Here is a 45,259-nt window from a genome sequence, read left to right as displayed (position 1 = left end):
CTACGTTGTTTACTCATTGAACACCTCTGTCTCAGGCGGCGACTTTACCACCTAAATTGGTGTCCGGGATTAGTAGATCACTACAGTTCCTGTGTTGTGTATAGTGCCCTCATTTCCAACTGGTGCTGATTCCGAATCATCCTAGGCCGGGAATTGCGCTAACTCTCACGAGATACTGACTGGCCTTATCGCTGCCCTGGGTTCGGGTGAAGGTCGGGCCCTCAATAGCCTGCGACCTGACCGTCCTTGCGGCTCTCAGAGGCACCCCAATAAACGCCCTGCTCTTCATCGCGCAGAATTGCCTGATAGCCGCCATAGGGGCCACTTTCAAAGCGCAACTGGTGCCCCATCTGTACCAGCCTGCGGCGCGTTTCCAGAGGGAATCCATCTTCGAGACTCAGGTATCCCCCATCAAGCATCGTCTCGTCTGTAGGCTGGCTGGAGCCACTGTGGAGGATACGCGGCGCATCTCCCGCTTCTTGCACGTTGAGGCCAAAGTCAATCATATTGATCATGATCTGGGCGTGCATCTGCGGCTGTGTGGGCCCACCCATCACACCAAAACTCATCAACGGTTTACCACCTTTGGTCACAAAGGCCGGAATGATTGTGTGAAAAGGTCGTTTACCGGGCTGATACTGGTTGTAGTGCCCCTCCTTGAGACTGAACATTTCACCACGATCCTGAAGAATAAACCCAAGCTCCCCCGGTGTCATACCAGAACCCATGCCACGATAGTTGCTCTGAATCAACGACACCATGTTACCATCGCCATCAGCAACAGTGAGATAGATGGTATCGCCGTGTCTCAGGGCAAGATTGCCGGCATCATATCGTTTGGAAGCGCTCTCAAAATCGATAAGCTTGCGTCGTTCGGAGGCATATTCCTTGGAGATTAGCTGTTTCACGGGCAGACGATTGAACCCAGGGTCAGCGTAATATTTAGCCCTATCCTCGAATGCCAGCTTCTTGGCTTCTGCAAACAGGTGCAGATAGTCCGCGCTGTTTCTGCCCATGGCAGCCAAATCATACCCTTCCAGGATATTCAAGATCTGCAATGCCGCTATACCCTGACCATTGGGCGGCAACTCCCACAGATCGTACCCACGGTAATTGGTGGAGACCGGCTCAACCCACTCTGAGCGATGGGCTGACATGTCTTCATAGGTGAGAAATCCGCCCTGATTTTTAATATAGGCGGCAATTTCCCGAGCAATATCGCCTTTATAGAAAGCATCCCGACCACCTGTTGCGATACGGCGATAAGTCTTTGCCAGGCGGGGATTGCGAAACACTTCACCCTCTTGTGGCGCTCTGCCATTGGGCATAAATGTTTCGCGAAAACCGGGATAATCCTGCAGCCGCGGCACGGACCTGTTCCAGTAGTATGCGACCAACTGGGTTACAGGGAAGCCCTGCTCTGCGTAGTCGATTGCAGGTGCCAGAATATCGTCCATCGGCAAGCGTCCAAACTTTTTGTGGAGCTGAAACCAACCCTCAACGGCTCCAGGAACCGAAACCGGCAAGGGGCCATGAGAAGGGATCTTGCCGTGGCCATTATTGGCAAAATATTCAAATGGGAGAGATTTTGGTGATCGACCGCTGGCGTTGAGCCCGTAGAGTTTTTTATCCTTCGCACTCCACACCATTGCGAACAAATCGCCCCCGATGCCACAACCAGTAGGCTCCATTAGCCCCTGAGCCGCATTGGCGGCAATGGCTGCGTCCACTGCGCTGCCTCCGCGCTTGAGGATATCCAATGCTATCTGCGTCGCGAGGGGTTGGCTGGTGGCCGCCATTCCCCGGCTAGCCAATACGGGTGAACGACTGGCGAAGCCCTCCCCGTTTACCCGGTCGAACGCAACGGCAACCCAGGCACTGCCCAGTAGCGGGCTCAGGTATAGCACGATAAGAACTTTGTGAAATATTTGTCTCATGGAATAGATTCCTCTTCTTTTATACTGATGTAACAGAAGCGGGGTATTTATACCAGCTTCTCTTTTAACTATTCGACGAAAATTCTGTATTGTGAGGTTTGGTAGAGTTACCTTAATTAGGGCTAGGTCCTCTCCCCCGTGCTTTGCTAAAATTTTGTTTTATTTTGAATTAACAATAAATTGATAACGACTTTATAAGTGTATTCTTTTTCGGTGTTCCATCTGATGAACAAATACAAACAGGCTTGCGGAATAAAAGTACAGCCTTTCTAGTGTGTTTCGGTGCCCTTCTGCCAGGCTCAGCAACCTGGATTTTACATACCGCATCCACAACCAGCAGGGCGGGGTCTGCTGGTTGAAAAAAATGTGTCAGACCAGACCCAAACATCCAATTTGGTCAGCGCTGCTGTACACCTATCAAGGGCTCTGGGGATTATGCCCTCCATATATTGAAAAACCCCTTGAACCTCTTCAGCGGTATTGATCGCCTTATAAGTTTTCACACCGATAACTTTGCCACTGATTGGGAAATTTTGCCTCTATAAGCCTGGCCACCTTCGGATAGGCACAAACAGGCCGGGTTCGGACCACCTCGCCACTGTCATCCATTTGCTTGGCCACCAAATACTCCGGAGCTTTATTTTCTTCAACCCATTTTTGCAGCGTCACAAGCGGATCAAATACATCGGGCGCATTGGCATTTTTTTCCCAGCAGTGCCCCATACCCGGCACCATAAACAGTCGCGCATCACGTTTTAACGCAGAAAAGCTGCCGGCGCTTTTTGCTGCCTTTTTGTAATACTCAATGATTGGGTCAGGGATAATCAGTGGATCAGCCAGCCCCTGATACATCAGCAGTTTGGCATGGTTCTTGTTGAGACCAGAGAGATCCGTATCCACTGCATCGGTCAGTGCAGGCACCGGGGACCTGGCAATCAATACCTGCATGGCGTCGGTGGTGATAGCGCTATCGGGATCTGGCGCGTTGACACTGTGCATGAGCAGCTTGCGGTAGCTGTTGGCTGCCAACAGGCCCCAACTGGGCCTTGTCTCAGAACCAAACAGCCAGATGTCCCCGTAGTGTTCAGCACCATAGCGCAAAACGGGATAGACAGTTTCCCCATCCCTGTTTTTTACTCCGCTGTACAGTGTATTCAACATACGGGCTTCTGTAGAGGCCAGGCACTGATTGTTCGGCTTACCTTTTAAATCACACTGCATCGACCTGAAATCAATGCGACAGGCGCCGGGGTTTGATATCACCCCGTCGATCTGGCCATCACTGCCATCGCATTTTTGCATGACTTCGCGTTGCAGAAATGGAACCTTTTCCTTGGACAGTACGTATTCGCCCTCGTTTTTTACCAATTTGGCGAGCCAATTACCCCAAAGCCCGGCATTGCCGCTCAGATCAAAAATGCTGCCACCCGCAGCGATACCGTCAAACAGGTCCGGGTAGCGTTGAGCGGCCATCATGCCGAGGCGACCGCCATTGGAGCATCCGGAGAAATATTTATAGCGTGGACTTTGCTGGTAAAATGCAGTCGCTATGGCCGTTCCGGCAGTCGCAACCACCGGCAACACTTTATGTGCGTAAAGTTCCAGGGCATCCGGATCACCAACACTAAAGCCCGCGTCCCAGCTCTCACCACTGTGACCACCATCCTGACTGATGGCCGCATAGCCGAGTTTCAAAGCTTCGTTAATTGCGTTGGAGTGGCCTTTCTTATCTGGTAATAACTGACCGCAAAAGCCGCCACATCCGGCCATCATAAAACGACCATTCCACTTTTCCGGAAGGCGCATTTCAAAGCCCACCCGCCCATCAATTTTTCCGCGAACCCGGCAGTAGCGTGGCAAACCCACGCTATCTTGCCAGGCTGGATAATCGCGCAGGCGCACATTTTCGGGCAGTGCCAGGCTCTCTCCGCACAGTTTCAATTCCGGAGCTTCTCCAGCCCCGGCATTCATTCCAAACAGCAACAAAAAGAAAGCAATTAACAAGAAAGCACTATCCACTACTTTTTTCATGTACGTATCCTCAAGTCGAACACCAAAACCATGAAGCAAACAGGTCTTGCCCATCCCCCCACTGTTACCCGACACTATCGATTCAAATACTCTGCCTGCGGACATTCCAACAACAGGCATGTGCGTGGACGGACCCTGTATAGGTGTACCCTTTTATTTATAGCGGTATTTCGAGCAGGTAGGCACCGCTGCTCACTAAGAAACTGCGTGACCCATCGGAACCTTGAATTTCGCTCCTCTCGTAATCCACCCAGCCGAGCTTGCGGATGCCATCACACCAACTCCGTTCAGATTTTCTTCGCTTATCACAACTGTGCAAATTATCAGAGATCTTCTGGGCAATTTGCCGGATTGGATTAACAGCGCTCTATCAGGAGTGCAGTACCGGTTCCCGCAGCCCCACTGGCAGCCACTATTCCCAACTGTAGACCGCGGCGCTCCAGTTCATCCAACAAGGTCCCAGCCATCACTGCACCGGTGGCGCCCATGGGGTGCCCCAAAGCAATCACACCGCCATTCACATTTAACTTGTCCTGGTCAATCTCAAGATCGCGACGGCATTTGATCACAGTCGCCGCAAAGGCCTCATGCAATTCAAAAAGATCCACATCGGCAGCGGTGAGGCCCTGTTGCTGCATCAATGTGTCAACCGCCCTGGCACAGCCGGTGTTTACGGTCATAAGGTCATCGCAAAGGCTGACTGCCCCGCGGATTCTGGCTCGCCTCGGCAGTCCCATATCCCTACCCAACTGCGCATCCCCTATCCACAAAAGCGCTGCACCGTCAGCCATGGCTGGGGAATTGCCAGCGGTGTGGATATGACGGATAGCGCTGAGCCCCTCCACACCCTGCAGTTGCAGGGCGTCCACCCCACTCGCACCCAGTTCGGCAAAAGCTGCTGGCAGCTGCGCCAGAGATTCCAGTGTGGTGCCATCACGGATGCACTCATCGGTCTTTACCACAATGCCCTTGGCCGCATTGGTAATGGGCACGATGGAGCTAAACCAACCAGCATCCCTGGCCCGCGCCGCTCGCTGTTGGCTCTGCAGTGCAATGGCATCAGCCTCCTGCCGGGATACTGCGTACAGTGAGGCAACCAGGTCGGCACCCGAGCCCATCATCAGCATACGACACCGGGCTGCCAGGGCGGCATCGCTAAAAACGGAAGCGCGATCCGACAACATGGGGATGCGTGACATCATCTCCACCCCTCCAGCCAATATCGAAGATGCCTGGCCAGCACCGACCTTGAGAGCGGCGAAGTTAATGGCATCAAGGCCGGAGGAGCAAAAACGGTTGAGTGTGATACCCGGCACCTGTTCAGGCCAGCCGGCATAGAGCAGTGACGTTTTGGCAATGTTGGCGGCCTGTTCACCAGCCTGAGTGACACAGCCCAGGATCACATCCTGGACTCTCGCCTTATCCAGCCCTGTGCGGGACTCCAGCGCTTCATAGAGATGCTTCATCAATTCCAGAGATGTCAACTCGTGCAGTCCGCCCGATGCTTTGGCACGTCCCCGTGGGCTGCGAATGGCATCGTAGATATAGGCTGAATTCATGTATCTACTCCCACGATAAAACTGGCACAAGTGGTGGCACTGCCACCCAGATTAAAGGTACCCATATTCTTCGCTCCCGCTATTTGATAGTCCCCGGCCTGGCCGGTGACCTGCCGGTGGCAGTCCAGCACCATGCGCACACCGGTGGCGCCCACTGGGTGCCCCAACCCAATCAGGCCACCACTGGCATTGATCGGCAGATCGCCATCCGCGGCAATGCGGCCCTCCTCGATTGCTTTCCAACTTTCGCCCGGCGCCGTCAGGCCGCAGTGATCAATCACCATATACTCGGTGATGGAAAAGCAATCGTGTACCTCCAGGCCATCCAAGTCTGTGATGTCTCCCAGTTTGGCACGGGTCAGGGCATCGCTGAGCAGCTGTTGGATATGGGGAAATAACAGCGGATTGCCGTCACTGTGGTGCAACTTGGCTTCCAGCTCAATGGCGGCTGAGCGGTGCCCCCAGCCCTTGATACGGGGGATATCCCGCAGACTGAGGTTGTGCTGCCGAGCATAAGCCTTGGCGGCCCGTTCACTGGCTACAAAAACACAAGCCGCACCATCGGTAATTTGTCCGCAGTCGGATTTGCGTATACGCCCTTCGATAATGGGATTGTGGATGTTACTGTCGGTAAAGAACTCGGGTTCAAACTGCCAGTTGCGCGATTGCGCGCGGGGATTTTTCCTCGCATTGGCAAAATTCAGCTTGGTAATTGCCCGCAGGTAGGTGGTATCGATGCCGTGGCGGCGCTCATATTCATCGATAATACGGCTGAACATAAAGGGCCAGGGGTAGTCGCAGTGCTGCGCTTCTACCCCCTTCCAGGTGGCTGCACCCAAATAATCGGCACCGGTTTTCCCCGGCACGTTGCGCATATATTCCAGCCCCAGCACACAGGCCAGATCGCAATCGCCACAGCGAATATCCCGGATGGCCCCCAGCAGGGCCATGGAGCCAGAAGCACAGGCAGCTTCATGGCGTGTGGTGGGCACACCGTTTAACTTCGGAAATGCCTGGGCAAAGAATCCACCCAGCAGCCCCTGCCCGGCAAACAGGTCGCCGGCAAAATTCCCCACATGCCCGACCTCAATCTGATCGGGATCAAGCCCTGTGGCTGCCAACCCCTGCTCCAGGCAGGAGCGAAACATTGCGTAGATATCCAGGCCTTCGCGGGCCCAGTTTCGGGCAAAATCGCTCTGGCTGCCACCCAGTATATAGACACTTGCCGACATGGTTATTTTTCCTCTGCCCCGGTTTGCGCGCAGGCCCCGGCCGCAATGCGTTCACCGACCCACTGTTGCAAAACAAAGCGCTGCACCTTACCCAGGGGATTCCTGGGCAGTTGCTCAAACAATTCCAAACGCTCTGGCAACTTGATCCTGGCGACACCCTTGCCACACAAATAATCGACCAGTTTGTCGAGTTTCGGTGCACTGATATCATCGCTGGGCACCACACAGGCACAGATACGTTCACCCAGGTCAGCATCGGCATAGGAGCAGACTGCGACATCACTGGTGCCGGGCAACCCCTCCAGCAGAACATCGATCTCAGAGGGGGATATTTTCATACCACCGCGGTTGATGATGTCTTTGCAGCGCCCGGCAATGCGATAAAAGCGGTTTCCCTCTCCACAGATTTCCACCAGATCCCCGCTCAGGAAATAGCCATCTTCGGTAAACACCTCCAGTGCATCTGCCCCCCAATAACCATCAAAGACTGTGGGTCCCTTAACCGCCAATTCTCCGACTACGCCCGCTTGCGTGATCTCCTCGCCGGTATTTGGGTCGACAACTTTGGTCCAGATGCTCTTGCTGGCTCGGGATTGCCAGGTAAGACCAGCTGCGCCGAAACGTGGAAACATATAGGCTCGCACCGAGGGCTCAGGCACATCCACGGGTCTCGACACCAAACTGATGCCCTCGTTGGAGCCGTAGTAATTCACCACACCAATACCGTAATCGCCCTCAAATTTTTCTATCATCCAGGGTGATAGCGGTGCGGATCCGGAACCAATGGCACGCAAGGTCGAAAAATCGAATTGTCCCCACAGAGATTCATTTTTTGCCAGGCGGGTGAGCAATGAGGGCGGCGCAAGCGTAAAGCTGACCCGCTCATTCTGCAGCTGCTGCAGAAAAATCTCCGGCTCAAAGGGCTGATGTAAAACCAGTGTGCAGCCTGATAAGGCAAAGGGATATAGAAAAGCGCTCACTGAGGCCATATTGACCAGTGGAAAGGGATTTAACAGTACATCACCGGGTCGGTAGTCTCCTGCTTCAATACAATTGAGTGCCACGTTAAGCCACATATTGTGCGAGCGCGGCACCCCTTTGGGCATGCCTGTGGTGCCCGAAGTCCAGCAAAGGGTAAAAATATGATTGGCATCCCACGGATTAGCAGCTTCATGTCTTTGCAGATGCCGGCGTGCCTGGGTATCATCTCCATAGTTTATGTGCAAATTTTCATCCAGCACCAGTACCGATAGGCGGCTGCCCAGAAATTCTGCCATCAGGCTGCCAAATGGCTTACCTTTTAAGGTCTTCATGGCAATGTAGGCGCGGGCATCGAGCGCTTTGGCAATATGATTCAGCTCGTGCTGTCCGTACTGCACCGGTATCGGGGAAATAATGGCACCGATACGGCTAATAGCCAGGTAGCAGATGACCAGTTCCACGATATTGGGTAATTGCACGATAACGCGATCTTCAAAGCCCACACCCTGCGCCAGCAAATGGTGGGCAAGATTGGCACTGGCTCTTTGCAGCTCGGCAAAGGTCAGACGCTGTGGTTCAGAGCCCACCAGTTGATGTCGACTGGGTTGATCCACCAACGCCAGCAAATCCGGTTGTCTGGCTGCTCTTTCCAGTAACAAATCGTGCAGCTTGACCCCCTGCCAAAATCCCCTGTCTTCATATTCCTCTATTTTTTGTCGGGAAGATGTAATCATGATTTTTCCTTTATACTGAAAAGTGAAACTGCCCTGCTTCTATGGGGACATTGCCACCTGATATTCGGTCGTCAATTGTTCTACCACTTGGGCAATGGACTGTATTTGAGTAATGGCGCCCACACCTTGCCCAGCGGACCAGATATCTCGCCAGCGTTTTACATCACCCGCTGCCTTTAAAAAATCGATTTCCGCTGCGTCGGGCATGTTGTCGGGATCATAACCCCCACGAACCAAACTGTTTCGCAACCAATTGGCTTTAACCCCGGTAATTGCGTCGCTGGTAACAATATCGGCTCCAGAAGCACCCACCAGCATCTGTTTATACGCTCTCTGGGCAAGGCTTTCGTGGGTGGGTATAAAGCGTGTCCCCATATAGACGTAATCCGCCCCCAACACTTGGGCCGCACGCACTGCGCGTCCGTTGCCAATGGCGCCGGAGAGAATAATCTCACCATCGAAAAACCCACGCACCTCTTCCACAAAGGCAAAGGGTGAAATATGCCCGGTATGGCCACCTGCGCCAGTGCACACCAGCGCCAAGCCATCCACGCCGGATGCCGCAGCCTTGCGGGCCAGTTCGAGTGACACCACATCGGCATACACTTTGCCGCCATAACGGTGTACCCGATCCACCGCCTCCCGGGGGCTGCCCAGTGCCGTAATCACAAGGGGAACCCGGTACTCTGCCGCCAGCGCCAGTTCCTCGTGGCGGCGGCTATTACTGCGGTGCATAACCAGATTGATAGCCCAGGGGATTGCCAGGGATTTTGCGGTCAGCGCTTCGGTAATACGGCGCAACCAGCCATTGAGGTCCTGCAGGGTCCTGGCATTGGGCGCGGGAAAGGAACCGACGATACCCGCTTCACAACTTGCCAGTACCATTTCCGGCCCGGACACTAAAAACATGGGTGCCTGAATAATGGGCAATGTTAGTTTTTCTGACTCGCTTTCTTTTAATATTGAGTCGGGCCCACTCCTATCACTCATTTTACAACAACCCCCAGGCTATCTCTCGGCACAAATACAGGCCCGTGACAACAGGCTTTTGTTATTAGACTTAATTGATAAAGATCCTATATCAAAAGAATGCGTTCAAACAAGCATCCACACAAGAAACTTCTATATAAAAAATATAAATAACAAACCATTCATGATTTTTATCGAGCCTTTTGGCATCTCAAAAAGCACTCAAAATCCAGCTTGCGCTAATAGACTTATGGTTATAAACTGCAGAAATGGCCACTAAGTAATTAAGCCCATACCTGTATCAGGTGAATATATAAGAGGCCCTGTATGCCGATGCAATCCCCTAAAAACGCACTCTTCCCAACTACCGTCAATTGTCTTGGTGAATTTTCACAACTGGAAGATACCCCGCAGTGGATTTACGAGTTGGACAATCCCTATTTGCACGGTGTCTATGCGCCTACGAATAATATCAATACTCACGCTACGAATTTGGAAATAGAGGGAGAAATCCCAGCCGATATGTACGGCGCCTATCTGCGCAACGGCCCCAATCCCCGCCAAAAGCCCTCTTCCCTATACCATCCATTTGATGGAGACGGCCTGGTGCAGGGACTCTACTTCAACAATGGTCAGGTCACCTACCGCAGCAGCCAGATACAAACGGCAGCGCTACTACGCGAACAGAACGAGTGCCAGGCTGTCTGGCCCGGCGTGATGGGAACTTTTGATTTCACCCTGCCGGACTTTCCTATCAAGGACACCGCCAACACGGATATCATCTGGCACAATGGCCGCCTGATCACCCTGTGGTATAACGCCGGCATTCCCTACACGCTGGATCCCATTACCCTGGAAAATCTGGGACCGTTGCAATCACCCAGCAAGCTGACCCGCAAAATGTCGGCGCATTCGCGTGTTGACTGGGAAACCGGGGAAATGTTTTTCTTTGATTTCGGCGACACGCCACCCTATATGAATTACGGTGTTCTCGGAGCCGATGGCAGACTTAAGCACGAGTGCCCCATTGACCTACCCGCCCCGCGTTTGCCCCACGAGATTACCTTTACCAGTAATCACGCCATATTGCACGACCACCCACTGTTTCACGATATTCATATCCTTCGGCAGCACGGGCGGCGAATCATCCGTTTTCACCGTGACATGCCCACCCGTTTCGGGCTGATTCCACGGCTGGGCAGCCAAGTCACCTGGTTGGAATGTGAACCCTGTTATGTACTACACACCTCCAATGCCTGGGAAGAGGGCGACTGGGTGGTTATAGATGGCTGTCGCTCAACCAATCCCATGCCCGACGCCGATCCCGAGGAGGGCACGCTCTCCCATATGCTTGCCTATATGCGCCTGGAAGCCAATAACTACCGCTGGCGCCTTAACCTGCGCACAGGAGAAGTGAGAGAGGGGCCGATCGATGACTTAAATTCGGAATTCAACAAGAGCAATCAACTGTTTCACGGCGTAAAAACCCGCTATGCCTACCATCAAAAAATCCCTCTGCGGCGCGATGGCGGGCACACCTTACGCTTTACCGGATTAATCAAGTACGACAATGAAACCGGTAGGCGTCAGGAGTGGGATTACGGTCCTGGGGTGTTTGGCAGCGAAACCCCCTTTGTCCCCAAAAAGGGCGCTGACCGCAGCAGTGCCGAAGACGATGGCTACCTCACCACCTTTGTCACGGACACCCGGAGCTGGCGTTCCAGTTGTTTGATTTTTGATGCCCGGGATATTACTTCCGGTCCACTGGCGACCGTCAGGCTGCCCCATAGAATACCTTACGGTTTTCACGGCTGGTGGGCGCGCGGAGAGGATATTTACCGTTAACCCCACTGGTCTTAAGGACGGGATTGGGAATAGACAAGCGAGCGAAGCAGATGATGATCAATAGTCCTCACTATACGCTTTTCGCCTCACAGCATCTATCGGCTGTCCCGTGCTCAAGCCTCGATCAGCGCTTGTGCCATAGGGCACGACCTATCGTCCAAAACCGGCAAGGGGCTCAGGCTGAAAACAATTACAAGCCCGCAGGCCTTCCCCTTTTTTAAACTCATTAACTATTGTCACCTTGAACCGAAATTTGTATTGATCAGCGCATACAAAGATAGCTTAAAAAATATCACCCCTTTCACCATACAGGATTTGTTTGGCGAGAGTGGATTTGAGTGCTACGGCTATACCACCACATAATAAAAACTATGGAGAATAAAGATGAACACCAGAATCGGAAAAATTCCACTGTCACTGCTGGCCAGTGCCATCGTTACAGTCACCGGCACCGGCGAGGCGAGTGCTGGGAGTATTGAAGAAATCGTTGTCACCGCTGAAAAGAGATCTGCCAGTATCCAGGATGTCCCTCTGGCAGTCTCTGCCATTAGTGGTGACGATATTGGTAGCGGAAAAATTGCAGATGTCAATGACGTCACCCTAAAAACTCCGAATGTCAATTTCACCCAGTTTAATTTGGGCGAACCGCGCTTATACGTGCGCGGTATCGGCAACAGTTCTGACTCCGCGGCCAGTGATCCGGCAGTGGGGGTTTTTATTGACGATATCTATATTGGTCGCACCGGCGGCAGCGGCTTCGATCTAATCGATTTGCAACGCATAGAGGTGCTCAAAGGGCCCCAGGGCACTCTATATGGGAAAAACACCAATGGCGGCGCCATTAATATAATCACCAGGCGCCCAACCTATGAAAATTCCATGGAATTCAGTTTTACCACCGGCAATCAGGGATTGTACCAAGCCCAGGCACTGCTCAACGGTGGTATTACTGACACTGTGGCAGGCAGGGTCGGTATTGCGCGCAAGCAGCGCGATGGCTTTGAGGATAATGTACTCCGCCCCACCGATGTCATTGTCGACAGCGCTCTGAACAACAGCCCGATTATCGGCAATTCCTCGCTCTCCAGTGGCGGTCGTCTGGGAGACCGGGACAACGTCGTTATGCGGGCTCAGCTGCTGTTCGACCTCAGCGAGGAAACCGAACTGCTGTTGGGAGCGGACTACTCAAAAGACCAATCCAACGGAAGTTGCAATCATTTGCAGAATATTTCCGCTGGCGGGCCCACTGCGCCATTGTGGCAAAATGCCATCGACGGGATATCGCCCCGATATACCCGCGACAAGCGCACCTGCGCCACTCAGTATGATGTTTCCCAGCAACGGGAAGCCCGGGGCGTGAGCGCCCGTTTTGAGCACAACCTGGCCTGGGCCGACCTAATGTCCATTACCGCCTGGCGTGCCAGCGATATCGCGACACTGGACGATCTGACTGGTATTCCCCTGACGGATATCACCGTGCCCTACTCCACGCCGGAAAATGTCATCAATGGTGTCGAGGAGCATGCCGCACAGTTTTCACAGGAATTTCGCCTGAGCGGTGGTAATGACAACATCGATTGGATCACCGGGGTCTTTTATATGCACGAAGACGTCGACCGCGATGAGGAATTCTATACGCGCTACAACGTCGCACTACAATCGTTGGGCCTCGCCGCCGAAGGCGATGTGCTGTTTCAGCAAGATAATACCACCACTACCACTGCACTCTATGGCCAGGCAGACTGGAATATCAATGACAACTGGATGCTCACCTACGGTTTGCGCTGGAGCCGGGACAAAAAGGAAATTAGGCAGGATGCACGGGATTTACTGGGCACCGGTTTTCCCACCGGTGTGCCGCTGATCCTGCCGGCATTTGCGCAAGCGGTGCAGGGCGCGCAGGACTGGGATCAAATTACGCAAAGGGCCTCTATCAATTACCGTTTTGGTGAGGACGCCCTGATGTATTTGACTTACTCCGAAGGCTTCAAAAGCGGTGCCTTTCCCTCCCAGGCAAATACCGCTGCCAACGCCGTAAAAACTGTGGACCCGGAACTGGTAAAAAACGTCGAAGCGGGATTGAAATCCTCCTGGTTTGACAACCGACTGCTGTTCAATGTTGCCTATTACGATTCCAGGTACGATGATATGCAGATCTTTGAACTGACCCCCACCCTGCTGCTGGTGCTAAACAATGCCCAGGCCACCTCCCGCGGCGTTGAAACCACACTCGATTTTGCCGCCACAGACCGGCTGGCATTTCGCGCAGCCTACAGCAGTGGCAGAGCCCGTTTTGATGAATATGTCACCCCCGGCGGCGACGACCGCTCCGGAAACTGGCTGCCCTGGGCACCGGACAAGTCCGGCGCGCTGGATATGGACTACACCTTGCCGTTAGCCTCCGGGGGCATGCTGGCTGTGAACCTAAACTATGCCTGGAAGGGGGAATCCTTTGCCACATCGTCCAATGCAGATATTACCCATCTGGATGCCTACGGTATTTGGGGCGCTTCCATTGCCTGGACCAGCAGCGATGATTCACTGTCGCTGCGCGCCTGGGGCAAGAATCTGGGTGACGAAGACCAGACCGTATCACTGGTCGTTGATCCCACAGGGATTACCTCGGAAAAATACATGGACCCGAGAACTTACGGTATCACCGTGTCCAAAACTTTTTTCTAGTAGATAAAAGTTCATAAAACCGGGCACATACTACCGCCGTTGGGTGACATGTGCCTGAAACCGGGCCGGCTGACAAAAACCGACAGGGCCTAACCGATTTCTACTTCACCCGCTTTGGGTACGGCATTGCAGGTTTGACAGATCACATCGGTGGCCAGCTCCTGGCCGCAGGGCTTGTGTACCAGAGTCAGGGGGTGTTTGACCTTTGGCAACCACTCCAATACCCACTGTCGCAACGCCATGGTAAGCGGGTACAGGGCTTTGCCCTTCGGGGTCAGATGATACTCGTAACGGGGAGGATTGTTCTGGTATGCACAGCGAGCAAAGATATCCGCCCCAACCAGCAGTTTGAGGCGGTCAGCGAGAATATTGGTGGCCGCGCCCAGTTGCTGATGAAAGTCGTCGTAGCGCCGCAGGCCCACAAAGGCCATGGCCATCAGCAGAAGAGTCCAGCGGTCGCCGATAATATCCACCACATGACCCAGCAGCTGGGGCTGTCCTGCAGTGCGGCTGCGGCGGCTGCCACCCAAGCCGGTTAATTTTTTCACGGCCCTGCCCTCGGGTAGGGTTTTAACCACTCTTTCAACGTCGTCATAGCGCAGTTTTACCCTGCAATGACGACATATCGCGAGCGGATGGAGGCTGTGACCTCTGCCGACCTTGTGACGAAGCGTGACGGGTAAATCAGAGGACTTAATTCCACTCCACTGGGTTTCCCACTGCCACACCAGCAGCGCCCAGGGATAGAGGGCCAGGCCCTTGCCCGTGAGCCTGTACTCATGGCGCAGTGGTGCTGCCTGGTAGGGGTTCCTGTACAAAACGCCCTGCTGAACCAAGGTTTCCAGGCGCTTTGACAGGGTGCCGCGCGAAGCACCGGTCCTGGAACGAAAGGCTTCAAAACGATGCTGACCGAGAAAGATCTCGCGCAGAACGAGAATGGTCCATCGATCTCCCAGTAGATTAAGCCCCCGGGCCACAGGGTTGGATAATATCTGATGAGCTGCTTGCATGGCGGGCATGCTACTTGAAAGTCCAGTTCTGATAAACAGTAACTTTGAGGGCACACTTGCATTCAGTGTGATTCGCCTGTTAGTCTAATAACAAAAGTTACTTTGCTCAATAGAATCTGGCTGCCAGTACAGAAACGTGCAGCCAATAAAAATATTAGTTTCTGGAAAAAGTCATGGCCACTTGGTTTCAACAACACCGCGACAAATTCAACCGCGCCCTGGACGCGTGTAAATATCGCTACGCTTGGAGTGCCTATCCCGAAAGTCCCAGCAGCAAAATTCACGGCACCCATGCCGCAGCTGCGGGCAGGGCCCGCTTTGAGTCCCTGCTCAATAACGACTACCCCCTGACACTGCCCGGTGAGGTGAGCCGCATCGGCGCCGAGGTGTCCCCCTATACCGGCGCACCACTGGGCATTGGCTATCCCAAGGTGGATATCGATACCATCATGAACGCCGCCCAGGCCGCTATCCCCCCCTGGCGGGACAGTGACGTGGAGACCCGGGTCGGGGTGTGCCTGGAGATTCTGGAGCGCTGCGCCGGGCAATTGTTTGAAAACGCCCACGCCACCATGCACACCGCCGGGCAGAGTTTTATCATGGCCTTTGCCGGCAGTGGCGCCAACGCCCTGGATCGCGGGCTGGAAGCGCTGGCCTATGCCTATAAAGCCATGGTCGACGTGCCTACCAGCGCTGACTGGCAACGGCGTTTTGGCAAGGACAGCAGTGCCAGGCTGACAAAACACTACAAACTTTTACCCCGCGGCCCCAGCGTTAATGTCTGCTGCGCCACCTTCCCCCTGTGGAACGGCTATCCGGCGCTATGCGCCAGCCTCGCCACGGGCAACCCGGTGATCTTCAAACCCCACCCCAATGCCATTCTCCCCGTGGCTTTGGTGGTGAGCGTGTGCCGTGAGGTGCTCGCCGAAGCGGGCTTCAGCCCCGACCTGGTTTCCCTGGTGGCGGATACCCGCGAGCAACCGGCCACCACCACACTGCTGCAGCACCCGGCCACGGCAATTATCGACTTCACCGGCAGCCCCCACTTTGGCCAGTGGATTGAAGCGCACTGCCGCCATGCCCAGGTCTACACCGAGACCGCCGGCTGCAACGCGGTGGTAATGGAGTCCTGCCACGATATGGCGGCCATGTGCCGGGCCGTGGCCCACTCTTTGTGCCAGGCCTCGGCGCAGATGTGTACCAGTGTGCAGAATATCCATATCCCCGCCCAGGGTATTGTCGCCGGTGGCCGGCGCATCGGCTTCGAGCAACTGGCAGGTGCTCTGGTGGCAGCGGTGGAGGAACATCTCGCCGAACCGCGACAGGCCGCACTGCTGTGCGGCGCACTGGTCAACGACGATATTTGCACAACCCTGGAGAAGGCGCGGGCACTGGGGGTCCAGCATGGGCAGATACTGCGCCACAGCAACCCCTATACACACCCCGAATACCCTTCAGCCCGTACCGCTACGCCGCTGATGATCGCCCTCGATCAGAGCCAGCAGGCCCTGTACAGCAGGGAATTTTTTGGCCCTGTTTCTTTTTTAATCAAGGGGCCCAGCGCCGAGCGCTGCCTGGCCAGTGCTACCGACAACGCCAAACGCTATGGCGCCATTGCCTCCCACGTCTACTCTATCAACGAAGCCTTTTTACACGCCGCACAGGACGCCTTCAATCACGCCGGCGCTTCGGTCGCCTGTAACCTGACCGGCATGCCGATCAACTTCGCCGCTGCCTACAGCGACTACCATGTCACCGGCCTGAACCCGGCGGGCAGCGCCTGTCTGACCGACCTGGCCTTTGTAGCCAGCCGCTTTCGCATTGTGCAGCGCAAAACCCTGTACGCTGCATCCGAGGCTTAGCCCGCAATGACCAATGTATTTGTGATCGGCATCGGCATGACCGAGCTGGGTAAAACCGTACAGCGCAGTGTGAAAGACATGACCGAAGTGGCTGTGTCCCTGGCACTGCGGGACGCCAGCCTGGAGCGCCGCGCCATACAGGCGGCCTGGTTTTCCAACAGCCGCCAGGGATTGCTGGAGGGGCAAAATGGCATTCGCGGTCAGTGCGCACTGCGGCCATTGGGGTTTCAGGGCATCGCCATTGCCAATGTGGAAAACGCCTGTGCCTCGGGCGCTACCGCGGTACTGCAGGCCGCGGCCCATATCGAGGCGGGTTTTTGTGATGTGGCGCTGGTGGTGGGTGCCGAAAAGATGTTTTTCCCCCAGCGCCGGGAGGCCATGTTCAAGGCCTTTAACGGGGGTACGGATATCTATCGCCTGGAGGAGTTTCAACAGCAGTGCCGCCGGCAATGTCGGGAGCTTATTCCTCCGAAGCAGCAGCGCGAGACTGAAACCACCGATCACAGCTTTTTTATGGAAAGCTACGCCGCTCAGGCCCGGCTGCATATGCAGCGCTTTGGCACCACCCAACGGCAACTGGCCATGGCCGCAGCAAAAAACCATCGACACTCGCGTTTTAACCCCCTGGCCCAATACCGCCACAGCTTGAGCGTGGAGCAGGTATTACAGCAGCGCAGTATCGTCTGGCCCTTCACCCTGCCCATGTGCGCCCCCATCTCCGACGGCGCCGCCGCTGCGGTGCTGTGCTCGGCCTCAGTGCTCAAGCGGCTGGGCGGGCGCAAGCGCGCGGTTCGCATTCGCGCTATACACCTGGCCAGTGGCAGCAATCGCCCGGCGAGAGACTTCGAGCATCACATTGGCCGCCTGGCTGCACTGCAGGCCTATGCCCAGGCGCAGATTGAGCCGCGCGATATCGATGTGGCGGAAGTGCACGACGCCACCGCCTATACGGAGATTCAACAACTGGAAAATTTGGGCCTGTGTCCGCTGGGGGAAGGCGGCCCCTTTACCGAGAGTGGGGACACCGCCCTGGGCGGTTCAATGCCGGTCAACCCCTCGGGCGGATTGGTATCCAAGGGACACCCGGTTGGCGCCACAGGTATCATCCAGTTATACGAACTGGTACACCAATTGCGCGGCGAAGCCGGACCCCGGCAGGTGGTCAACCCCCGAATCGCTGTGGCTGAAAATGGTGGCGGCTTCTATGAAACCGAGGAGGCCGCCACCGTGGTCACCGTACTGGAGCGTGCCACAACATGAGTTTGAGCACCGCACTCCCCCTGCCCATTGAGCACCTCTACCGCGGCTGCGCCCGCAACCCCGACGGCATTGCGGCTCAGGACCCCGAAGTGCTTATCCGCTATCGCGAACTATTAATCCGTGTCGAGGCACTGGCGCTGGCCCTGCTGGACAGGCTGGCACCGGGCAGCCACGTCGGTCTGTGCGCGGGCAACCACATCGACCACCTGGTGGCACACCTGGCCATTATCGCTGCCAGGCTGGTGTGGATTCCCATCAACCCCAGCAACGGCCCCCGGCTCAATGCCGCGCTAATTGCCAGCAGTGATATGCAGCTGCTGCTGGTGGATAGCCACAATCGAACAGCCATTGCCGACAGTGCCGTCGAGCAGCTGGCCCTGGACGCGCAAACCGGTCAGGATTGTCGCAACCTGATCGCCCGCTACCGGGGCCGGCCCTTTGCACGGCAACTCCCTGACCCCGCTGCCACCATGGCCATCAAGTTTACCGGCGGCACCACAGGCCAGCCCAAGGGTGTACTGCAAAGCCACGCCAATGTCGCAGCAGTGATCGCCAATATGCAGGCGGTGTACCGGTTTCGCCAGGAGGACACGAACCTGGCCGTAGCGCCGCTAAGTCACGGCGGCTCTCACTACATACTGCCACTACTCAGCGTTGGTGCGCGCCATATCCTCCTGCCCAGTGCCGATACCGACGCCATGGTGGAGGCCCTGGCACACCAGGGCGCCAGCGTCAGTTTTATGCCGCCCACACTCATCTACAAGCTGTTGCAGCGGCTGGAAACCATGCCGCACCGGTTTAGCCATCTGCGCCAGCTCACCTACAGCGCCGCACCCATGCCACCGGAGCGTATCGCCCAGTGTCTCGAGCGGCTGGGGCCCTGCCTGTCCACCGTCTACGGCCAGACTGAGGCCCCAATGACCATCACTGCACTCAGCACCCGGGAAATGTGCCGCGAGGAACTGCGCGGCTCCGTGGGCCGGGCCTGTGTTCACAGCGAGGTGGCCATTGTCGATACCGACGGGCGAGCCCTCTCCGTAGGCCAGACCGGTGAGATCGCGGTGCGCGGCGCTCTGGTGAGCCCCGGCTACTACCGAGCTACCGGGGCCACCAGTGCCACTTTTCGCGATGGTTGGCTACGAACGGGCGATCTGGGGTATCTCGATGCCAACGGCTACCTGTTTTTGCAGGGGCGCAGGGTGGAATTGATTATCTCCGGTGGCTTCAATATCTACCCCGCCGAAGTAGAAAACGCCCTGGTCGGCCTAGCCGGTATTGACGAGGCAGTCGCCTTCGGTGTGGCGGATAACTACTGGGGCCAGCGCCTGGAAGCCGCTGTCTGCCTGGCTCCCGGCACAACCCTGCAGGCCGATACCATACGTACACTGGCAAAACCGCTGCTGGGCCCGGTAAAAACCCCCAAGGCCATCCATATTCTGCCCGCCCTGCCCCGCAACCCGGTGGGCAAGGTGGTGCGAAGAGAGGTGCAGGCTCTGGTATATCCCCGCTGAGCGCGATGGCATGTGACAGAGGTCATGTTTATTCGCAACAAATATCCAAAATAGGGCTCACACTATGGTCGATATCGGCACTAGCGGTATGAAGCGCATGGCGCAGTTTGCAAAAACACAACCGCGCCCCGGTATGGCGGGCAATCTGGATTACCAGATTGAATCTATCATCGAAGGCCGGGTGGTTTACCACTACACACCCAAGCAACGGCACCAGAACCTGATTGGCTCATTGCACGGAGGGATTCTCGCAGCGCTTTTGGACAGCGCCATGGGCGCCGCTGTGATGACCAGGCTGGGCCCCGGCGAAAATCACAGCATGGTCGACCTGACGGTAAAATTTATTGGCGCGGTTCGAGATGAAGAACCATTAATCATCGAGGCACAGGTGGATCATTGCGGCAAACGCCTGTTCGCCACCAGTGGCAGCATCCGCACGGCAAAGGGCCGATTGATTGCGCGTGCCCTGGCAAATGCGGTGCGACTGTAATTACCGCGCGCCCGGACTCTGGCGCTTTATCACCAACAGGCATTTTATCACTGTATTATTATACAGCTTCAGTCGCTATCTTCTTGGTGAAAAGCACTGAGTATGGCAAGGCGCTCCACTAGAGTCATCTCTAACGGACCTGTATACAATCCGATACTGGCGCGCAGGAAAAAATTAAACAAACCAATACCCCTTGCACAGAGGCTTTCCGAGGCGCCGGGACAGACTGCCCAGGCTCCAGTGCAAGGGCAGTCTGCTATACAGTTAGCGCAACAAATGATGACCGGAGTTTACATAGAGCACATGTTCAAACACCCCGGCCATCGTGAAAGGCAGTCAGCACCCATCTCAAAGCCGAATCTTATTGCGATTCTTCTCAAGGGTTGCTGTGCCAATCCCTTTGACATCCAGCAGCTGTTCCACCGACGTAAATGGGCCGTGCTTTTCCCGGTACTCGACGATCAACTGTGCTTTCTCTGTTCCCACGCCTTCCAGCTTTTCTGCCAGCTCAGTAACGGAAGCACTGTTGACGTTGATTTCAAAAACCACCGGTTCAGCGGTTTCTGACCCCGTATCATTTGCAGTGATTGCCGGTGACAGGCTAAGCGAGAAAACGAGAACAAGCAGGGCATGGGTTAATACGCGGATATTTTTCATGATAGGCTCCCAGTGAAAGTATTTTTATTTCACATTGGGACTGCTCTTACTCCCCCAAGCCGCAGCATAATACCAACACACTGAGCAAAATCCGCTTACCATCAATTACACTGCATCACACCGGTCAAGGCAGGCAATCCTTATTGATCCGCAATCTCAGCCAATATATCCCGCAGTGACCTCAAAGGATCACTGGTTGCTGTAATCGGCCGCCCGACTACCAGAAAGTCGGCGCCCTGAGCCCGGGCATCGGACGGCGTGAGTGTGCGTCGCTGGTCTCCGCTATTGCTCCAGTTCGGGCGGATACCGGGGGTCACCAGCATAAATTCTGGCCCACAGGTCTCGCGCAGGACCCGAGCTTCACGCGCCGAGCACACCACACCATCGAGACCGCAACTTTTAGCGCTGGCGGCGAGAGACAGCACCTGCGCTTTCAGAGGTCTGGAAACCCCCGTTGCCGCCAGTTCCTCCGCAGTGGTGCTGGTCAATACGGTTACCCCGATCAGCAATGGCTTTTTTTCACCAAATTCCCTCAGAGCCTGCATTGCTGCGCTCATCATTCGCTCACCACCACTGGTGTGTACGTTGACCATCCAGACACCGAGACGTGCAGCAGCCTTTACCGCTGCGGCAACGGTATTGGGGATATCGTGAAACTTCAGGTCCAGAAAAACCTCAAAACCGCGCCCAACCAGGGTACGGACCAGATCGGGGCCCGCTGCGGTAAATAATTCCTTGCCAACTTTCACCCGGCAAAGCGCGGGGTCCAGCTGGCTGGCCAACGCCAGAGCCTTGTCGGCATGGTCGTAATCCAGTGCAACAATAATCGGGGAAGAAACCTGAGCCTGCAAAGAAATACCTCATGAAAATTGCTTTTATCCAATGGCCAACGACAGGATGGGCCTGAGCGCCTTCGCTGTCTGCTACTATTACTCGCCCTCAATTCCCTTAACGGAGCGAACAGAATCCCAGTGTTTGCAACTGGGACAGAGCCAGTGCAACTGATTGCCGGAAAAACCACAGTTGCTGCAGCGATAGTGGGGGCGGCTGGCAATCAATTGATCTATCAGTGTCTTGAGTAAGGACAGATTCTCACGCGCCCTGCCCTGTGCTGTTCCGATATACAGATCGAGAAAACGCCCCAGCCCCCGCAGAGATGGGCGCAGTGCCAATTGCTCACCCATAAAAGCAGCAGCGGCTGCTTCACTATCCTGCTGTTGGATGCGTTCTGTAAGCGCAATGAGAACACTGTTGGAGGGATGCTCACTCAAGAGAGACTCCAGGTAGCGATCCAGCCCCTTTCCGTCCCCCAACTCACCGTAGCAGGTAATCAAAAGCTCCAGTATTTCTGGAATATAATCCGGGTTCTGCTTGGGAATGCGCTGTAGCGCTTTAATGGCGTCTCGGGGTTTGCCAAGCAAATATTCCAGGCGCGCCCACAGCAGACAGGCCCGTATTGATCCGCGATCATATCCCAGGGCTGCGTCGAGGTGTTTGCGCGCGCTGAGATAATCCTTAGCGGTAATCGCCTCCTCCGCCAGTTCACAGCAAAAGTGGGCCTGTACCGACGCCCAGTCGGGTGACAAGCGCTTGAAGCGGCGGCCATGGAGCAAATTGACAGCGTGAATAGCCTTGGCCCATTCGCGTTCATCCCGATACACCTCGACAAGGTGTTCAAGGCTTGTGGCACGCAGTTCCTGGGCCGTCTCCACCAATTCTTGCAGCAGGCGCTCAGCCCGATCGAGCCAGCCTGCAGCAATATAGTCACAGGCCAGTTCAAACTGCGCTTTTTGCTGACTCTGTCGGGCCAGACTGGGGCGTGCCAGGAGATTCTGATGTACCCGTATCGCCTGGTCGTACTCCCCCCGCCGGCGCAGCAGGCTGCCCAGTGCCAAGTGGGTTTCAAAGGTTGTGGGGCTGACTTCGAGGGAATCGATAAACTTGTCGATGGTGTCGTCGTGGCGCTCACTCAGAAGATAATTGAGCCCCTGGGCATAGGAGCGGGCCAGGGATTCCTCCTGTTCGCTACAGTCAGGTTTCTTCCTGGAGCTACCTCGCCCTAATACCCAGCCGATAGCGATCGCTGCCAGCAGGAAAAAGAAGTAGGTAATATCAGGCAATTCAGTCTCCAGAAACCTTTTGGTGCGCAGCGTGCAGCTCACGCTCCAGCTTCTTGAGCTGCTTGTTCAGTCCGCGTACACGGCGGCGCTGGGAATACACAGGGAGTAAACTGGCCAGGAAGCCCAACAGAACCCCCAGCAGCAAAGTGCTGATGAGCCACACCCCCACACTGCCTGAATACAGGGCATTACCTGCAATCACCGGCGCTATAACCTGGGGATTTTCCACAGCGAAATAAATGCCGAAGGCCACACACACCAGGGCCAACAGGCCATAGGCAATATGCAACAACCAGCGCAAAAATGACAAGGGAACCTCCGAGTTCCACTAAGAAGGCTTTATCGACCAACACCTTGGGCTTTCGGAACGCACTATAGGATCACCAGCGAAAGCCGATTATCAACCCAGCCGTGCAGTGTAATCATACTTCGATCCCCGTTCCTGCATGCATACTGCGATTAACTCTGTCGCGCAGTTCTTTGCCCGGTTTAAAATGGGGCACGTATTTGCCGGATAGTGCAACCGCATCACCAGTTTTGGGGTTCCGTCCGGTGCGGGGTCCGCGGTAGTGCAGGGAAAAACTGCCAAAACCCCGTATTTCAATGCGCTCTCCCTGGGAGAGTGCGTCGGACATGGTATCCAGCAAGACCCTCACCGCCAATTCTACATCCTTTACTGGCAGCTGATCCAATCTCAACGCAATCCTTTCGATCAGTTCGGATTTGGTCATGCGCTCGGCAACCTCTGCAAGTTATTGATTATTTTGGCGTAGTCCAGCAATCATCTAATACAAAGCCGGACTGGGCAACCCCAGTCCGGCTCTCGGAGCGCACCAAATAGATTATTTGACGCACTGACTGAACAGTCAGGAAAGATTAGTCCTTATTGTTCATCTGTGCCTTGATCAAGTCACCGATCGTGGCTGGCTGCACCTGTTCGGACTGCTTTTTGCTGTGATCCTTGACAGCCTGCTTCTCATCATCCTGGTCCTTGGCTTTGATAGACAGGCTGATCACACGGTTCTTGCGATCCACGCTGGTGATTTTAGCCGTTATTTCATCGCCTTCTTTCAGGACATTGCGAGCATCTTCAACCTTGTCGCGGCTGATTTCGGAAGCCCGCAGAATACCTTCGACTTCATCCGCCAGGGAAATGACCGCCTGCTTGGCATCCACCTCTTTGATAGTCCCGGTGACAAAGCTCCCGCGGTCGCTGGTTGTAACGAAGTCGGAGAACGGATCGGACTCCAACTGCTTGATGCCCAGGGAGATACGCTCGCGTTCGGAATCGATACCCAGAATGACGGTCTCAATTTCGTCGCCCTTCTTGAACTTGCGAACCGCTTCCTCGCCCGCTTCGTTCCAGGAGATATCGGATAAATGAACCAGGCCGTCGATGCTGCCATCGAGACCGATAAAGATACCGAAATCGGTGATGGACTTGATCTTGCCGGAGATTTTATCGCCCTTGGCGAATTTACGTGCAAAGGCATCCCACGGATTTTCCTGGCACTGCTTGATACCCAGGGAAATGCGTCGACGCTCTTCGTCGATATCGAGAATCATCACCTCTACTTCGTCGCCCACCTGGACAACTTTGGACGGGTGGATATTCTTGTTGGTCCAATCCATTTCGGAAACATGCACCAGGCCCTCTACCCCCTCTTCCAACTCGGCAAAACAGCCGTAGTCGGTCAGGTTGGTGACAACGGCTTTCACGCGGCTGTTTTCCGGGTAGCGCTTCTTGATGGATACCCAGGGGTCTTCGCCCAGTTGCTTCAAGCCCAAAGATACACGGCTGCGCTCGCGGTCGAACTTCAAGACTTTTACCTGGATCTCATCGCCAACATTCACAATTTCGCTCGGATGCTTGATACGCTTCCAGGCCATATCGGTGATGTGCAGCAGGCCGTCGATACCGCCCAGATCTACGAACGCACCGTAGTCGGTCAGATTCTTCACAATACCCTTGATGCTCATGCCTTCCTGCAGGCTCGCCAGCAGGGCCTCGCGCTCTTCGGAAGTGGCAGCCTCCATCACCGCTCGACGGGAAACCACAACATTGTTGCGCTTGGCATCCAGCTTGATAACCTTGAATTCAAGCTCTTTCCCCTCCAGGTGCGCGGTGTCGCGAACCGGGCGGACATCGACCAGGGAGCCGGGCAGGAACGCGCGGATATTGGCAACATCAACCGTAAAGCCACCCTTAACCTTGCCACTGATAACCCCTTTGACCACCTCGTCAGCTGCGTGGGCCGCATCGAGAATTTTCCAGGCTTCAGCGCGCTTGGCTTTCTCGCGGGACAGTCGGGTCTCCCCGAAGCCGTCTTCCACTGCTTCCAGGGCAACTTGCACTTCGTCACCCACCTGCAGCTCTATTTCGCCTCTGTCATTGATGAACTGGGCAGCGGGTATAACGCCTTCAGACTTCAGGCCCGCGTGTACAGTTACCCAGTCTTTATCCACATCAATAACAACACCGGTAACAATTGCACCCGGTGCCATTTCGACGCTTTTCAGGCTCTCTTCAAATAATTCAGCAAAGCTCTCGCTCATTACATTACCTATAGTGAGGGGTTCAGCCGTTGGTAACTGTTGAGTGTAGTCAACCGCCAGCCGCGACCCCAGCCGCGCTGCCAGCACGCGGGTCGGATTACAACAACGGCCGGGCAATCCTGGCAAGACCCGGCCGTTGTCGTTAAAAAAACGGGTTGGTACTGGTTATGCGGGTTTAGGGAACCCCGGGCTGGATCCGGTCGAATACCAGCGTCAGTACCCGCTGCAGGACTGCCTCAATATCGACCCCGGTACTGTCGAGCTCAACCGCATCCTCAGCGGGAGCAAGGGGAGAGGCTTCTCGATTCATATCCAGTGTGTCACGGGCACGGATGTCCTCCAGCAGGTCGCGGAGGCTAACAGAAACCCCCTTCCCCCGCAACTGCGCCGCCCGCCTTCTGGCGCGCTCCTCGGCACCCGCGGTCAAGTAGATTTTGACTTGAGCGTCGGGGAAAACGGTAGTGCCCATATCCCGGCCATCTGCCACCAGACCTGGCAGCCGGCGAAAATTCCGCTGTCGTTGCAGCAGTGCCGCACGCACCCCGGGAATGGCAGCCACCTTGGAGGCGGCCATACTCACCCGCTCCATGCGAATATCACTGGTCACCTCGCGCCCCTCCAGGAGTACCCGCAGCCGACCATTGTCCACAACAAAGCGAACATCAAGCGCCTTTGCCACCTGCGCCAGCGCGATCTCACTGGTCAGGTCCACACCTCTGTTCAGAGCCGCCAGCGCCGCCGTGCGATAAAGGGCGCCCGAATCAAGCAGGGCGAAATTCAACCGGGCCGCCAGCAGCTTGGCAATGGTGCCCTTACCAGATCCGCTGGGCCCATCAATCGTGATTACCGGCGGCAGCTCGTTTGCATCACTCATATATTTTTTGCACAACTCAACCTCTTTATGAACGGCACAAACCAGATCTTAAACCCACCCACTCCGGGCCTGCTGGTTATGCCAGTTGCAACTGCAGGCCCGCGCTGACGGCCAGGTCGGCAAAATTCGGGAATGAGGTCGCCACGTTGGCGCAGTGCAGGATGCGGATTGTATCCTTTGCGCGCAAAGATGCCACAGCAAAGGCCATGGCAATGCGGTGGTCCCCCAAACTATCCACAGTCCCACCGCTAAATACCGTCCGCTCCCGCACACCGCGTATCACAATACCATCCGGTGTCGGCTTCGCCTCCACGCCCAGGGCTGTGAGGCCGTCCGCCATCGCCTGGATCCTGTCGCTCTCCTTGACACGCAGCTCAGCAGCACCCGTCAGCACCGTCTCACCCTCCGCGCAGGCTGCGGCAATAAACAATGCCGGGAATTCATCAATCGCGAGCGGCACCTGATCCTCAGGAATTCGGATGCCTTTCAGTGGCGAATAACGCACCCGGACATCCGCCACAGGTTCGCCACTGACCTCGCGCTTGTTGAACGGTTGGATGTCAGCGCCCATCATGCCCAGAATATTGATCACACCATGGCGGGTCGGATTGATGCCGACATGCTCCAGCACAATATCCGAGCCGGGCGAGATTGCCGCGGCCACCATAAAAAAGGCAGCGGAGGAGATATCCGCTGGCACATCGACACGGCAGGCCTTGAGACTGCCTCCCCCACAAAGCGCGGACTTGGCACCATCGCGAAGTACCTGATAAGCAAACCCCTGCAACATGCGTTCGGTATGATCGCGAGTCGGTGCAGGCTCCACAGTCGAGGTCTCGCCGTTTGCATAGAGGCCCGCAAGCAAGACTGCGGACTTGACCTGAGCACTGGCCATTGGCAGGCGATAGTCAATTCCGTGCAACCGACTGCCCCCAATGATGCGCAGAGGTGGCCGCCCTCCGGGGCCCGTTTCAATGGTCGCCCCCATCTCCCGCAGGGGATTGGCAACCCGATCCATAGGGCGCTTGGACAGGGACGTATCACCGGTCAAGGTAATATCGAGGCCCAAGCCGGCAAGGATACCTACCAGCAGGCGCATCGAGGTGCCGGAATTGCCCAGATAGAGTGGTCCCGGGGGGGCCTTCAGGCCGCGCAAACCCACACCGTGAATGGTGACCCGGCCATTGACCGGCCCCTCGATAACCACCCCCATATCGCGAAAGGCCTGCAAGGTCGCCAGGGCATCCTCCCCCTCCAGAAAACCCGCCACCTCTGTCACGCCCTCCGCCAGAGAGCCCAGCATAATGGCGCGGTGAGACATGGACTTGTCGCCGGGTACACGCAGCCTGCCACTGACACATTTCCCCGGCTGAGCGATAAAAGTCATTGCCTTTGTCTGCATAAATTCTGGATTCACTTCTTTTGTCAGCATTTTGGTTACCTGATCCCGCGCCGTTTTGGCCCGGGAAAACACGCCCATCAAGCCAGTGCTGTCACCACAGGCAATAGCTTTGCGCAGGGCCGTCAGATTGAGGCTGTAGAGATCGATCGCCTTTAAAATGGCGTCCCGGTTGGCCAGCATAATGTCCCGCCACATCACCGGATCGCTGGAAGCGATGCGGGTAAAATCGCGGAAACCCCCTGCGGCATAGCGGAAGATATTTTCATTTTCCGCGTCGTGCGCCAGAGTATCCACGAGACTGAAGGCAATCACATGGGGAAGATGACTGGTGGCTGCGAGTACTGCATCGTGCTCTTGCACAGGCATCTGTAACACTTCCGCACCCGCCACCTGCCACAATTGCACCACCCGCTGCAAGTGGCCTGCACCGGTTTCTGGCAGCGGGGTCAGAATTACCCGGTGGTTGTAATAAAGGTCATCGCGCGCAGCAGCTGCGCCACTCTGCTCAGAGCCGGCAATGGGGTGACCCGGCACCAAAAAACTGGGCACCCTGCCCCATACTTTTTCCGCCGCACGCACCACATTGCCTTTGACACTGGCGCCATCTGTCACCGTAACGCCCGCAGGCATATAGGCTTTAATTTGAGCGAACACCGATTCCACCGCCAGGGTTGGCACTGCGATAAAAACCAGGTCATTCGCTCCCAACTGTGGCAACACCTCGGCAAGACTGCTGCTGGCACTGTCAACAATACCGAGCGTTTTTGCCTGTTCACAGGTTTCCCCTGGGGCCGCAACACCGATTACCTCGCGGCATGCCCCCGCAGTTTTTAACGCCAGTGCAAAACTGCCGCCAATAAGGCCGACTCCGACGACTACGAGCCGGCCGATTCGCGCCTGATCCATCACAGCACACCGCGCGGGTAGGAACCGAGCACCTTCACGTCCGAGGCACAAATACCCACCTCCCGCAGGGCCGAAGCAATGGCCTCGGTGTCTCGATGTCCCTTGAAGTCGATAAAGAAGACGTAATTCCAGTGACCGGACTGGGACGGGCGCGTTTCCACCCGGGTGAGGTCAACCCCAAAGCGGCGGAATGGCTCCAGCAGATTGTGCAGAGCACCGGGTTCGTTTCGCATCGATACCATCAAAGAGGTCTTGTCGTCTCCGCTCGCCGGCACCTCCTGGGTTCCGATAATCAAAAAGCGCGTGGAATTATCCGGGCGATCCTCAATTTTTTCCGACAAGATTTTCAAACCGTACAACTCAGCTGCCATATCGCCTGCGATGGCTGCGGAATTCCATTCCCCCTTGACCCGCACAGCCGCATCGGCATTGCTGGACACGGCTACCCGCTCTACATTGGGATAGTGTGCATCGAGCCATTTGCGACATTGCGCCAAGCTCTGCGCATGGGAATAAATCCGCGTGATTGCTTCTGCACGGGTGACATCCGAAATCATCAGGTGATGGTGAATACGCAGCTCCACCTCACCACAGATGCATAAATTCGAGGTCATAAAATTGTCCAGGGTATGGTTAATGACCCCCTCTGTGGAGTTCTCTATGGGCACAACCCCGTAGCTGACCGCACCCGCCTCCACCTCGCGAAACACCTCGTCAATGACCGCCAGGGGGCGGCTCTGTGCGGAGTTGCCAAAATGCTTTAACGCTGCCTGCTGGGTAAAAGTCCCCTCCGGCCCCAGGTAGGCCACCTTGACCGGCTCTTCCAGGGCCAGGCAGGCAGACATAATCTCCCGGAACAGGCGCGCCATTTCCTCATCGGTTAAAGGGCCGCTATTGCGCTCCATCGCCCGGCGCAGCACCTGGGCTTCGCGCTCCGGCCGGTAGTACAGTGCATCCTCACCGGTTGCCTTTTTCAACGCGGCAACTGCCAGTGCACAGTTGGCTCTTTCACTGATCAGCCGGGCGATATCGCCATCAATGCTGTCAATACGATTGCGCAGCTCCAGCAAACGCTGGTCACCACTTTCAGTTTCCTCGGTCATCCGTTTATCTACGTTTCAGCTCACTGATCAACTACTGGGTCATTCGCCCGGGGCCGGAATGCAATAGCGTCTGCAAGCCAGCCACCGCCCTAAACCATCAAAAATACTGTAGCGCGACACCCTGTTTTTCGGACTCATAATTAGCCCTGGCGCGCTTCGAAGTCCGACAAAAATGCCACTAATACCTCCACAGCTTCAAGCGGTACGGCGTTGTATAATGACGCACGCATGCCACCAACCGAGCGATGCCCCTTCAAGCCCAGTAGTCCAGCCTCACCGGCCGCCTTGAGAAACGCCTTGTCGAGACGTTCATCGGCCAGCACAAAGGGCACATTCATACTGGAGCGGCTTCCCCTCTCCACAGGGCTGGAAAAAAACGCACTGCGATCAAGAAACTCGTACAGCAATGCGGATTTTTTGTCGGCGAGTCGCGCCATCGCCTCAACCCCCCCCTGGGCCTTGAGCCATTGAAATACCAGGCCGGACAGATACCAAGCAAAGGTCGGAGGCGTGTTATCCATGGAGCTGGCATCCGCCGCCACCTTCCAGCTCAAACTGCGCGGAATATTCTCCATTGCCCTGTTGAGCAGATCCTCGCGGACAAGGGCAACGGCAATACCCGAGGGCCCCATATTTTTCTGGGCGCCGGCATAGATCACGCCAAACTTATCCACTGGAATCGGGCGCGACAAAATACTGGATGACATATCGGCTACCAGAGGGCAATCCACCTCTGGCACATAATCAAACTCGACACCGCCGATGGTTTCATTCGGGGTATAGTGGAGATAAGCCGCCTCTGCACTCTGCTGCCAGCTGTCTTCAGCGGGGGTGTAGCTGAAATTGCGGTCTTCACTGGAAGCAACCACCGTCACTTCGCCGTATCGCCTGGCTTCCTTAATGGCTTTTGCCGCCCAATGCCCAGAGTGAATGTAATCGGCCTTTTTGGGGCCAGAGCCAAAGAGATTCCAGGGTACGGCACCAAACTGCGCTGTGGCACCGCCCTGCAGGAACAGCACTTTGTAGTTATCCGGGATAGAGAGGAGGTCGCGCAAATCTTGCTCGGCGCGCTCGGCAACTGCAATAAACTCCGCTGTGCGGTGGCTGACCTCCATCACTGAACAGCCCAGACCGCGCCAGTCTAGCAACTCCTGCTGGGCCTGATGCAGTACCGGCTCCGGCAATGGGCCGGGACCGGCGGAAAAATTAAATTTCCTCATAGTATTACTCCAGAAAGCCAAACATGGTTTCAAATATAACTAGATGCACCAACGCACAAACTGTCATTCTGGGAGATGGGCCTTTCGCTTTGGCGCCTTTTTTAGGGTGCCTGAGGCAAGAAAGGCCGCGATAAACGCAGCCTTTCACAGGGGTGTCGAGGGCGTGGGTCACGCCGGCCCTCCACGATCTTCGCTAACCTCTTCCGTCTCCTCAATACGCCCGAGTCCCACGAGTTTCTCGCCAACCTTCAAGCGTATAACCCGCACCCCCTGGGTATTGCGCCCAAGGATAGAGACTTCGTCAACCCGCGTGCGTACCAGGGTACCCTGGTCGGAGATCAACATCATCTCTTCGCCCGGATGCACCTGACAAGCCCCGATCAGGGCGCCGTTGCGCTCACTTTCAGCGATGGCAATCACGCCCTGGGTGCCACGTCCCTTGGTGGGGAAGTCCTCAATCGCTGTGCGCTTGCCGAACCCCTTCTCGGTCGCCATCATCACCGAGCCACCCTCTTGCGGAATTACCATAGCGATCACCTGCTGACCGCCCTGCATTCGGATGCCTCGCACACCCCGGGAGACACGCCCCATGGATCGGACATTGCGCTCGGAAAAACGGGCAGCCTTGCCGGCACTGGTAAACAGCACCACATCGCGCTGGCCATCGGTAATTGCCGTGGCCACCAGGCGGTCCCCGTCTTCCAGTTCGATAGCACGCAAACCGACGCTGCGCGGGCGCGCAAAGGCCGTTAACGGTGTTTTCTTCACAGTGCCGTTAGCGGTGGTGAAGAAAATGAAATGATTTTCGTCATATTCAGACACCGGCATCATGCTGCTGATGCGCTCACCCTCTTCCAGGGGCAACATATTGACTATGGGACGCCCTCGGGAGGCACGGCCGGCAGTTGGCACTTCATAGACTTTGAGCCAGTAGACCTTACCCTTGTTGGAGAAGCACAGGAGGGTATCGTGGGAGTTGGCAATCAGCAGGTGCTCGACAAAGTCCTCACTTTTCACCTGGGTCGCCGACTTACCCATACCGCCGCGGCGCTGGGCCTGGTAATCGGTCAAGGGCTGGCTCTTGGCATAGCCGCCGTGAGAGATGGTCACCACCTTGTCTTCCGGGGTGATCAGGTCTTCTACGGTCAGGTCCTGGCGGGAAGCCACGATATCGGTAAGGCGCTCATCCCCAAAATTCGTATCAAGCTGCGCCAGCTCCTCGCGGATCACCGCCATCAGGCGCTCGAAGCTAGCGAGGATATGCAGGTATTCGGCGATTTGTTTCAGCCGTTCCTGATACTCAGCCAACAGCTTATCGTGTTCCATTCCCGTCAGACGGTGCAGACGCAGCTCGAGAATAGCCTGAGTTTGCGCAGGGGACAGATAGTAGGCGCCATCCTCGCGCAAACCGAACGCTTTTGGCAGGTCGTCCGGGCGGCAGGCATTGGCACCGGCACGCGCCAGAAACTGCTGTACATTGCCTACCGCCCAACCCTTGGCCAACAGCGCCTCGCGGGCATCGGCCGGGGTTGCGGAGGACTTGATCAGCTCGATCACCGGATCGATATTGGCGATGGCAATCGCCAGTCCCTCCAGAATATGGCCGCGCTCGCGGGCCTTGCGCAACAGGTAGACTGTACGGCGTGTAACCACTTCCCTGCGATGGCGCACAAAGTGCTCCAGCAGCTCTTTCAGGTTCAGGATCTTGGGCTGACCATCTACCAGGGCAACCATATTGATGCCAAACACACTCTCCAGTTGGGTTTGTGAGTAGAGATTGTTCAGAACCACATCGCCCAGCTCGCCACGTTTCAGCTCAATCACGACACGCAGGCCGTCCTTGTCCGACTCGTCGCGCAGCTCCGAGATACCCTCGATCTTCTTTTCTTTTACCAGCTCGGCGATACGCTCAATCAGGCGGGCCTTGTTCAACTGGTAGGGAATCTCTGTGATCACAATGGTTTCGCGATTGCTCTTATCATCGCGAAGCACATCCGCTTTGGCGCGCACATAAATACGGCCGCGGCCGGTGCGGTAGGCCATCAGGATGCCGGCGCGGCCATTGATGATGGCGCCGGTGGGAAAATCCGGTCCGGGGATATACGCCATCAGGTCATCAACCGTAAGCGCCGGGTTGTCGATCAGGGCCAGACAAGCCTTGATGACTTCACTCAGGTTGTGGGGTGGGATATTCGTGGCCATTCCCACGGCGATACCGGAAGAGCCATTGACTAGCAGGTTGGGTACCCGTGAGGGTAACACTTCCGGCATCTGCTCGGAGCCATCGTAGTTATCAACGAAATTGACGGTTTCCTTGTCAAGATCCGACAGCAGCTCGTGGGCCAGCTTGTCCATACGGATTTCGGTATAACGCATGGCAGCCGGGCTGTCGCCGTCAATGGAGCCGAAGTTTCCCTGGCCGTCTACCAGGGTGTAACGCAGGGAGAAGGGTTGGGCCATGCGCACAATCGTGTCATATACCGCGGTATCCCCATGGGGATGGTACTTACCGATCACATCGCCAACGACACGTGCCGATTTCTTGTAGGATTTATTCCAGTCGTTTTTGAGTTCGCTCATTGCAAAGAGCACACGGCGGTGTACCGGCTTGAGGCCATCGCGTACATCCGGCAGTGCCCGCCCGACTATCACACTCATGGCATAGTCGAGATAAGACTGCTTGAGCTCTTCCTCGATATTAATCGGAGAGATTTCTTTGGCTAATTCGCCCATGACTTACGGCGTTCCTTGTTATAGCGCGGGCATGAGTACCTGCCCCGGATAAGCGGGCAATTCTAGCATAGTTTGACGCCGCTGGCGGGACGACCCCGGAACCCCACGGCATCACTGCCCGGTTGCTGCGCTTGTACTCTATCGCTAAAGTGACTCCCCACCTCAGCTGCCATCATATAGCCCAATGCACCAATCCGTAGACACCCTGATTCACGCACGCTGGATTATCCCGGTTATTCCAGAACAGAAAGTGTATGAACACTGCTCCCTGGCCATTGTTCAGGGGCGCATTACAGCATTGCTGCCGTCGGCAGAAGCCAAACTCCGCTTCGCGGCAAAACACGAAATTGCCCTCAACCAACACGCACTGATTCCGGGATTGATCAATACCCACAACCATGCCCCCATGGCGCTCTTGCGCGGTTTTGCCGATGACCGCCCGCTCAAGGAGTGGCTCGAACAGCACATCTGGCCGGTGGAACAGCGCTGGGTGGGCCCGGAGTTTGTGGCAGACGGCAGCCGCCAGGCCATCGCCGAAATGCTGCGTTCAGGCACTACCACCTTCTCCGACCAGTACTTTTTCCCCGAAGCTGTAGCGGTGGCTGCCCGCGAGAGCGGTATCCGCGCCCACATCGCCTTCCCGGTACTGGACGGTCCGACCCCCTGGAGCCGCCACAGCGAGGAGGCGCTACACAAGGGTCTGTCCCTGCGTGATGACTACCGCGCACACGAGCGTATCGAAGTGGTTTTTGGCCCCCATGCACCCTATACCGTCGGGGACCAGACCCTGGAAAAAATCGCGGTATACGCTGCCGAAGCACAGATCCCCGTACAAATACACCTGCACGAGACCCATCGGGAAGTGGAGCATGCCCTGGCACAATCTGGGGAGCGCCCTACCGAGAGGCTGTTGCGCCTGGGCCTGCTGGGACCGCAGACCCTCTGCGTGCATATGGTGGCAGCCAATGAGCAGGATATAGAGCTACTGAAAATGAGCGGCGCCCATGTCGCACACTGCCCATCCTCCAACCTTAAACTGGCATCGGGTTTTTGCCCCGCCAGCGAGATGCTCAAGGCGGGTATTAACGTCTCCCTAGGAACCGATGGCGCCGCCAGCAATAACCGCCAGGATTTGTTCGCAGAGGCCAACACCGCTGCACTGCTGGCAAAAGCCGTCAGTGGCAGTGCTGCGTCCCTCCCGGCGCACCAGGCACTCGCGATGGCCACAATTAACGGTGCTCGCGCTCTGGGCATCGAAACCATCGCAGGCAGCCTCGAAGTGGAGAAAAGTGCCGATATCGCGGCTATCGATCTGGGTGGTATGGAGCAGCAACCGGTACACAACCCCTTGTCCCAGCTGATTTATGCCGGTGGAGGACACAAGGTCACGGACGTTTGGGTTGCGGGCAAGCAGCTTTTAAAAGAGCGCCGGCTACAAACCCTGAACGAGACCGAGGTAATCCAGCGGGCACACCGCTGGCGTGATAGAATCGCCGGCGAGGCGCGCTAGACGCGAACGCACCGCCAGTGTCCAATGGCCGGACAGACCCGGCAACTAGCGACGGAGTTTGCAGAAAAGTTCATGAGCAATAATGTAGATCCCGCGGAAATCGCCAAGTTTGAACAGCTCGCCAGCCGCTGGTGGGATAGGGAAGGCGAATTTAAACCACTACACGAAATCAACCCCCTGCGCGCCAATTATATTGACAGGCACGCGCCAGTCGCCAACAGGAAGTTGCTGGATGTCGGCTGTGGTGGCGGCATTCTGGCGGAAGCCATGGTCCATCGGGGTGCGGAAGTCACCGCGATTGATATGGGCGAGGCGCCCCTGAACGTCGCCAGATTACATGCCCTTGAAAGCGGCATCGAAGTGGATTACCGCCAGGTAACCGCTGAGGCACTGGCTGAAGAAATGCCCGGACACTTTGATATCGTCACCTGTCTGGAGATGCTGGAGCATGTTCCCGACCCCGCCTCGGTCATTTGCGCCTGTGCAAAACTGGTCAAACCCGGCGGCCACCTTTTCTTTTCCACCATCAACCGCACCGCCAAAGGCTGGCTGTTCGCTGTTGTGGGGGCGGAATATCTCCTGCGACTACTCCCCAAAGGTACCCACGAATACGGCAAGTTTGTCCGCCCTTCGGAATTGGGCAAGTGGCTGCGCGAGGCGGGTCTGGCGCTTCGCGATATGACCGGCATGACCTATAACCCGATCACTCGAATCTATAGACTTAACGACCGCGACGTCGATGTGAACTACCTGATGTATGCCAGCAAACCTGAATAAGCAAGCCAAGCGAATGAAAGCGGTTTTATTTGATCTGGACGGCACGCTCCTCGATACGGCGCCGGACTTTATTGTTGTACTCAACCAACTGCGACAACAGGAGCAACTGCCACCCCTGCCCGACGGGATCATTCGAAGTGCGGTCTCCAACGGTTCCCGGGCATTGGTGACCCTGGGATTTGGCAAAAAGGAGGGCGACCCCGGGTTCAACAGCCTGCTGCAGCGTCTGCTGGATCTCTACCTCGCACACCTTGCCGAAAGGACCGTCCCTTTTGCCGGGATAGAGGTCCTGCTGGATACGCTTCTGGCAAACAATATTCCCTGGGGTATTGTGACCAATAAACCGGAGGCTTTTACCCTGCCACTGATGCAGGCCTTCAGCCACCTCCCACCCCCGACCGCAGTTATCTGCCCCGACCACGTCAGGAAATCCAAGCCGGACCCCGAGGCAATCTTGCTTGCCTGCGCTAAAATCGGTTGCGATCCCTCAGAAGCCATTTATATTGGCGATCACAAGCGGGATATTGTCGCCGGCCAGCGTGCAGGCATGCCCACCATCGCCTGCAACTATGGCTACATCGACGCCTCGGAAAACCCTGCCAGTTGGGGGGCGGATCACCTGATCCAATCGGCAGCTGAGATCTGGCCACTGCTGCGACAGCAGTATATTGAACCCAAGCAGTAACACCCGGCCCCAATAGCAGCGGGACAGTATCAGGATTTTTCATGTCAGAATTTTTCGGCAACTATGTCGCGCCCATCAGCCTCCTCAAAGGCAAAGTCATACTCGTCACCGGTGCCGGGGACGGTATCGGCAAAACTGCGGCCAAAACCTTTGCCGCCCATGGGGCAAGTGTCATTCTTTTGGGGCGGACCACAGCAAAGCTCGAGATGGTCTATGACGAGATCGAAGTCTCCGGGGGACCTCAGCCGGCTATTTTTCCCATGGATCTGAACGGGGCCCGTATAGAGGATTTTGACAATCTTGCCGAGGCAATCGAAGGGGAGTTTGGCCGTCTGGATGGCCTTCTGCACAACGCCAGTCTTTTAGGCCAGCGCACACCAATAGCCAACTACCATTTCTCCACCTGGCAGCAGGTGATACAAGTGAATGTCAACGCGGCATTTGGGCTCACCAAGACGCTGCTACCTCTGCTGGAGAAGTCCGAGGCGGGATCAATCATCTTCACAAGCTCAAGCGTTGGCCTGAGAGGACGGGCGTACTGGGGCGCCTATTCCGTATCAAAATTTGCCACAGAGGGATTAATGCAGGTATTGGCAGATGAGCTGGAGGGTGTATCGAATATCCGTGTAAACAGCCTCAACCCGGGCGCCACCCGTACGACAATGCGTGCGAGTGCCTACCCTGCTGAAAACCCCCAGTCGGTAGTGCCCGCCGAGGAAATCATGCCCACCTATTTGTACCTGATGGGTGATGACAGCCGGGGTCAGAGCGGCAAACACTTCAGCGCGCAAAAGCGCTGAGCCCACTACCAATCCATAAGAAACCGGGCTGAGCCCGGTTTTTTTATGCGCGCACCTTAATCATCAGCTATTTTTTGTCCGCTTTGTTATCATCACCTGCCGGACTCCGACTTGATTCGGCATCGCTCTCTCCCGGCGCCATGTGCTCGGGAACATCAGCAAAAATATCCCCTTCAAACTCCAATATCTCACTGCCATCATGCATACCCGCGTCTTCAATCCCCTGCTGCTTCTTGCCAGGCTCATTAGACTGTAATTCCTGGCCCTTCAGGAACTGGGCCGCCCATCTCTCCCCTGCCCTGGCATAGGCACCCTCTGAAACCGAAAGCTGTAATGCCTCAAAAATGAAGTAGCCTGCAATAGCAGTACAAACGACAGCAGGAGTAATCAAGCTTTTCATTTTCGCCCCCGGGTAATATGAAATTATGTTTTTTAGTTGTTCAATAAAGGATCAATTCAGGAAGAGCGGCATCCACTCCCCTTCTGGAGCTGGATTGTCACCAATCACCAAATTTCACTGGCAGTTATTTTTTCATGCGCTCTCGATCAATGGTGTGAAAGGCCGCACAATTTTATTTGTTCACTTACCACAACTCGGGCAGAATAGCGGCAATGAATGGCAAGCCAGCATAGAAAGATGAAAGCATTACTCCCGCTCCCCCTACTGGCCCTGCTAGTCCCCGATGTATCTGCCAATACCTTGAGCGAGCAACTCCAGGAGTGCTCCCACATAACGCCCGACAACAGCCGCTTGATATGCTATGACAAGCTTAGCGCTACGCTCGGACAACGCGCCGAACAGGATTTTGGCCATGAGCAGAAAAAAATCTCGCAGGCCCCGCAATCTATCGAAGCAACAATCACACATATTCAAGCAGCTGCTTACGACAAGCGGATAATCACCTTGGATAACGGTCAGATTTGGCGACAGAACGATGACAAGCGGATACACTGGAACGTCGGCGACCCAATAGTTGTAGAGCGCGGACTCCTGGGTTCTTTCTTTATGAAACCCGCGGAAGGTAGGCGCAAGATTCGCGTCAAACGATTAAAATAACCCTCTAACACCCTATTGCAGCAGAGTACCGGTAAAATCCGTTTTGAGTATTTTTTCGATATGCGCGCGCCCGCAGCTGGCCCTGTAGGTAAATGCCACCTCGTCGCGATCGCCATTCCGGAGCCAGAAATAGCCCTGTTTCATTTTGCCCAGGCCGGCACCGGATTTGCCACTTTTGCCGACGTTGATCGGCGTTTCGTCCATGGCCAGTACCCGGCTTTGCAGGATACTGATTTTTCTCATCATTGGGCCACTTGGCTTGCCAGGACTTGATCACCACCGGACATTTGTCTCCCCAATTGACCTCCAACTCGCCTAAGATGTAGTAGTTCAGACTTGATCTGACAGTTACCGGTTTTTCTGACGGTGGTCTGTCAGGTCAGGTTCAGTTCACGAACTTTTCCATCCAGATCTTTTTGCCATCTTCAAGCGTTTGTACAGGCGTACGGCCACAGCACTTCTTGCCTTGGTGGGTTCGTTCATTATTGTAATAATTGAGCCATTCGTCTAGATCCATCTGCAGATCCTCCAGCGAGCCATAAATCTTGCGTCGTAGTGACGGCTGATAAAACTCCTGCAGAATAGTCTTGTGAAATCGCTCACAGATACCATTCGTTTGTGGATGCCGGGCTTTCGTCTTCGTATGTTCAATCTCATTCACACTTAGATACAGCTGGTAATCATGCTGCTCCAGCTTGCCACAGTACTCGGTGCCACGATCAGTCAGGATACGCAGCACAGGTAGCTCATGCGAAGCGTAGAATGGCAGCACACGGTCATTCAGAAGGTCTGCTGCAGTGATTGGCGTCTTTGTTGTATACAGCTTGCAGTGTGCCACTTTTGCGTAGGTGTCAACGTAGGTCTGCTGGTAGTCCAACGCTTCGGGGTTTTGCAGTAGGGTTTCGTGGTAGTAGCTCACCACTTGGTTGAGTAGTTGCCGGGCTTCGCTGTCCCCGGACAGTAGCACTTCCATTTTCTGTACTGTGCTGCGTGTTACCGGCTGAACCGGGGCGGCTAAAGTGGGAAGGTCGTTACGCAATATCTCGACAGCGTGGCGGAAGCTGACCCCCTGCGTTTTTATCACCCAGTCGATCACGCTGCCAGCCGCACCGCAACCAAAGCAGTGATACAGGTTGGTCTTGGGACTAATGACCAGCGAGGGGGTCTTATCGTTGTGGAAGGGGCAGCTCACCACATAATCTTTACCCTGCTTTTTGGGTTGGTAGCCCTGACTCTCCACCAGTCGCAGCAGGGATATAGTTGACTTGATCTGCTTGATCACATCATCTGGCAGGCGGGCCATTTATCTTTTCCTCTGGAAACCTGTCAATATGCGTTTGTGCTAAACTGTATTTAGCATATACTCTAATTTGTAGACAGCCAACATGCAAGCGGGGTTTATAGTCATGCCTTCGTCCAAGATTGAGTTAATGGCTATGAGCTTTCCGCAGCGCCTCTCTGCATTGCGCAAAGAACGGGGTATGACACAACAGGGGTTGGCCGATGCCGTCCAGGTGCATATCACTCAGATCAACCGCTATGAAGGCGGCGATAGTCAGCCCACACTGGAGGTTATTCGCAAATTGGCCATTGCGCTGGGGGTTAGTGCAGATATGCTAATTTTTGATAAGGGGGAGCGCGACCCAGATGACAGCCTGCGCTTTCAATTTGAAGCTATCTGTCAATTTGAAGAGGAGGACAAAAAGGTCGCTCAAGCTGTATTAGAGGGCTTGATCCTAAAGCATCAAGCCAAGCAGTCTTTGCAACGCCAAGCAGCTAAAAAGAGAGAACGTGGCGCATAGAAACAATTTATTAATCGCTGGCTTCGGGCGCAATCTGAAAGCGGCGCCCGTGCTTGCCACCTATCTTACGATTTCCTCTTCCACTGATTAAGTTTTCTTGAAATTACAAATGCAAAATAAAAAATAGACACTCCAGATAAAAGTATATTAGGAACGCTATTAACAACAACTTCTTTCTTGACAAGCATAATCGGTAACGGCACAGCAAAAGCCATTATCAACAAAAAAATTACCAAACCGTATGTGCTGATTTCGGAAGCAAACCTCCTGAAAAATAAAAATAAAACCAATCTAAGCAACAATATGTATGCCACCAGTATTAAAATATCCACTCTTACCACCTTTAATCCACAGCACTGTAAATAGTGGACCCACTCGAAAATAGTTCAACTGTTAAGGCAGTATTCGTAGCCTGATTAAGGGGCCGGCTCATAATAGCCCGGAACACCTTTATACCATGCCGCATTGTACGCTGTTCCGTATGCACTTATTTTAGGGACGCTTCGCACTAAGCCGCCTACAGAAGTACCCAAATCAAGCCCAGCATTTATTAGCGTTCCGGCCTGCTCACTACCAGTAACATCGACCAAGAGCTGTTGAGAAACACTATCCGTCCCTCTAATTCCCGCCTGAAAGTTATCAGCACCTTTGGCTGCAATAACAGCTCCAGCCGCACAAGTAACACCGCCGCTACAAATTGCAAAACCTAAAAGAACTTGCCCAGCTCCACCAACAGCCTGCCCAGTTCGCAGAAGAATATTAACACCTTCTTCCCTTAAGAAGCCGACAAAGCTAGGCCCCTTTTGTGCAACAGCATGACACCGACGCAATGTCGTAGCTACAGCCCGATTTTCCCCAATGCGATCAGCAACTTAAAGAGCATTTCCCCGGTGAACGGCGCTCTTACCAACTTTTTTGCCCCGACGCGGGTAGCAGAAGTTTGTCAGTGAGATGCTGGAGACTGCTATTCAGCAGGCTGCTCACTGACACCCTCCAGCAGATGCGACAAAGCCCCGGCAGATTGCTCTACCGGGGATTTGTTTGGGGTTAAGAAATTCTGAGCATACGGCTTACGCTGTTGCCTTAGCATTTCTCAATCTGACATGTACTTTATCAGTTTTGTTTATTTTAAAAATGTCCTTGAAAACAGTTTTGCTGAATTCAAATGCCGAATCAACATCCCTATCAAAGTCCGCGAATAAAAAGGTTAGCTCCCCATCACCAGCAGAAAAATCTTCTCTAACCTTAAGCTTAAAATTCTCACAGACGCTTTTCACTCCAGAATAACAATCTTTACTCCAGTCTGCCTTAGGAAAAGCCAATTCAATCCCAAAACTTTCTTTACTTTTTACGTATTTGCTAAATTGGATAAACCGGCCTGTTTTCGAGTGCTCTATTATTAAAAAACCCCCATCAAATCCTCTTGAAAGCAAGTCAGAAATCGGCCTATGGAGTTGCTCTAACGTCCTCTTAGGTCCTTTCAATGCTTCCTTAAGAAACAAGATAGCCGTTAGCACAAACAGTACAGCGAGGACCAACCCTATAGTAAGCGTCATTAAAACCACCCCCCGATTGTGCCGATCAAATTACCAACCGCGTAACCGATATCTCCCGCCCTTCCAACAGGTGTCGCCCCAGTTACCCCTGTTGCCGATCCTTCAGCAAGCCCTTGAGAGAATCCACTTGTAAACCGTCCTATAGGTGAATAGGAAACACCTGGATTTGCTTCAGCTGATAAATACTGGCCTGTTTTTGGATCATAAGGCTGTGGCTTACCTCCCGCTCCTTTTTTAACTGGAAATTCCTTTCCAATCATTTTTTTCCAAAATTTCTTTGTAAACAGTGCCCTGAGCGCAGCAGGGTTTAGGGGTGGACCAATACCATAGAGCACGTCAACTTCTTGCCCATCAATTATTATTGTATTGCCATTCCCCTTTTGTGCAACAGCATGACACCGGCGCAATATCGTAGCTACAGCCCGATTTTCCCCAATGCGATCAGCAACTTAAAGAGCTTTTCCCCGACGAACGGGGCTCTTACCAACTTTTTTGCCCCGACGCGGGTTTTTGGAGCTGCTTGAGGGTATGATTGTGAAGTACGAAGCCCGGCGCTGGACCCAGGTCGGTTAACACAAGTCCCCACAGAGCAATCTGCGGGGACTTGCAATCATGGTGCCAGAATATAATATAACCCTGTTATTTGATCTCCCCTGCCAACTTGGATAGCCCATGCTTTCTGACAAATTGATCAAAGTTACTCTTGCTTAATCCTGTCATGATTTCACCAGTATTCTTATTCAGAACAAAATAACCAGAACCTTGGCTCATAGCATCTGCGTATTGAGCTTCCTTATCTTTTGATTGTACCCGAACACCTAAAATATAAACGTCATCATACGCATAATTCTGCACATTTGAATGCACTTTTATTTCGTTATCAAACTCTGATAATTTTTTGATAATCACATGATTATCAGAGTTGGTTCTAACAAACCTGTAATTACCTCCTAAATCCTTTGAATAATCACCACAGCCAAATAACAATAGAGGCAAGCAGAAAAAAAATAGTTTTTCTTTAAATTTATAATTCATTGCCCATAGTCCTTTTGCACCTTCCATTCATGAGTAATTGGATATGGTGTGCCAATTTCGAAATTCCCGGAAAAGGTATCAAATATATCCAGAGGGTCCTTAAATGAATCATTAATAGAAAACGTAAAGCTGCACGAACCAGACCGACAGCTCGCATCTAATGACAAAGCACTATTTCCAACACTGAATAAGTCAGGAACGCTAGTTACATCTGAAATTTTTATCTCACTAAAATCGGCATTATAAATGGGCTTGCTCAAAACATCAGATATAAAGCCCTCAGTTAGCGCTTTTACTGATGGTGAGCCCTCAAAATCGCCAGCTAAACCAATATCGGTTAAAGTAACTGGTTTGCCTTTCCCAAAGAAATAGTACTTCACAAAATCGCTCGTGCCCCATCTCTTTTGTGCATACATTTTTAAGGCATTTTTTACAACCTTTTTATTGCATTCCAAAACATAGATACAGAAAATATGAACAACCCAATATTGAAACCATACATATATACCACCCATAAAATGGCATTGTCAGATATTGGCTTCTTATACCCCAAATCTATGGACTCAACTTCAGGGAGGTAAAACCTTAAGATAACAGAGGCGAACAACAAAACAGAGCCGAGCAAACCAAAGATAGAAAAATAACTTCTAGATGTACACACCCAATAGATACCTCCAGATAAAATTATTAACGCCGTTAAAAAGTGTGAAATAAAGCTAATTTTTTCCAACAAATACCACATAAGTCCCTCTATTGATTTCCCTGATTCGCCCTTAACTCTGTAACAAAATCAGAAGGCCCTATCCCAAAATACCTCTCTAACAAACCTGGTGAAGGGTCCACTGTAAATGACTCTATCCTATCTGCATGAGTAGACAGTTCTCCGCTTGGAGTAACCGTTGTTTTCAAAACTGCACCATACACATTTTTGCTATTACTCGGTGCATAAAAAGAACAGCTTCCTTCACTATTTGAACAACTATACAGAGCTATTTTGCGCCCATCATCCGTATACCCTTTCCCCGGCCATTTAGGGTGATCAGAAGGAGCTGTTGCCCCTCCTGTTCCATTTGCTTTGCAGGTGACAACCCCTGCTCCACATTGCTGAGGAGGTTTACTCTGGCTCTTTTGTGCAACAGCATGACACCGGCGCAATATCGTAGCTACAGCCCGATTTTCCCCAGTGCGATCGGCAACTTAAAGAGCATTTCCCCGACGAACGGGGCTCTTACCAACTTTTTTGCCCCGACGCGGGTTTTTGGAGCTGCTTGAGGGTATGATTGTGAAGTACGAAGCCCGGCGCTGGACCCAGGTCGGTTAACACAAGCCCCCGCAGAGCAATCTACGGAGGCTTTGATACTTGTAACTAGCGGAGGCCAGGAAGAAGAAGACTATCGACTGCGATTGTGAGATTCAATAGGTTTTATAGGAACCAGCAACATTGCCAACCCCTCAAATAAACATTGAAGCGATCACGCCCACCAAGCCAAGAATAAAAAAAAGAGTTCTCTGGACATCATGGGTTCCTTTTATCAACTCATCTGTATAGGTTGGCAGCTTGATCACATCTCCTGTTAAATAGGGAACCACAAACCAATAGGCACTCGTTAATACAATAAAAAGGGCCACTAAAAAAGCCTCAGCCCCTCCATTTTCAAATCGAAAAGCTCTGAAACCTATAAAACAAGCAATAATAACAACCCAGATCGTTCTTTTTATTTGCATGAAAAACAATCCTGCTCAACAACATACTTGGAAGAATTTGAAGTAACAACTCCGGCTGCGTTAATGACGCTATCCTGCATCTTGAACGACTCCTCCATAAATCTAACCGTTGTTTTACCTGCGAGTATGCCTGTTAGGGTTATGCCTGCCTCACCAAAATCGCCATTTATCGACTGATAAATAAGTTGACCATAATCTTTATAGTCAAGAGGAGCACGCAACATCTTGTATGGAATTGACAGTCCGTCAAGAGACAGGTTTATGCCTTGCCTTAAATCTTGAGTTTCTTCGCTGCTCCACCATTGAGGGAATTCTTTTTGTATAATTTTAAACGGGTTCAATCTCCCCTTTTGCGCGCTATTCTTTTGTGCATCTAGCCTTGGTGCAGTAACAACAACCTCATCAATAATCCTTTCTCCATTAGCCGTTTTGCCGCCCCAAATGATAGACGGGCGCAGAAGTATTATTCTCCCACCGCCGAAAGAGATAGGGGGACTACCAGTAACAACTACTTCCTCTATAGGTTCTTCTCCTCCACCACCTTTACCACCATCGTCAGACTCCTTCGGCAACTGCGGATCTTCCTTGCTCGCCACAAATCCCGTGGGATCAGTAAAGCTCAGTGGATTATTCAAGAC

37 protein-coding genes and 3 pseudogenes are annotated in these 45,259 nt (G+C 54.2%); 12 read left to right on the top strand and 28 right to left on the bottom strand.

The genetic code is table 11. The annotated features are described in order from the left end of the window. Window positions 1-221: 221 nt before the first annotated feature. The 6 genes from ggt to Q1A48_RS14205 form a co-directional block, all read right to left on the bottom strand. Window positions 222-1,937, bottom strand: a complete 1,716-nt coding sequence (gene ggt, locus Q1A48_RS14230; protein ID WP_299946087.1) for a gamma-glutamyltransferase — start codon at window positions 1,935-1,937, stop codon at window positions 222-224. A gap of 489 nt (window positions 1,938-2,426) precedes the next feature. Then, on the bottom strand, window positions 2,427-3,968 hold the full coding sequence (locus Q1A48_RS14225) for a tannase/feruloyl esterase family alpha/beta hydrolase (RefSeq protein WP_299946086.1): 1,542 nt from the start codon (window positions 3,966-3,968) through the stop codon (window positions 2,427-2,429). 356 nt (window positions 3,969-4,324) lie between these two features. Then, on the bottom strand, window positions 4,325-5,527 hold the full coding sequence (locus Q1A48_RS14220) for an acetyl-CoA C-acyltransferase (RefSeq protein WP_299946084.1): 1,203 nt from the start codon (window positions 5,525-5,527) through the stop codon (window positions 4,325-4,327). Continuing rightward, complete coding sequence (locus Q1A48_RS14215) at window positions 5,524-6,759, bottom strand: acetyl-CoA acetyltransferase (protein WP_299946082.1); 1,236 nt, start codon at window positions 6,757-6,759, stop codon at window positions 5,524-5,526. Before Q1A48_RS14215 ends, Q1A48_RS14220 begins: the two co-directional genes overlap by 4 nt. A gap of 2 nt (window positions 6,760-6,761) precedes the next feature. Further along, on the bottom strand, window positions 6,762-8,474 hold the full coding sequence (locus Q1A48_RS14210; protein WP_299946079.1) for a class I adenylate-forming enzyme family protein: 1,713 nt from the start codon (window positions 8,472-8,474) through the stop codon (window positions 6,762-6,764). A gap of 39 nt (window positions 8,475-8,513) precedes the next feature. Next, a complete protein-coding gene (locus tag Q1A48_RS14205) occupies window positions 8,514-9,464 on the bottom strand; it encodes a nitronate monooxygenase (protein WP_299946076.1) in 951 nt (316 codons plus the stop codon). Between the two features lie 306 nt (window positions 9,465-9,770). Here Q1A48_RS14205 and Q1A48_RS14200 point away from each other — a divergent pair, with 306 nt between their 5' ends. Both Q1A48_RS14200 and Q1A48_RS14195 read left to right on the top strand, forming a co-directional pair. Continuing rightward, complete coding sequence (locus Q1A48_RS14200) at window positions 9,771-11,288, top strand: carotenoid oxygenase family protein (protein ID WP_299946073.1); 1,518 nt, start codon at window positions 9,771-9,773, stop codon at window positions 11,286-11,288. Window positions 11,289-11,672: 384 nt separating this feature from the next. Then, the gene (locus tag Q1A48_RS14195; protein ID WP_299946072.1) at window positions 11,673-13,970 is read left to right on the top strand and encodes a TonB-dependent receptor; all 2,298 of its coding nucleotides are present in this window, start codon (window positions 11,673-11,675) and stop codon (window positions 13,968-13,970) included. A gap of 89 nt (window positions 13,971-14,059) precedes the next feature. Here the strand turns inward: Q1A48_RS14195 and Q1A48_RS14190 are convergent, their stop codons facing one another. Then, window positions 14,060-14,980: a helix-turn-helix domain-containing protein gene (locus Q1A48_RS14190; RefSeq protein WP_299946069.1), complete on the bottom strand. Its 921-nt coding sequence runs from the start codon at window positions 14,978-14,980 to the stop codon at window positions 14,060-14,062. Between the two features lie 173 nt (window positions 14,981-15,153). On the opposite strand from Q1A48_RS14190, the gene paaN reads away from it, so the two are divergent. The 4 genes from paaN to Q1A48_RS14170 all read left to right on the top strand — a co-directional run bounded on the left by paaN (window position 15,154) and on the right by Q1A48_RS14170 (window position 20,103). Then, window positions 15,154-16,842: a phenylacetic acid degradation protein PaaN gene (gene paaN / locus Q1A48_RS14185; RefSeq protein ID WP_299946067.1), complete on the top strand. Its 1,689-nt coding sequence runs from the start codon at window positions 15,154-15,156 to the stop codon at window positions 16,840-16,842. A 6-nt stretch (window positions 16,843-16,848) separates the two neighbouring features. After that, window positions 16,849-18,102 (top strand): thiolase family protein, encoded by a 1,254-nt coding sequence (locus Q1A48_RS14180; protein ID WP_299946065.1) that lies wholly within the window; start codon window positions 16,849-16,851, stop codon window positions 18,100-18,102. Continuing rightward, window positions 18,099-19,613, top strand: coding sequence for an AMP-binding protein (locus Q1A48_RS14175; RefSeq protein ID WP_299946063.1), 1,515 nt, complete (start codon window positions 18,099-18,101; stop codon window positions 19,611-19,613). The genes Q1A48_RS14180 and Q1A48_RS14175 overlap by 4 nt, the downstream gene beginning before the upstream one ends. Before the next feature lie 64 nt (window positions 19,614-19,677). After that, on the top strand, window positions 19,678-20,103 hold the full coding sequence (locus tag Q1A48_RS14170; protein ID WP_299946060.1) for a PaaI family thioesterase: 426 nt from the start codon (window positions 19,678-19,680) through the stop codon (window positions 20,101-20,103). Window positions 20,104-20,451: 348 nt separating this feature from the next. Here Q1A48_RS14170 and Q1A48_RS14165 read toward each other — a convergent pair whose 3' ends face one another. From Q1A48_RS14165 to gyrA, 11 genes are all read right to left on the bottom strand, one after another. After that, complete coding sequence (locus tag Q1A48_RS14165; RefSeq protein WP_299946058.1) at window positions 20,452-20,760, bottom strand: ComEA family DNA-binding protein; 309 nt, start codon at window positions 20,758-20,760, stop codon at window positions 20,452-20,454. 140 nt (window positions 20,761-20,900) lie between these two features. Continuing rightward, window positions 20,901-21,611 (bottom strand): orotidine-5'-phosphate decarboxylase, encoded by a 711-nt coding sequence (gene pyrF, locus Q1A48_RS14160; RefSeq protein ID WP_299946055.1) that lies wholly within the window; start codon window positions 21,609-21,611, stop codon window positions 20,901-20,903. Between the two features lie 78 nt (window positions 21,612-21,689). Further along, window positions 21,690-22,880, bottom strand: a complete 1,191-nt coding sequence (gene lapB, locus Q1A48_RS14155; RefSeq protein WP_299946052.1) for a lipopolysaccharide assembly protein LapB — start codon at window positions 22,878-22,880, stop codon at window positions 21,690-21,692. A 1-nt stretch (window position 22,881) separates the two neighbouring features. Beyond that, window positions 22,882-23,190 (bottom strand): lipopolysaccharide assembly protein LapA domain-containing protein, encoded by a 309-nt coding sequence (locus Q1A48_RS14150; protein ID WP_299946050.1) that lies wholly within the window; start codon window positions 23,188-23,190, stop codon window positions 22,882-22,884. A gap of 112 nt (window positions 23,191-23,302) precedes the next feature. Next, window positions 23,303-23,611, bottom strand: coding sequence for an integration host factor subunit beta (gene ihfB, locus Q1A48_RS14145; RefSeq protein ID WP_299946048.1), 309 nt, complete (start codon window positions 23,609-23,611; stop codon window positions 23,303-23,305). A 145-nt stretch (window positions 23,612-23,756) separates the two neighbouring features. Continuing rightward, complete coding sequence (rpsA, locus tag Q1A48_RS14140) at window positions 23,757-25,436, bottom strand: 30S ribosomal protein S1 (RefSeq protein ID WP_299946046.1); 1,680 nt, start codon at window positions 25,434-25,436, stop codon at window positions 23,757-23,759. Between the two features lie 175 nt (window positions 25,437-25,611). Further along, window positions 25,612-26,310, bottom strand: a complete 699-nt coding sequence (gene cmk / locus Q1A48_RS14135) for a (d)CMP kinase (RefSeq protein ID WP_299946044.1) — start codon at window positions 26,308-26,310, stop codon at window positions 25,612-25,614. 76 nt (window positions 26,311-26,386) lie between these two features. Then, window positions 26,387-28,618, bottom strand: coding sequence for a bifunctional prephenate dehydrogenase/3-phosphoshikimate 1-carboxyvinyltransferase (locus Q1A48_RS14130; protein WP_299946041.1), 2,232 nt, complete (start codon window positions 28,616-28,618; stop codon window positions 26,387-26,389). Next, entirely contained in the window at window positions 28,618-29,721 is a 1,104-nt protein-coding gene (gene pheA / locus Q1A48_RS14125; RefSeq protein ID WP_299946038.1) for a prephenate dehydratase, read from the bottom strand. Before pheA ends, Q1A48_RS14130 begins: the two co-directional genes overlap by 1 nt. A gap of 140 nt (window positions 29,722-29,861) precedes the next feature. Further along, a complete protein-coding gene (gene serC / locus Q1A48_RS14120; protein ID WP_299946035.1) occupies window positions 29,862-30,941 on the bottom strand; it encodes a 3-phosphoserine/phosphohydroxythreonine transaminase in 1,080 nt (359 codons plus the stop codon). 168 nt (window positions 30,942-31,109) lie between these two features. Then, window positions 31,110-33,674 (bottom strand): DNA gyrase subunit A, encoded by a 2,565-nt coding sequence (gene gyrA / locus Q1A48_RS14115; protein WP_299946032.1) that lies wholly within the window; start codon window positions 33,672-33,674, stop codon window positions 31,110-31,112. 184 nt (window positions 33,675-33,858) lie between these two features. Between gyrA and Q1A48_RS14110 the strand changes: the two genes are divergently transcribed. From Q1A48_RS14110 to Q1A48_RS14095, 4 genes are all read left to right on the top strand, one after another. Beyond that, window positions 33,859-35,184 (top strand): TRZ/ATZ family hydrolase, encoded by a 1,326-nt coding sequence (locus Q1A48_RS14110; RefSeq protein ID WP_299946029.1) that lies wholly within the window; start codon window positions 33,859-33,861, stop codon window positions 35,182-35,184. Window positions 35,185-35,256: 72 nt separating this feature from the next. Next, window positions 35,257-35,961 (top strand): bifunctional 2-polyprenyl-6-hydroxyphenol methylase/3-demethylubiquinol 3-O-methyltransferase UbiG, encoded by a 705-nt coding sequence (gene ubiG, locus Q1A48_RS14105; protein ID WP_299946026.1) that lies wholly within the window; start codon window positions 35,257-35,259, stop codon window positions 35,959-35,961. 13 nt (window positions 35,962-35,974) lie between these two features. Further along, window positions 35,975-36,646 (top strand): HAD-IA family hydrolase, encoded by a 672-nt coding sequence (locus tag Q1A48_RS14100; protein WP_299946024.1) that lies wholly within the window; start codon window positions 35,975-35,977, stop codon window positions 36,644-36,646. 41 nt (window positions 36,647-36,687) lie between these two features. Then, window positions 36,688-37,446: a YciK family oxidoreductase gene (locus tag Q1A48_RS14095; RefSeq protein ID WP_299946022.1), complete on the top strand. Its 759-nt coding sequence runs from the start codon at window positions 36,688-36,690 to the stop codon at window positions 37,444-37,446. 67 nt (window positions 37,447-37,513) lie between these two features. Here the strand turns inward: Q1A48_RS14095 and Q1A48_RS14090 are convergent, their stop codons facing one another. Beyond that, entirely contained in the window at window positions 37,514-37,846 is a 333-nt protein-coding gene (locus Q1A48_RS14090; protein WP_299946020.1) for a hypothetical protein, read from the bottom strand. A 237-nt stretch (window positions 37,847-38,083) separates the two neighbouring features. Between Q1A48_RS14090 and Q1A48_RS14085 the strand changes: the two genes are divergently transcribed. After that, entirely contained in the window at window positions 38,084-38,503 is a 420-nt protein-coding gene (locus Q1A48_RS14085) for a hypothetical protein (RefSeq protein WP_299946017.1), read from the top strand. Between the two features lie 18 nt (window positions 38,504-38,521). On the opposite strand, the pseudogene Q1A48_RS14080 reads toward Q1A48_RS14085, so the two are convergent. From Q1A48_RS14080 to Q1A48_RS14070, 3 pseudogenes are all read right to left on the bottom strand, one after another. Then, window positions 38,522-38,734: pseudogene (locus Q1A48_RS14080) on the bottom strand (transposase); the annotation flags it as partial. 154 nt (window positions 38,735-38,888) lie between these two features. Continuing rightward, window positions 38,889-39,374 (bottom strand): annotated as a pseudogene (locus Q1A48_RS14075) (integrase core domain-containing protein); the annotation flags it as partial. A gap of 171 nt (window positions 39,375-39,545) precedes the next feature. Beyond that, window positions 39,546-39,806: pseudogene (locus Q1A48_RS14070) on the bottom strand (CHC2 zinc finger domain-containing protein); the annotation flags it as partial. A gap of 82 nt (window positions 39,807-39,888) precedes the next feature. Between Q1A48_RS14070 and Q1A48_RS14065 the strand changes: the two are divergent. Next, window positions 39,889-40,305: a helix-turn-helix domain-containing protein gene (locus Q1A48_RS14065; RefSeq protein WP_299946014.1), complete on the top strand. Its 417-nt coding sequence runs from the start codon at window positions 39,889-39,891 to the stop codon at window positions 40,303-40,305. A gap of 1,070 nt (window positions 40,306-41,375) precedes the next feature. Here the strand turns inward: Q1A48_RS14065 and Q1A48_RS14060 are convergent. From Q1A48_RS14060 to Q1A48_RS14035, 6 genes are all read right to left on the bottom strand, one after another. Continuing rightward, a complete protein-coding gene (locus Q1A48_RS14060; RefSeq protein WP_299946011.1) occupies window positions 41,376-41,861 on the bottom strand; it encodes a hypothetical protein in 486 nt (161 codons plus the stop codon). Beyond that, window positions 41,861-42,196 carry a hypothetical protein gene (locus tag Q1A48_RS14055; RefSeq protein WP_299946008.1) on the bottom strand — a complete coding sequence of 112 codons (336 nt, stop codon included), beginning with the start codon at window positions 42,194-42,196 and terminating at the stop codon, window positions 41,861-41,863. The genes Q1A48_RS14060 and Q1A48_RS14055 overlap by 1 nt, the downstream gene beginning before the upstream one ends. 304 nt (window positions 42,197-42,500) lie before the next feature. Next, window positions 42,501-42,896, bottom strand: a complete 396-nt coding sequence (locus tag Q1A48_RS14050) for a hypothetical protein (protein ID WP_299946005.1) — start codon at window positions 42,894-42,896, stop codon at window positions 42,501-42,503. Further along, a complete protein-coding gene (locus Q1A48_RS14045) occupies window positions 42,893-43,411 on the bottom strand; it encodes a hypothetical protein (protein ID WP_299946002.1) in 519 nt (172 codons plus the stop codon). Before Q1A48_RS14045 ends, Q1A48_RS14050 begins: the two co-directional genes overlap by 4 nt. A gap of 937 nt (window positions 43,412-44,348) precedes the next feature. Beyond that, complete coding sequence (locus Q1A48_RS14040; RefSeq protein WP_299945999.1) at window positions 44,349-44,621, bottom strand: hypothetical protein; 273 nt, start codon at window positions 44,619-44,621, stop codon at window positions 44,349-44,351. Beyond that, on the bottom strand, window positions 44,612-45,259 hold a 648-nt coding region (locus Q1A48_RS14035; RefSeq protein WP_299945997.1), incomplete at its 5' end, for a hypothetical protein. The genes Q1A48_RS14035 and Q1A48_RS14040, both read right to left, overlap by 10 nt.

The sequence above is a fragment of the uncultured Microbulbifer sp. genome, from assembly GCF_947489355.1.
Lineage (GTDB): Bacteria > Pseudomonadota > Gammaproteobacteria > Pseudomonadales > Cellvibrionaceae > Microbulbifer.
The sequence above is the reverse complement of the archived record's forward strand: the minus strand, read 5'-3'. Positions and strand labels throughout refer to the sequence as shown.

Bases quoted from the DNA above. Each gene is read 5' to 3' on its own strand.
- ggt (WP_299946087.1), bottom strand. From the start codon at position 1,937: ATGAGACAAATATTTCACAAAGTTCTTATCGTGCTATACCTGAGCCCG.
- Q1A48_RS14225 (WP_299946086.1), bottom strand. From the start codon at position 3,968: ATGAAAAAAGTAGTGGATAGTGCTTTCTTGTTAATTGCTTTCTTTTTG.
- Q1A48_RS14220 (WP_299946084.1), bottom strand. From the start codon at position 5,527: ATGAATTCAGCCTATATCTACGATGCCATTCGCAGCCCACGGGGACGT.
- Q1A48_RS14215 (WP_299946082.1), bottom strand. From the start codon at position 6,759: ATGTCGGCAAGTGTCTATATACTGGGTGGCAGCCAGAGCGATTTTGCC.
- Q1A48_RS14210 (WP_299946079.1), bottom strand. From the start codon at position 8,474: ATGATTACATCTTCCCGACAAAAAATAGAGGAATATGAAGACAGGGGA.
- Q1A48_RS14205 (WP_299946076.1), bottom strand. From the start codon at position 9,464: ATGAGTGATAGGAGTGGGCCCGACTCAATATTAAAAGAAAGCGAGTCA.
- Q1A48_RS14200 (WP_299946073.1), top strand. From the start codon at position 9,771: ATGCCGATGCAATCCCCTAAAAACGCACTCTTCCCAACTACCGTCAAT.
- Q1A48_RS14195 (WP_299946072.1), top strand. From the start codon at position 11,673: ATGAACACCAGAATCGGAAAAATTCCACTGTCACTGCTGGCCAGTGCC.
- Q1A48_RS14190 (WP_299946069.1), bottom strand. From the start codon at position 14,980: ATGCAAGCAGCTCATCAGATATTATCCAACCCTGTGGCCCGGGGGCTT.
- paaN (WP_299946067.1), top strand. From the start codon at position 15,154: ATGGCCACTTGGTTTCAACAACACCGCGACAAATTCAACCGCGCCCTG.
- Q1A48_RS14180 (WP_299946065.1), top strand. From the start codon at position 16,849: ATGACCAATGTATTTGTGATCGGCATCGGCATGACCGAGCTGGGTAAA.
- Q1A48_RS14175 (WP_299946063.1), top strand. From the start codon at position 18,099: ATGAGTTTGAGCACCGCACTCCCCCTGCCCATTGAGCACCTCTACCGC.
- Q1A48_RS14170 (WP_299946060.1), top strand. From the start codon at position 19,678: ATGGTCGATATCGGCACTAGCGGTATGAAGCGCATGGCGCAGTTTGCA.
- Q1A48_RS14165 (WP_299946058.1), bottom strand. From the start codon at position 20,760: ATGAAAAATATCCGCGTATTAACCCATGCCCTGCTTGTTCTCGTTTTC.
- ihfB (WP_299946048.1), bottom strand. From the start codon at position 23,611: ATGACCAAATCCGAACTGATCGAAAGGATTGCGTTGAGATTGGATCAG.
- rpsA (WP_299946046.1), bottom strand. From the start codon at position 25,436: ATGAGCGAGAGCTTTGCTGAATTATTTGAAGAGAGCCTGAAAAGCGTC.
- cmk (WP_299946044.1), bottom strand. From the start codon at position 26,310: ATGAGTGATGCAAACGAGCTGCCGCCGGTAATCACGATTGATGGGCCC.
- Q1A48_RS14130 (WP_299946041.1), bottom strand. From the start codon at position 28,618: ATGGATCAGGCGCGAATCGGCCGGCTCGTAGTCGTCGGAGTCGGCCTT.
- pheA (WP_299946038.1), bottom strand. From the start codon at position 29,721: ATGACCGAGGAAACTGAAAGTGGTGACCAGCGTTTGCTGGAGCTGCGC.
- serC (WP_299946035.1), bottom strand. From the start codon at position 30,941: ATGAGGAAATTTAATTTTTCCGCCGGTCCCGGCCCATTGCCGGAGCCG.
- gyrA (WP_299946032.1), bottom strand. From the start codon at position 33,674: ATGGGCGAATTAGCCAAAGAAATCTCTCCGATTAATATCGAGGAAGAG.
- Q1A48_RS14110 (WP_299946029.1), top strand. From the start codon at position 33,859: ATGCACCAATCCGTAGACACCCTGATTCACGCACGCTGGATTATCCCG.
- ubiG (WP_299946026.1), top strand. From the start codon at position 35,257: ATGAGCAATAATGTAGATCCCGCGGAAATCGCCAAGTTTGAACAGCTC.
- Q1A48_RS14100 (WP_299946024.1), top strand. From the start codon at position 35,975: ATGAAAGCGGTTTTATTTGATCTGGACGGCACGCTCCTCGATACGGCG.
- Q1A48_RS14095 (WP_299946022.1), top strand. From the start codon at position 36,688: ATGTCAGAATTTTTCGGCAACTATGTCGCGCCCATCAGCCTCCTCAAA.
- Q1A48_RS14090 (WP_299946020.1), bottom strand. From the start codon at position 37,846: ATGAAAAGCTTGATTACTCCTGCTGTCGTTTGTACTGCTATTGCAGGC.
- Q1A48_RS14085 (WP_299946017.1), top strand. From the start codon at position 38,084: ATGAAAGCATTACTCCCGCTCCCCCTACTGGCCCTGCTAGTCCCCGAT.
- Q1A48_RS14065 (WP_299946014.1), top strand. From the start codon at position 39,889: ATGCAAGCGGGGTTTATAGTCATGCCTTCGTCCAAGATTGAGTTAATG.
- Q1A48_RS14060 (WP_299946011.1), bottom strand. From the start codon at position 41,861: ATGACGCTTACTATAGGGTTGGTCCTCGCTGTACTGTTTGTGCTAACG.
- Q1A48_RS14050 (WP_299946005.1), bottom strand. From the start codon at position 42,896: ATGAATTATAAATTTAAAGAAAAACTATTTTTTTTCTGCTTGCCTCTA.
- Q1A48_RS14045 (WP_299946002.1), bottom strand. From the start codon at position 43,411: ATGGGTGGTATATATGTATGGTTTCAATATTGGGTTGTTCATATTTTC.
- Q1A48_RS14040 (WP_299945999.1), bottom strand. From the start codon at position 44,621: ATGCAAATAAAAAGAACGATCTGGGTTGTTATTATTGCTTGTTTTATA.